Below are 57671 nucleotides of genomic sequence, written 5' to 3'. Positions count from 1 at the left end.
TCATGCGCCAGCAATTGCTGATGCACATACCGGTCGCCCACTTTGGCGCGGACAAACCCAATTCCGCGTTCGGCCAGCGCACGTTCAAACCCGTAATTGGTCATCAAGGTGCCCACCACGGGGCCGCGTAAACGACCGCTGTCCTGCCAATCGCAGGCCAACACATACAACAGGTCATCGCCATCGCAGATGCGGCCCTGTGCATCGACAAACAACACGCGATCACCATCGCCATCAAATGCAATGCCTAACTCGGCTCCGCTTGCAACGACCTGTGCCGCCAGTGTCTGCGGGTGCGTGGAACCCACACCTTCGTTGATATTCAGGCCATTGGGCGTGACCCCGATGGCGTCTACCTGCGCATCCAATTCGCCCAACACCAGCGGTGCCAGTTGATAGGTGGCACCGTTTGCGCAATCAACCACGATGCGCATACCGCCCAGATGAAAGCCCTTGGGTACCGAATTTTTGCACGCTTCGACATAACGCCCGATGGTGTCACGGGTGCGTACCGCCTTGCCCAGGTGCTCGGATGGCACGGTCGAAAACGGCCGTTCCAGTGCGGCTTCGATGGCCAGCTCGGTGGCATCGTCAAGTTTTTCACCCTGTGCGGAAAAAAACTTGATCCCGTTGTCATGATGCGGATTGTGCGAGGCGGAAATCACGATGCCGCCATCGGCACGCATTGAATGGGTGAGATGCGCCACCGCCGGGGTGGGCATGGGCCCCATCAACTGCACATCCACACCCGCGGCCACCAGGCCTGCTTCCAGCGCGGCTTCGAACATGTAATTGGAAATGCGGGTGTCTTTGCCAATGACGACCAGGGGCTTGCGCCATTCTTGTCCGGCGCGTGCGGCGGCGGTCAGCGCGTGGCCGTAAGCATTACCCAGACGCAACACGAAATCGGCCGAAATCGGGCCATCCCCCACGCGACCACGGATGCCGTCGGTGCCAAAATACTTGCGTGTGTTCACGCGGCCTCCGTGCCTGCTGTGCTGCCGGCATCCGGTGCAGGTTGTCGCATCAACATTGCCAACAATTGCGCCAAGCGCTCGCGCATGTCGCGGCGATCTACGATTTGATCAACCGTGCCGTGTTGCAATAAAAATTCGCTGCGCTGGAAGCCTTCCGGCAATTTTTCGCGTACGGTCTGTTCGATCACACGCTGGCCGGCAAACCCGATCAACGCGCCCGGCTCGGCAATATTGAGATCGCCCAACATCGCAAAACTGGCGGATACCCCACCGGTGGTGGGGTGCGTGAGCACGGCGATATACGGGAGTCCTGCTGCGCGCAAACGGCCCAGTGCCGCCGATGTTTTCGCCATCTGCATCAATGAGAACAGACTTTCTTGCATGCGTGCGCCGCCACTGGCGGTGAAGCAGACAAACGGGCAACCCAGCGCCAATGCGCGTTCGGCCGCCAAGGTGAAACGCTCACCCACCACCGAGCCCATCGAGCCGCCCATGAATGCAAAATCAAACGAGGCGGCCACCACATCGCGCCCCATCAACTTGCCTGCCATGGCCACCAGTGCATCACGCTCACCGGTGCTTTTCTGTGCAGCCTTGATGCGATCCGCGTATTTTTTTTGATCCTTGAACTTGAGCACATCGGTAGGCCCCAAGTTGGCCCCCAACTCACTGCCCACACCGCCATCGAGGAGCGATGCCAGCCGCGCGCGTGCGCGAATCGGCATGTGAAAATTACATTTGGGGCAGACTTCGAGGTTGGCTTCCAACTCGGGGCGATATAACGCGGCGCCGCAGTTGTCGCACTTTTCCCACAATCCTTCGGGCACGCTACGTTTGCGTTCACTGCCTGCATCGGTGCGGATGCCTGCACCGGGCATCATTTTTTTTAGCCAGCTCATTTGCTTTCAATCACCGCTATTGCGCCATGCGCATTAAGCCATTACCCGCTACGGCGACCGCCGCAGCGTGGCGTGTCAGTCTAGCTCAGGCCGGAACAGCTAGACCGTTCAATGCATCACGAAGCGGGCGCAAAAACGCGCCAGCACGCGCGGCTGCTTCTGTGGCGTCCACGCTGCCATCCATCGCTGCAACCAAGGCACTGCCCACCACCACGCCATCGGCATGGATGGCCATTGCGGCTGCGCTTTCGGCATCACGAATCCCAAACCCGGCCAACACCGGCACCCGCGCTATTGCCCGCACCTGTGCCAAATGCCTGCTGGCGTCGCTCACATCCAGATGCGCCGCACCGGTCACACCGGCATAGCTGACGTAGTACAGATACCCTTGTGCCTGTGCGCATAAGCGTTCCAGCCGGGCCTGTGGGGTGGTGGGTGATGCCAGTGAAATCAGCGCCAAGCCATGCTCTTCAAAGACGGCTTGATACAGGCCTGCTTCTTCAGGCGGCAAGTCCACCAACAACATGCCATCCACACCCGCTTGCGCTGCATGCTGCGCAAAGTTGCCAGCACCGCGAATCTCGACCGGATTCAAATACCCCATCAACACCACCGGTGTCTGCGTGTCGTGTTGACGGAATGCACGCACGCAGTCGAGCACATAGGTCAGCCCCGCGCCACGCGCCAGCGCACGCTCGGAGCTGCGCTGGATCACCGGGCCATCGGCCATCGGGTCCGAAAACGGCACGCCCAATTCGAGCACATCCGCGCCGGCCTGCGCCAGCGCGTGCATGACCGGCACCGTAGCCGCAAGCGACGGGTCGCCTGCGGTGATGAACGGGACCAGTGCCTTGCGCCCGGCCGAACGCAGCACGTCCAGCCGTTGCTGCAAGCGGATCATGCGGTGGTCGTTGCCGCAGCGTCGGCCTGCTTCAGGCGGCCGATCTGCACGCCTGCGGCTTTGTATTCATCGGCCAGCTCGGAATCACCGACATCAATACCGCGCTCTTCGCCCATGCCATCCAGATGCTCGTTGAGCATGCGGCGGTACATGGTGCTCATGTAGTCCAAAAACGCGACGCGCTCTTCGGCGGCGGCGATCGGCTTGACGTTGGCCAAGAACACGTGGGCATTGAAGCGGGCACTGGCAAACAGGGCGGCTAGGCTGATGTTCTTGTCGCCGTACTGCTGCGACTGCTTGTTGGTCAGCTCCAGATATTCGTTGACACAGTCAAAGAATTGCGGCGGAAACTGGGTGCCACCTTGCTGGGCGTTTTGCTGATCTTGTTGCACTTGCTCGTCGGCCATGGCCAGACTCCTGGATGGTTGGGGGTGAAGTTGACCGCGTATTGTCGCCGAAAGCGGCGCGCGGGCCAAATGGCGATCTCCGGCACGCTTTACAGGGCGATGCCTTCGCGTGCGGCAATCGTGTGCACATCCTTGTCGCCGCGGCCGGACAGGTTGCACAGCACTATCGCGTCCTTTGGCATGTCTGCGGCCAATTTGATCGCCTGCGCCACGGCGTGACTGGATTCCAGCGCCGGCAGGATACCTTCGGTGCGGGTCAGCCGGTGGAAGGCGGCCATCGCTTCGGCATCGGTGACACCCACGTACTCGGCGCGCCCCATGTCCTTCAGGAAGGCGTGTTCGGGACCCACGCCGGGGTAATCCAAACCAGCGGAAATCGAATGGGTTTCGGTGATCTGACCGTCGTCATCGCAAATCACGTAGGTGCGGTTGCCGTGCAGCACCCCCACCCGGCCCGCGGATAACGACGCCGCATGGCGACCCGTAGCGATGCCATCGCCAGCGGCTTCCGCGCCCACAATGCGCACCGCAGGGTCATTGAGGAAGGCATGGAAGATGCCAATCGCATTGCTGCCACCACCGACGCAGGCGGTGACGGCATCGGGCAGGCGGCCGTATTCGGTGAGCATTTGCTGGCGCGCTTCGCGCCCCACCACCGAGTTGAAATCACGCACCATGCGCGGGTACGGGTCGGGGCCGGCCACGGTGCCGATGATGTAGAAGGTGTCTTGCACATTGGTCACCCAATCGCGCATGGCTTCATTCAGCGCGTCTTTCAAGGTGGCACTGCCACTGGTGACCGGCACCACCGTGGCTCCTAGCAACTTCATCCGATACACATTGATTTTTTGTCGCTCGATATCGGTAGCGCCCATGTACACCACGCATTCCAAACCCAGCCGGGTGGCCACGGTGGCACTGGCCACACCATGCTGGCCGGCACCGGTTTCAGCAATGATGCGCTTTTTACCCATGCGGCTGGCCAGCAACGCTTGGCCGATGGTGTTGTTGATCTTGTGTGCGCCGGTGTGGTTCAAATCCTCGCGCTTGAACAAGATGCGCGCGCCGCCGACTTCGCGGCTGAGGCGTTCGGCGTGGTAAATCGGGCTGGGTCGGCCCACGTAATGGGTCAGATCTTTGTAGAAGGCGGCGATAAAAGAAGGGTCCACCCGCGCGGCGTCATATGCCGCGGCCAGTTCCTGTAAGGGGCCGATCAGGGTTTCTGCGACGAAGCGGCCACCGTGGCGGCCAAAATGCCCTTCGGCATCGGGATAGGCATGAAAATCGATGGCGGCGTCGATGGTGGCCGGGGCTTGAGGCATGGTCACGTGGATGTCTCCGGAAATCGGCTGCGCGCAATGCGCATACCTCAGGTGCAAACGTCGGAATATGAAGAAGAACGCAGGATGCCCACGCACGGCGCTGGGCAACACGCAAGCGGGTTTATCTCACCGCTGCCGCAGGCACGCGCCGCCAGCGCCGCAATGAGCGGCCAAACGGGGCGGTTGGGCAAAAAAACGTCTTCATCATGCGGCCATAGCCTAACCGATTGCCGCCCGCGCGGCATCGCTGGCGCGCACCGCCGCAACGAAGTGCTGCATGGCGGCGGCATCTTTCACCCCCGGGCTGGCTTCGATCCCGCTGGCCACGTCCACCCCCCAAGGCTGCGCGATTGCAAGGGCTTGCGCCACGTTGTCTGCATTCAAGCCCCCCGCCAGCAAGACAGGCGTTGCGTGCTGGCGCGGCAACCGCGACCAGTCAAAGCGTTGACCGCTGCCACCTTGTTCACCTGCGCCGTGACCATCCAGCACCAAGCCGGCAGCGGCGGCAAACCTTGCCATCGCCGGGCGTGGATCGGCACCATCGCCCATCGCGATGGCCTTGAAAAACGGCAACCCGAACGCCGCGCAAAATGCGGGGTCTTCGTCGCCATGGAATTGCAGGATATCGGGCCGCAAAGTGGCGATGATGGCCGCGATATCCGCACGCGGGTTACCCATCAACAACGCCACCACTTGAGTGGTTGCTGGCACCTCTGCACGCAGCACCAGCGCCTGCTCCAGCGACAATTTGCGTGGACTGTGCGCAGCGAAAATCAGCCCGATGTAATCCACGCCAAGCGCCACCGCCTGCTGCACATCCTCGCGCCGGGTCATGCCACACAGCTTGATGCGGGTATGTGCTTGCATCACAGCGTGACTTCGGGCGGCAAGCCGCATTCGGCGGGATAGCGTGGGCCAAGGAAGAGCAGCCCGGCGGAAGCGGCGGTGGGCCCGGCAACCGTGCGATCGCGCCCTTCCAGCAGTTGCGCAATCCATGCCTGCGAGCGCTCACCACGGCCCACCAGCAACAGTGACCCCACGATATTGCGCACCATGTGATGCAAGAACGCATTGGCCTGCACTTCAACCACCACTTCATCCCCTTGCCGCTGCACCTGAATGTCATGCAGGTTGCGCCGTGCGTGGCTGGCTTGGCATTGCACGCTGCGGAAGGCAGAGAAATCGCGCTCGCCCCGCAATGCTTGCGCTGCTGCGTGCATGGCCTGCGCATCCAAGGGCATGCGCTCCCAGCTCAGGTATTGGCGCTGCAACCCTGGGCGCACATTGCGATTGAGTATGCGATAGCGATAGCGGCGGGCGCGTGCAGAAAAGCGCGCACTGAAATTTTCAGCCACCGGCACACACCAACGCACCGCCATCGTTGGCGGCAAATTGGCCGATGTCCCCAACACCCAGCCGCGCACATCACGCACGACTTCGGTATCGAAATGCACCACTTGGCACTGGCCATGCACGCCGGCATCGGTACGCCCGGCGCACACGGTGCTGATGGGGGCATCGGCCACTTTCGACAGCGCGATTTCCAATGCGGTTTGCAGGCTGCCATCGGCCTGCTGGCTGCCAGCAGCACTCAAGCGCTGCCAGCCAGAAAAGCCGCCGCCGTCGTATTCAATTCCCAGTGCAAAGCGCATTGCGTCTGGCTAACCTCAGCCCATCAACTTGCTCAGCATGCGCCCGGCTTTGGCGCTGGCCTCATCATCCTCGTCGTTCAACAACTCGGCCAGAATCTGTTGTGCCGAATGCTTGTCACCCATATCGAGAAAAGCATCCACCAACTTGAAGCGCTGTTCGATGCTGGCGTGCGCAGGCGCGCTCTCAGTGGGTGCGGGTACTGGTGCGGGTACTGGTGCGGGTACTGGTGTGGGTGCGGGGGTTGCCGCAGGAACGACAGGATCGGTTTTTACCCAGCCGGAGTGCCACGCCGGGGTCTCCTGACGGGCCGGGCGGGACTGCACGACTGCGTCCTCGATGGCGGCAACTTGCTCTGGCTCGGCGGCCGCAGCATCGGCTACCGAGAGATCGGCTTCGGATTCTGCTTCGGCGACGACATCGGCTTGCGTGGGTGCCACCATGCTGGCGGCCAAGGCCTCGCTATCGAACACGCTGCGGCGCACCGGCGGGGCCGGTTTGCGGCGACCCGCCAGCAACCACGCCAGCAAGGCCAGTGCGGCAAACCCTACCCCACCCCAAACATAGGGCATGGCCTTGTGCTTGGGCGCGTCGGGCGCGGGGGCGGCCTGCTGGCTGCTGGTGGTAGCCGCAGCCACCGGTGCTACCGGCTGCGCTTTAGGTTGCGCCTGCGCTTGGTTGGCCTGGGCCAAATGTGCCTGCGCCGTGGCCAGTTCGGTGTCCTTCATCGCGATCAGCTTTTGCTGTTCGTCTTTGAGTTTTTCCAAGGCGGCAACGCGCTCTTTCAACTCACCGATTTCGGCCGATTTTGCCGCGATGTCTTCATCACGCTGACGCAGTTCTTGTTGCAACATGCTGCCCTTCCCGCCGGCGTCGGTGCCGGATTTCATTCCTGTGGCCTTACCCGGCCCCGTGGGTGGCACGATCTGCAACCTTGCCTCGGTTTGTTGCTTGGCTTGCGCTGGCTGCTGCGTGGGCTTGCGCGTTGCGTCCGCATCCGCCTTGGCAACAGGTTTGGCTAAAGGTTTGGATAGCGGCTTTGCAACCGGCTTCACACTTGGTTTCGCATTTGATGCTGCTTCCGATTTGCCGGCAGCGTTGTCGCTGCGCGCGTCGGTCGCAACCGGTGCGGGGGCTGGCTTGGGTGCCGCCGCCGCATCGGGTTGGCGCACCGCGTGTCGAGCCTGCTGCCATTGCTGCATCTGCTGGCGCACCACTTGCGAAGCTTCGCTGGCATCGATCTTGGCCACATCGTCATGCCCGGGCACGCGCAAAATGGCGCCACTACGCAAGCGATTGATGTCATCGCCCAAAAACGCATCCGGGTTGGCGCGCAGCAGCGCCAGCATCGACTGATCAAGGCTGAAGGCATTCCGCAAGCCCACCGCGTTGGCGATTTTCGATAAGGTTTCACCACGCTTGATGGGGCCGTATTGCGCCGGTGCCGCAGTATTGGTGTTGGTTGGTGATGCAGCTGCTATCGCAACCGGAGCCGGCAGTGGCTCCGGCGCGCTCACCGCGGGCGCGGGCTCGGGTGCCGCGGCATTGTTGCTCGTGGCCGCCACCGGCGCGGGCGTGGGTGCTGGTGGCGGTACCGCTGGGATGGCCGCAGGCATGGGCAGTGCCGGCTGCGGGCGCTGCACGACGTTTGCCTCGGGTGCTTGCGGCAATTGCAGGGAAGGCTGCACGCCTGCCGCTGCGGTGTCGGGGGTATCCACCAAGGCGGAATACTCGCGCACCAGCCGGCCACTGCCCCAATCGACTTCGATCAGGAAATTCAGTGCCCCTTGGTCGACCGGCTTGAGGGTAGTGACACGAATCACCGGACGCCCCTTGCCATCACTGCCTAGGCTGAACTGCAAATCGGCTGCAATCCCGCTGGGTGGCGACAGGCCAATGCGGCGAAATGTCTCCGGCGAAGCCAGCCGCGCTTGCAGCGCGGCCAGCTCCCCGGGGGTGGTAGAGATGATGGGGATTTCCGCCACCAGCGGCTGATTGCGCTTGCTTTTGACTTGGATTTGCCCAAGGCCAAGCGCCCAGCTATTTCCCGCTGCCAGCAACAACGCGGCCATCACCGCTGTCCGCAATGTTCGATTCACACGCTCTCCATCCCCAACTTAGGCGCTGCGACTCTAGCCCCCAGTGGCCTTCGACGGCAAGCCTTCCGCAACAAGTAATTCCGCAATCTGCACTGCATTTAACGCTGCGCCCTTGCGAATGTTGTCGGCGACCACCCACAAATTGAGCCCGCGCGGGTGCGAAAAGTCTTCGCGGATGCGGCCCACAAACACCGGATCCTTACCCGAGGCATGGGTCACCGGGGTTGGATACCCGCCGGCTTTGTGCTCATCCACCACTTCCACGCCCGGCGCTTCGCGCAACAACTCACGCGCCTGCTCGGGGCTGATTTTTTGCTTGGTTTCGATATTGACCGCTTCAGAATGGCCATAGAACACCGGCACCCGTACCGCCGTGGGGTTCACTTGGATGCTGCTATCCCCAAGGATTTTTTGGGTTTCCCAGACCAGCTTCATTTCTTCCTTGGTGTAACCATTGGGCTGAAATTCGTCGATGTGCGGAATCAGGTTGAAAGCGATCTGCACCGGGAATTTTGTTGGCTGGATGTCCTGGAAACTCAGCAATTCTGCAGTTTGCCGGCCCAGTTCTTCCATCGCACTACGGCCCCCACCGGACACCGACTGGTAAGTCGCCACATTGACGCGCTCGATGCCATAGCGTTTGTGGATGGGGCCAAGCACCGGCATCAGCTGCATGGTGGAACAGTTGGGGTTGGCAATGATCCCGCGCGGGCGGTTGCGCACCGCTTCCGGATTGACTTCCGACACAACCAGCGGCACGTCATCGTCGTAGCGGAAGGTGGAGGAGTTGTCGATCACCACTGCGCCGGCAGCAGCAAACTTTGGTGCGTATTCTTTGCTGGTGCCACCACCGGCAGAAAACAGTGCAATGTCCACGCCGGACGGGTCAAATGTCGCCAAATCCTGCACAAGAATTTCATCATCCAAAAAATCGACATAACTACCGGCGGAACGCGCACTGGCCAGCGCCACCAGCTCACTGATCGGAAACCTGCGCTCGGCCAGGATCGACAGCATCACCTCGCCCACCGCGCCAGTAGCGCCGACCACGGCGACCTTGTACTTCTTGCTCATGAATATTTGCCCTGAAAGATTGAAATGCGGCGTTGTTTTGCGCCGACACATGAAAACGATGGTTTGACGTTAGCAGTCTGGTCTGCGGCGCGTCGCTGCCCGTGGGGGGCAAAGCTGGCGGCGCGCCGCTATCGTTTCGCGTCGGTAATGCTGGTGTTGCCGGCAATGCGCGGATGGACTTCGCCCACATCGCCGCACTGCGCGCGATGGCGCAAAGCTTGATCCATCAACACCAGCGCCAGCATCGCCTCACAAATGGGCGTGGCGCGAATGCCTACACAGGGGTCATGCCGGCCGGTAGTGATCACGTCCACCACATTACCATCCACATCCAGGCCTTGCACCGGCAAGCGCAAGCTGGAAGTGGGTTTGAACGCCACCGACACGCGGATTTGCTGGCCACTGGAAATGCCACCCAGGATGCCGCCGGCATGATTGCTGAGAAAGCCTTCCGGCGTCATCACATCACGGTGTTGGCTACCGGTATGCGCCACCGAGGCAAAGCCGTCGCCAATTTCCACACCTTTGACCGCATTGATCGACATCATCGCCGCCGCCAATTCGCCATCCAGCTTGCCGTAGATCGGCTCACCCCAGCCTGGTGGCACACCATCGGCCACCGCCACGACTTTGGCGCCCACCGAATCACCGGACTTGCGCAGTGCATCCATATAGGCTTCCAACTCGGGCACCTGCGCGGCGTCCGGCCAGAAGAACGGATTGGTTTCGATGGCGGCCACATCCAACGCATTCGGCGTGATCTGGCCAATTTGCGCCAGATAGCCGTACACCCGAACACCGCGCTGGGCCAGCCATTTCTTGGCGATCACCGCCGCCGCCACCCGCATCGTGGTTTCCCGCGCACTGCTGCGCCCGCCGCCGCGTGGGTCGCGGATGCCGTACTTCTGCCAATAGGTGTAATCGGCATGACCGGGGCGAAACTGCGCGGCGATCTTGGCGTAGTCCTTGCTGCGCTGATCGGTATTGCGGATCAACAACGCAATCGGCGTGCCCGTGGTGATGCCTTCATAGACACCACTGAGAATTTCGACCACATCGGCCTCATGCCGCGCCGAGGTGTGCCGGCTCTTGCCGGTGGCCCGCCGCGCCAAATCGTGGATGAAATCTTCTGGCGCAATGGCAATCCCCGGCGGGCAACCATCCAACACGCAGCCAATCGCCGGCCCATGCGACTCGCCGAAGGTGGTGACGCGCAGCAACTGGCCAAAGGTATTCAAGATTGCAACGACTCGCACATCGCGCCACTCGTTACCGGAGCGGCGCAAAAATTAAAAGGAATCTGGTCAAGCCGCAGATGACCTAGCCCACCAGCATACCGGCATAGAGTAGCGCACACCTCTTGCAGCGACGATGCGCTTGCAAACGAAACCATCGACTTGCGCCGGTGGCAGTGGTTCTACAAGTAACACCGCACCGGTTTGAACCAAGCCGGCGTAAGCCCCCACGTCACTCCTCCAAGCCCAATGCCACAACGATGCGATTGGCCAGCACAATCGGCTCGGCGGTGTCGGTACGCAGATGCAATTCAGGTGCAACCGGCGCTTCATAGGGTGAATCGATCCCGGTGAAGTTGCGTAGCTCGCCACGCCGCGCCTTGGCGTACAGGCCTTTGACATCGCGACGTTCGGCCTCAGCCAAGGGCGTGTCCACAAAGACTTCTAAAAACTCCCCGTCAGCAAACAGGCTGCGTGCCATGTCGCGTTCGGCGCGGAATGGGCTGATGAAGCTGACCAGCACGATCAAGCCTGCATCCACCATCAATTTGGCCACTTCGGCCACGCGGCGAATGTTCTCCACGCGGTCTTCGTCGGTGAAGCCCAAATCTTTGTTCAAACCATGCCGCACATTGTCGCCATCCAACACATAGGCGTGCCGCCCCATCGCCAGCAGTTTTTTGTCCACCAAGTTGGCAATCGTGGATTTACCCGCACCCGACAGCCCGGTAAACCATAGACAGCGCGGTGTTTGGTGTTTGCTACGTGCGCGCGCGGCCTTATCCACATCCAAGTGTTGCCAGTGAATATTGGCAGCGCGGCGCAAGGCGAAATCGAGCGTACCGGCGGCCACCGTGGCATTGCTTTGGCGGTCGATCAGGATGAATCCGCCCAGCGTGCGGTTGTCGGCATACGCCTCGAAGGGAATCGGCGAATCCAAATGCAGGTTGCAGACGCCCACTTCATTCAACTCCAGATGTTTGGCCGCCAGCGCCTCCTGCGAGTTCACATCCACCTTGTGCTTGATCTCGGTGATCGAAACCCCCACCGTGCGACTGCCAATTTTCAGCAGATAGGGACGCCCCGGCAGCAGCGGCGCATCGCCCATCCACAACAGATGCGCGGCAAATTGGTCGGCCACTTCCGGCGGCGCATCGGTGCTGACGATGATGTCGCCGCGGCTGGCGTCGATTTCATCATTCAAGGTCAGAGTAATGGCTTGACCTTCGCTGGCTTGGGCTAAATCCCCTTTCGCAGTCACGATGCGCGCCACGGTGGAACGCCGGCCCGAGGGCAAAACAATGATCGCATCGCCCGCTGTCACGGTGCCTGCGGCCACGGTGCCAGCAAAGCCACGGAAATCCTGATTCGGCCGGCACACCCATTGCACCGGCATGCGCAAGCCCAGCGACTGTGCGTCGCGCTGCACGTGCACGGTTTCCAGATGTTCCAGCAACGCCGGGCCGTGGTACCACGGCATGGCTGCCGAGCGCGCAATCATGTTGTCGCCACGCAGTGCCGAAAGCGGAATCGCCTGCACATGCGGGATGCCCAACTGCTGTGCAAGTTCACGATAGCCATCAACAATCTGCTCAAACACCGCTTGGCTGTAATCGACCAAGTCCATTTTGTTGACCGCCAGCAACACATGGCGAATGCCCAGCAAATTGACGATGTAACTATGCCTGCGTGTTTGCGTGAGCAAGCCTTTGCGTGCATCCACCAATACCACCGCCACATCGGCGGTTGAAGCGCCGGTGGCCATGTTGCGGGTGTACTGCTCGTGACCGGGGCAATCGGCGACGATGAATTTGCGGCGTTCTGTACCGAAGAAACGATACGCCACATCAATCGTGATGCCCTGCTCGCGCTCGGCTGCCAGCCCATCGACCAAGAGCGCGAAGTCGATCTCGCCGTTCTGGGTGCCGTGCTTGCGGCTGTCGGCTTCCAGCGCGCTGACTTGATCGTCCAGCAGCAATTTGGTGTCGTGCAGCAGGCGACCAATCAAGGTGCTTTTGCCATCGTCCACGCTGCCGCAGGTGATGAAGCGCAGCAAGCCTTTGGTTTCGTGCTGTTGCAGGTAGGCGGCCACCTGCGCGTTGGCATCATCCATGCGCATCAGAAATAGCCCTCCTGCTTTTTCTTTTCCATCGAGGCCGTGGGGTCGTGGTCGATCACCCGCCCCTGCCGCTCCGAGGTGGTGGCCACCAGCATTTCGGCAATGATTTTTTCCAGCGTGTCGGCCTGCGATTCAATCGCGCCGGTCAGTGGGTAGCAGCCCAGCGTGCGAAAGCGCACTTGCTTGCGCATCGGCACTTCACCCGCACGCAGCGGCAAGCGATCGTCATCGACCATGATCAATGCGCCATCGCGTTCCACCACCGGGCGCTGCGCGGCCAAATACAGCGAAGGCACTGGGATGTTTTCGCGATAGATGTACAACCAGATATCGAGCTCGGTCCAGTTGGACAATGGAAAGGCACGCACCGATTCGCCCTTGTGGATGCGTGCGTTGTACAGATTCCACAACTCCGGGCGCTGGCTCTTCGGGTCCCAGCGGTGCTGGGCGTTGCGGAAGCTGAAGATGCGTTCCTTGGCGCGCGATTTTTCTTCATCGCGGCGGGCACCGCCAATGGCCGCATCGAAACCGTACTTGTCCAAGGCCTGCTTCAAGCCTTGGGTTTTCATCACATCGGTATGCACGGTGGCACCGTGGCTGATCGGGCCAATGCCTTGCGCCACGCCGTCGGGGTTCATGTGCACGCGCAATTCGACGCCGGTTTCGACAGCGCGCTGGTCGCGGAAGGCGATCATTTCACGGAACTTCCAGCCGGTGTCCACATGCAGCAGTGGGATCGGCGGGCGCGCCGGATAAAACGCTTTCAGCAAAAGATGCAACAGCACCGAACTGTCTTTGCCCACGGAGTACAGCAACACCGGGTTTTGAAACTCGGCGGCGACTTCGCGCAGGATATGCAGGCTTTCGGCTTCTAACCGATCGAGATGGGACAGTGAGCTATTCAAGGCAGCAGCAACGCAATTTCGATGCTGCAAAGAGTATCAGCTGGACTTGCTGCCTCGGAGCTGTAAGACATTCGCAGGTGGCATAAAGGCATCACTGCGCGCGCCATTCCAGAAATCCCGAAACACTGCATGTCCGGGGTCTTCGTCACCGAGCAGTACCCCCGGCGCAAGGTAGCGGTAGCGCGCTGCCAGCGAGCGCACCTCGGTGGGCGACACCCGGCGCAGGATGTGTTCCGGCCCCAATTGGTCGGGGTGGCTCAACCCCGCCGCGCACAGCAAGTCACGTAGCGCACGTAGGGTGTTGTCGTGAAACTCATACACGCGGGTGGTTTTGTCGGGCACATCCAGATGCTTCCAGCGCGATGGGTCTTGGGTGGCAATCCCGGTGGGGCAGCGGTTGGTATGGCAACTGAGGGATTGAATGCAGCCCAATGCAAACATGTAGCCACGCGCAGCGTTGCACCAATCGGCCCCCATCGCCAAGGTGCGCGCAATATCAAACGCACTGGTGATTTTGCCGGCGGCACCCAGCTTGATGCTGTCGCGCAAATTGATGCCCACCAAGGTGTTATGCACCAGCATCAAACCTTCGTGCATGGGCACACCGACGTGATCGACAAACTCTGCCGGTGCTGCGCCAGTGCCGCCTTCTGCGCCATCGACCACGATGAAATCGGGCAGGATGCCGCTTTCGTGCATGGCTTTGGCGATCCCAAACCATTCCCACGGGTGACCAATGGCCAGTTTGAAGCCGGTGGGCTTGCCTCCCGACAACTCACGCAAATGGGCGACAAATTGCAGCAGCTCAAGCGGCGTGGAGAATGCCGAATGACGCGCCGGCGAGACGCAATCCTGGCCCATCGGGACATCGCGGGTGGCGGCAATTTCGGCGCTGAGTTTGGCCGCCGGCAACACCCCGCCATGGCCAGGCTTTGCGCCCTGCGACAGCTTGACCTCGATCATTTTCACCTGCGCATCACGCGCCTGTTCGGTGAAGCGCTGGGCATTGAAACTGCCGTCATGATTGCGGCAACCAAAATAGCCCGAACCCAATTCCCACACCAAATCCCCGCCGGCTTCGCGGTGATACGGCGAAATCGAGCCTTCGCCGGTGTCGTGATAGAACCCGCCCCGTTTGGCACCGCCATTGAGTGCGCGAATGGCCGCTGCCGACAATGCACCGAAACTCATCGCGGAAATATTGAAGACACTGGCCGAGTACGGCTGTGCGCAACCTTCGCCAATGGTGATGCGAAAATCGTGATTGGCCATCTCGGCCGGTGCCATCGAATGGTTGATCCATTCGTAATCCACGCCGTACACGTCCTGCAAGGTGCCAAACGGGCGCACATCGTTGACGTGTTTGGCGCGTTGGTAGATCAGCGCGCGTTGCTCGCGGGAAAACGGCACGCGCTCGGTATCGGACTGGATGAAGTACTGCCGCATCTCCGGGCCGATGGTTTCCAGCCCATAACGAAAATGTGCCAACAGCGGATAATTGCGGCGCAGCGTGCTCTTGTGCTGCAACAGATCCACGCTGCCCAGCAGCGCCAGACCACCAAAGATGCCCACCCCCCACCACCAATGCGGGTGCCACGTCGCCAGCAACAAAGCCAGCAAGGTCAACACGATACTTGCGATATAAGCGGTGTAGCGCGACATGGCAGCTCCGGCATGAGCGGTGGTGCCTGGGGAGGGAATCGAACCCTCATGGTCTTGCGACCGACGGATTTTAAGTCCGGTGCGTCTACCGATTTCGCCACCCAGGCATGCGCGCAAGCTTACTGCATGGCAGTCATTGCCTGCCGAAAAAAACGAAGCCCCGCAGTGGCGAGGCTTCGAACACACTGGAGCGGGAAAAGGGACTCGAACCCTCGACCCCGACCTTGGCAAGGTCGTGCTCTACCAACTGAGCTATTCCCGCATAAATTTTGGAGGCCGAGGTCGGAATTGAACCGGCGTACGCGGATTTGCAGTCCGCTGCATAACCACTCTGCCACCCGGCCGGATGACGCAATACAACCAAACACTTAAACAATAAAGCCCCACGAATGGGGCTTCGCTGAAACTGGAGCGGGAAAAGGGACTCGAACCCTCGACCCCGACCTTGGCAAGGTCGTGCTCTACCAACTGAGCTATTCCCGCGTTGAGCCCGCTATTGTACGGAAAGTTTCGATTGAGTCAACGCCTGTATTTCAACTTTTTTCATCGCCGGCAATCAGTGAAGGCCAAGCCGCGCGCAGGTACTCAAACCCTGACCACAACGTCAGCAGCGCGGATGCCGCCAGTAGCCATTCGCCAATCAAGAAAATCGGAAAGCCCAGCAAGGGCTCGCGGTACAGCAAAAAACCCAGCGCGATCATCTGTACCGTGGTCTTGACCTTGCCCACCATCGCCACCGCAACTTTGGCCCGCAGCCCCAATTCGGCCATCCACTCGCGCAATGCGGAAACCGCGATCTCGCGGCCAATGATCACGCTGGCCCACAGCGCCATCCACACGGTGTGATGGTGTTGCACGGTGATGACCAGCGCGGTGGACACCATCAGCTTGTCGGCCACCGGATCCAAAAATGCGCCGAACCGGGAAAACTGCTGGTAGCGGCGCGCGATCCAGCCATCCAGCCAATCGGTGATGGACGCTAAGGCAAAAATCGCGGTGGCGGCGATATTGGTCCAGCGGTAATCGAGGTAGTACACCACCACCAATACCGGAATCAGCGCGATGCGCGCCAAGGTCAACCACGTTGGGATGGTGAAGGTCATGCAGGCATTCTACTGGTCACTCGCATGCACTGCGGCATCGACCATGCCATGCAAGCTATTCCAGATGCGTTCGGCCAATGCGCGATTGACGCCATCGACACGCGCGATGTCATCCACCGCCGCCGCGCGCAACGCTGGCAGGCCACCAAAATGCTTGAGCAAGGCCGCGCGCCGACGTGGGCCGATGCCGGCGATATCTTCCAACCGGCTGGTGCTGCGCGCCTTTTGGCGCTTGCCACGATGCCCGGTGATGGCAAAGCGATGCGCCTCGTCGCGCACTTGTTGCACCAGTTGCAACGCTGGTGAAGCCGCGCCCGGCTGCACTTCGCGCGCATCTGGCAGCAGCAGGGTTTCATCACCGGCTTTGCGCGCCGGGCCCTTGGCCACGCCCACCAGGACCACGCCAAACAGACCGGCTTCGCGCAACACATCGCGGGCCTGCGCCACCTGCCCGGCCCCGCCATCAATCAACAGCACATCAGGCAGCACGATCTCGGGCTGACCTTCCGCCGCTGGGCGAAAGCGCCGTTGCAAGGCTTGGTGCATGGCCGCGTAGTCATCGCCCGGCTCGATCCCGCTGATGTTGTAGCGCCGGTATTGCTTGCGCAGTGGGCCTTGCGCATCAAACACCACGCACGAGGCCACGGTGGCCTCGCCCATGGTGTGGCTGATGTCGAAACACTCGATTCGCGCCGGCGACTCTTGCATCCCCAGCAACACGCGCAACGCCTCCACGCGCGCCTGCTGCGCGCTACTGCTGGTCAACTCGGTGGCCAGCGCCAGTTGCGCGTTGCGCCGCGCCATCTCCACATGCGCGGCGCGTTCGCCACGCACATTGCTGCGCAGTTCAATTTTGCGGCCGGCGTGCTCGCCCAGCGCGTGTTCGATCAACGCACGCTCTGGGATGTCGTGCTCCAACACGATCTCGCTGGGCGGCGGTTGCTCGGCGTAGTACTGCGATACGAACGCGGCCAGTACTTCCGGTGCGCTGTCCTCGCCATTGGTTTTCGGGAAAAACGCGCGGGTGCCCAAGTTGCGGCCATCGCGAAACGCCAGCAACAGCACGCAGGCGGCGGCACCCTGCATGGCCACCGCAAGCACGTCGAGGTCGGCGCTGCGGCCATCCACAAACTGACGCACCTGCAATTTACGAATGCCGGCAATCAAATCGCGCAGGCGTGCGGCCTCTTCAAACGCCAATGCTTCGCTGGCAGCGGCCATTGCGTGCTCCAGCTCGCCGGTCAGTGCGTCGCTGCGGCCTTCCAAAAACAACGTGGCGCGGCGAACCGATTCGGCGTAGTCGCCAGCTTCGATCAAACCCACGCAAGGCGCACTGCAACGGCCAATCTGGTATTGCAGGCAAGGCCGGCTGCGATTGTTGAACACACTGTCTTCGCAGCTACGCAGGCGAAACAGTTTTTGCATCATGTTCAAGGTGTCGCGCACCGCACCCGTGCTGGGGTAAGGGCCAAAATAACGCCCTGGCAGCGAGCGCGGGCCACGATGCAGGCCCAGCCGTGGCGTGGCCTCCTTGGTTAGTAAAATGTAGGGGTAGCTTTTGTCGTCGCGCAGCAACACGTTGTAGCGCGGCTTCAGCGATTTGATCAGCTGGTTTTCCAGCAACAAGGCATCCGCTTCGCTACGGGTGACGGTAACCTCCATCCGCACCACCTGCGCCAGCATCGCCATGATCCGCGCGACTTTGGGGGTGGCGTTGAAGTAGCTGCTGACGCGATTGCGCAATGCACGCGCCTTGCCGACGTACAGCACACCATCGGCGGCATCAAACATCCGATACACACCCGGCACCAACGGCAACGCGGCGGCGAATGCGCGGCCGTCGAATACCGGCGGGGTTGGTGTGGGCGTGCTCATGGCCGGTTGCCGCGCCTGCTCAGAAGCGCCGCTGGCGTACCCGCTCCACAATCTCGGCGGCGGCGTTGTCGATCAATTTATAGGCATGCTCAAAATCGCGCGCGCTGCCGTAGTACGGGTCGGGCACGTCTTTTTTGCCCAGCCCGGCCCAGTCCAGCAACAGCTCCACTTGTGCATGCGAGGTGCGCGGCTTGCGTATGCGCGCATCGTGCAAGATGGTGCGGTCAGCGCACAGCAACACATCGAAGGCGTCGAAATCTTCCAGCGTCAGTCGACGCGCGCGCAACATGGAAATATCCACACCGTGCTTGTTCGCACAGGCAATCGCGCGCGAATCCGGCGGCTGCCCCACATGCGAATCGCCGGTGCCTACCGAGTCCACCCGCGCTTGCGCGCTTAGCCCGGCTTGTTCCAGTTGCACACGCAGCACACCTTCGGCGGTGGGGGATCGGCAGATATTGCCCAGGCACACCATCAGGATGGAAAACGGTCTTGTCACAGTCGCCACGTGGCTATTGCTCCATAAAAATCTGCTGCGCGCGGGCCAAGTCGTCCGGCGTATCCACCCCGGGTGGAAATGGCGAGGGTGCCAAGGCCACCGCGATGCGCCAGCCGGCAGCGAGTGCGCGCAATTGTTCCAATGCTTCGGTGCGCTCAAGCGCGCTCACCGGCAAAGCCGCAAACGCACGCAATGCCGCCACGCGATAGCCATAGATGCCGATATGCCGCAGCCATTGGCCTTGTGGCATCACGCTGCGGTCGCGCGCAAAGGCGTCGCGCGGATACGGAATGGGTGCGCGGCTAAAATACAGCGCATCGCCACTGCCGGCACGCACCACCTTCACGGCATTGGGGTCTAGCAAGGTGGCGATTTCGGTGATGGGGGCCGCGAGCGTGGCGATCCCTGCGCCACTGCTGGCCACGGTATGAGCCACGCAGGCAATCCCATCGGCGGGTGCGAAGGGTTCATCGCCTTGCAGATTGACCACGATGGCATCATCCCCCCAGCCCGCCAGTTGCGCGCACTCGGCCAGGCGATCGGTGCCGGAGGCATGTTCGGGCGAGGTCATCGCCACGTTCACACCGCTGCCGTGCAGCGCCTCGGCAATGCGCGCATCGTCGGTGGCCACCCACACCGCGCTTGCGCCGGCGGCCAAGGCGCGCCTGGCAACGTGCAGCACCATCGGTTCGCCACCGATAAGGCGCAAGGGTTTGCCGGGCAGGCGCGAGGCCGCGTAGCGGGCGGGAATGGCAACGATGAAATCAGCGGGCGTCATGGCTTGCATTATCGCCTGCCACCGCAGCCGCGGGGATACGCTGCAACAGCGCTGCCCAAAACGCTTCCGGCAACTGCGCCTGAACCGGCACCGCCCATGCTTGCGGCAGCGCAAATGCAGTGCACTTCACTGCATCTTTTTCGGTCATCAAGATGGGTAAGGGACTGCCAAAATCGATGTCTTGTTCGGTGTAGGCGTGATGGTCGGGGAAGGCATGCGGCACCACCGCCAACCCGGCATCGCGCAGCATCGAAAAAAATCGCTCGGGCTCACCAATCCCGGCCACGGCATGCACGCGCTGGCCGCTGAAGGCGCGCAGTGACAATGCGCGGCCACCGGCCAAGGGACGTAGCTCGCCAATGCCCAGCGCCATCGGCCATTCGTTGGCTGTGCTAGCGGCTGGTGTCGCGGCCACCCCTAGATTCAGCACGCGAAATTGACAGTCCGCGGCGCGCTCGATGGGTTCGCGTAGAGGGCCGGCCGGCAGCAGCCGACCATTGCCGTAGCGGCGGCGTACGTCCAAAACTTCGATTTCGATATCGCGCGCCAAACGATAGTGCTGCAACCCATCATCGCAGACGATGATGTTGCAACCCGCCTGGCGCAAGGCCTGCGCTGCGGCGACGCGATTACGATCCACCCGCACCTTGACGCCACACGCTTGCGCGATCAGCAAGGGCTCATCGCCACAATCTGCCGCATCCATGCCGGGGACAACCCAACGCGGTGTGTTGGCGTGGCGCCGGCCATAACCACGGCTGGCCACGCCGGGCGTCCAGCCCGCCGCCTGCAAGCGCGCCACAAGTGCCAGTACCAACGGCGTTTTACCGCTGCCGCCAGCCACAAGATTACCCACCACGATCACCGGCACGCCCGGGTGTTGTTTGCGCAACAGCCCATGCCGAAATGCAGCGCGGCGCAGCGCCGTGATGCCGGCGTACACCACCGACAACAGCCGCGCAGACAGCGGTGGCGCGCTGCCATCAAACCACCACGATGGCGCTTGCTGCGGCAGCCGCGAACGCCTCAAACGGCAGCCTCGCGAAATTGCATTGCGTGCAGATGCGCGTACAAACCGCCGCGTGCCAGCAACGCCACGTGGGTGCCCTGCTCGACCAACCGGCCCTCGTCCAAGACCAGCACCTGGTCGGCGTGCTCGATGGTGGACAAGCGATGCGCGATGACCAAGGTGGTGCGGTCGGGAATAAGCTTGGCCAGCGCCTCTTGCACCAGCCGTTCGGATTCGTTGTCGAGCGCGGCGGTGGCCTCGTCCAAAATCAGAATCGGCGCGTCTTTCAGGATGGCGCGGGCGATGGCCAAACGCTGGCGCTGGCCGCCGGACAATTTGCCGCCTTTGGCACCAATGGCTGTATCCACCCCATCCGGCAACTGGGCCACAAACTCCATAGCATTGGCAGCACGCAATGCCTCTGCAACCGCTGCGGCATCGGCCTGCTGCAACTCGCCGTAGGCCACATTACGGGCCACGCTGGCATCAAACAACATCACCTGTTGGCCCACCATCGCCACCTGCCGGCGTAAATCGGCCAATGCATACGCACTCAGCGGATGGCCATCCAGCAAAATCTGGCCACTTTCCGGCTCATAAAAACGCGGGATCAATTTGACCAAGGTCGATTTGCCACTGCCTGAGCGTCCGACAATCGCGGTGACGGTGCCGGGCCGCGCGGTAAAGCTGATGTCAGCCAAAGCCGCCTGCCCCTGCCCGGGGTAGCGCGCCTGCACCCCGCAAAACGTCAACACACCCTGCGTGCGTTGCAGCGGGCGGGTGCCGGTATCGACCTCGTCGGCGGCGTCCAGCACGCTGAATAAACGCTCGGCCGACACAATCCCGCGTTGCAACATGCCCTGCACATTGGTCAGTTGTTTCAATGCCGGGATGATTGCCATCATCGCCAACATCAGCTGCACAAACCCGCCTGCGGTCAGCCGCCCGTCGATGGCCTCGCGGCCGGCAAAAAACAGCATCAAGGCCAAGCCCACCGCACCGGTCAATTGCACCACTGCCGATGAAATACTGCGGGTGGCTTCCACTTTCAAATTCAGCCGCAGGTATTCATTGGCGAGGCTGGAATAGCGCGCCATTTCAACTGCCTGCGCGCCATATACCTTCACTTCCTGTTGATTGGACAGGGCTTGGTCGGCGGCCAGCATGAGCTCGGTTGAGCTTTCTTGTACGCGATGACCAAAGCGGCGATAACGCTTGCCGACTTTATCCATCAACCAAGCAATCGCCGGTGCCAGCAACAGCACCACCAAGGTCACCCGCCAACTGGCATACAGCATGACCGCCAGCATTGACACCACCTGCAACGACTGTTGCAGCATGACCTTGGCCGAATCAATCGCGGCCTGCGCCACTTGATCGCTGTCTGAGCCCAACCGCACCAGCATCGATGGCACCGGTTCGGAATCAAACCGCAGGCCCGGCAGGCGCAGGTATTTGGCCATCGCACCCACCCGCATATCGCGTGCGATGCCACGCCCGGCCTTGGCCATGAACACGTCGCTTAGATACCCAGACAAGCCACGCACTACGAAGATACCAACGATGGCCAGTGGCAGCAGTAGGCTAAATTCCTGATTGCGGGCGACGAAGGTTTCATCGACCATGGGCTTGGTCAGCAGGCCAAATGCAGCGGCCGCGGCACCTTCCAGCAGCATGCCTAACGCCGCCACCAGCAGCACACCACGGTAAAGCCGGGTAAACCCCATCAATCGGCGATAGATCACCCACGGGGTACTGCTGTCGGTCACGGGTTGGCCCCTGCCGTGGCCGCCGACGGCGCAGTGGCATTGGCAATTTTATGGAAGCCCAATTGGCCCAAGGCCTCGTAGGTGGTCACCACCGCCTGCCACGGGGTGCGTGCATCGGCGCGAATCAGCACGGTGCGGCTGCGATCTTCGCCAGCCACGGCACGTAGGGCTTGCTTGAGGGCATCCACATCCGTGCGCAGCACCTCGCGATCACCCACGAAGTAGCGCCCTTGCGCATTGATCAAAATTGACAATGGCTGCGCCTGCGCTGTGGCCGGCTGCCCATCGGCGCGCGGCAGTTCCAGTTTCAATACCGAGCGTGTGTCGAATGTGGTGGTCACCACGAAAAAAATCAGCAGGCACAGCAATACGTCGATCAGCGGGATCAAATTGATCTCAGGCGTGTCGTCGTCGCGGTAATCACGTATGCGCATGCGGACTCGCCTTATGGCTTTTTACGGGCATTGCCCGCCGTTGCCGCTGCGGTGTCTTCCAATACATCGCCCAGGCGCATCGCCTCGTGCTCCATATCAACGATATAGCTGGCGATGCGGCCACGAAAATAGCGATGGAAGGCCAAGGCCGGGATCGCCACGATCATGCCGGTGGCGGTGCAGACCAAGGCCTTGCCGATACCGCCGGCCAGTTGATTGGCATCACCAATACCATGATCGAGGATGCCAAGGAACATCTGGATCATGCCCACCACAGTGCCGAACAGGCCCAACAAGGGGCCGGCAGCGGCAATCGTGCCCAGCGAGTTCAAAAAGCGCTCCATCTTGTGCACTAGATGCCGGCCAACGTCTTCGACCCGCTCGCGCATGACCTCGCGACCGCGTTGGCGCACGTCTAACTGCGCCGCCAGCAAAGCCCCCAGCGGGGAATTGGAGCGTAACGAGTCGATATGTGCCTGCTCCAGCGGCTTGCCCTTGGCTACCCACACGCGCACTTCGTCGCCCAATCCGGGTGGCAGCACGCGCTCGCGACGCAAGCTCCAAAAACGCTCGACCACAATAGCCAATGCTGCCACGGTCAACAGCAATAGCGGGATCATGGGCCAGCCACCGGCCTTGATCAGTTCCAGCACGTCGTCATCCTTCGACCCTCATGGCCGCAAAAATTCAGGTGCGTAGCATAGCCCAGCCGCCTGCCCGCGCCGCTGTACCGCATCCCACAACCGCGGCAGATCGGCCCGGCGTTCGCGCATTTGCAGGCCACGCGCGCTCAGCCAGACGCGCATTGCGCCTGAGCGCGCGGTGTCCAGCACTTCTGCCCCGGCATCGCACCAACGGCGTACCACGCCCGCACGCGGGTGTTGAAACCGGTTGTCCGCGCCGGAAGACACCAATGCCAGCCGCGCGCCGGTTGCCGCTATAAAACCGGCATCCGAGGACCCCGCACTGCCGTGATGCGGCACAATCACCACCTCGTTATGCAACATGTCAGCTTGCTGGCCCAGCAGTTTGCGTTCGACATACTGGCCGATATCGCCCGCCAGCAAAGCACTGCCGTGCGCGGTTTCGACACGCAGCACGCAACTGGATTCATTATCCAAATACGGAATGCCCTCGGCGGGATGCAGGATGCGAAACCGCACGCCATCCCATTGCCAGCTCTGCCCGGCCAGGCAATGCGCCGTCCCGCGCGTGGGGCTGCCGGTGGGAACCAACACACGCGGCATCGGGAAAGCAGCAGAGACCGCTTGCAAACCACCGGCGTGGTCGTTGTCGCCATGACTGACGATGGCCGCATCCAACCGCGCCACGCCCAGTGCATGCAAGGCCGGAATCACCGCACGCTCGCCGGCGTCATAGCCATCGCGCACCGCTGGACCCATGTCGTATAGCAGGCTGTGATGTGCGGTGCGTACCAGCACCGACAAGCCCTGCCCCACATCGATGACCGTGAGCTCGACTTCGCCGGCGGCGGGTAACTCCCGTGCCGGCAGCAGCAGCGGCAACCACAACAGAAGTGCCAGTGGCTTGCCCGGCAAGCCGCGCGGCAGCAACAGCCAAAATGCCGAAAATATTGCCAATGGCAGTGCAAACCAGCGCGCTTCGGGCAGCCACGTCATCGCCAACGGACTGTCGGCAATCCACGCCAGTGGCGGCCACAACAGATCAAAACACCACGCTGCGGCTTGCCAGCACACTGCGCCGCTCCCCGCATGCAAGGTATCCAGCAATACCCCTAGCAGGCTCAGTGGCACCACCACCAGACTCCACCACGGCACCGCCGCCAAATTGGCCAATGGCCCTGCAAACGAAGCCTGCCCAAACAGCAGCACGGTCAGCGGCAACAACCCAATGCTGGCCACCGCTTGTGCGGCAAAAAATCCGCGCAACATTGGCCACACGCCCTTGTCCGGTTGCCCCGGCAAGCACCACAGCAACCACGCCACACCGGCAAAGCTCAACCAAAACCCTGCCCCCAGCACGGCCAGCGGATCGAGTAATAGCAACACGATGCAGCCCAGCGCCAAGGTGTCGGCCATGCGCTGACGACGCCGCAGGCAACGGGCCAGCACCAACACCGCGATCATCACCACAGTGCGCAAGGTGGGCACCGCCATTCCGGTGAGCAAGGCATAGCCCATCGCGCCCAGCACGGCACCGGCACCCGCCGCGAATGGCCGTGGCAGCACCCGGCATAACGCTGGCAGCAACCACCAAAATACCCCCGTCAGCAGGGCGCAAAAGCCCGCCACCAAGCCGACGTGAAAACCGGAAATCGCGATCAGGTGGGTCAATCCAGCCGCACGCAAACGCGCCCAGTCGGCATCGTCCAGTGCGCGGGTATCGCCCAATGCCAGCGCCCGCACATAGCGTGAGGATGTGGCCGGCACGGCCTTGGCAATCCGCGCGCTCATGGCTTCGCGCCACGCATCGATCCCCGCCGGCCCGGCTAAACGCCGCGCACGTGCCGGCTTTTGCACAAACCCCGTCGCCACAATGCGTGCGGCCAATGCGTATTTTTCGGCATCGCTGCCACCGGGGTTGCGCAGGCCACGCGGGGCGCGCAGCTTGACCGGGAACTCCCAGCGGCTGCCGGCTTGCAAGCGCGCGCGTGGGCGCGGGTCATCGTCATACCATGCCAGCCGCAGCCGCTGTCCACGCAGCACGGCAGGTTGTGTGCTGGCCGCATCGACCACGAATTCAAAACTGCTGCTGCGCACTTCGTGTATCGGCAATTCGACGATTTGCCCACGGATCAGTTGCGGCATGCCCTGCATCGCCGGAGGCAGTTGCGCATGCAACACCTGCGCTGCCTGCAAACCCGCAAAGGACAGCCCCAACAGCAACACCCCAAGTGGCCGCAGATGCCCGCTGCGCCAGCTAAGCCACGCCCCACCCAACAAGCCCAGCCACAACAGCCAGTCCGGCGGCAGTGCTGGCAACAGCAGGCCAAGGGTGACCCCAGCCAGCAATGCCGCTGCGCACAGGGGGCCAAACAGAGGCAGCGTTGCGCGATGGCCGATGCTGCCGGCCTGCGCCCAGTGCGCCCAGTGCGCCCATTGAGAAACCGGAAAATTCGCTGCCATGCGTGCAGCATCCGCGACCGCTGCATGTCTGTCCGTCGGCGCTACGCGCAACGACGGGTCAGAGTTTTCTGGTTTAGACCTCGGCGGCGGTCAGCGCGTGCAGCCGGCCTTCGCGCAATTCCAAAACCCGATCCAACTTACGCGCCAAGCGGCGGTCGTGGGTCACCAGCACCAAACTGGTGGCCTGTGCGCGGTTGAGTTCCAGCATTTGCGCGAACACGGTGGCGGCGGTTTTTTCGTCAAGATTGCCGGTGGGCTCGTCGCCCAGCACGCAGGCGGGTTGGTTGACCAAGGCCCGTGCCACTGCGGCACGCTGGCGCTCACCGCCGGATAGCTCACCGGGCTTGTGGTGCAGACGATGCGCCAGCCCCACTGACTCCAACAAGGTGCGGGCGCGCTGCGCTGCGTCGGCAGTGGCCAGACCTGCCAGCAGCACCGGCATCATCACGTTTTCCAGTGCGGTGAATTCGGGCAGCAAATGATGAAATTGATAGATGAAACCAAGTGCGCGGTTACGCAGCCGCCCGCGTGCCGCATCCGACAAGTCACTCATTTTTTGACCGGCCACAAACACTTCGCCGGTGGTGGGCACATCCAGCCCGCCCAACAGATGCAGCAAGGTGCTTTTACCGGCCCCGGACGCCCCCAAGATGGCCACGGTTTCGCCGGCGTCTACGCGAATATCCAGCCCATCAAACACTTCGGTATGCAGCTTGCCTTCGGCATAGGTTTTGCCAAGGCCTTCGGCGCGAATGACCTCACCCGTGGTGCTGTTCATGGTGTCACTCATAGCGCAGGGCCTCCGCCGGTGCGGTACGTGCCGCGCGCCATGCGGGGTACAAGGTGGCAACAAACGCCATCATCAGCGCCACGCAGGCAATCGTGAGCACATCGCTGGCTTGCAGATCGGTGGGCAGGCCGGTGATGTAGTACACATCTTCGGGCAGTAATTGCACGCCAAATATTTTTTCGATGCCCTGCAAAATGGCATCCAAATTGAGGGTCAAGCCGATGCCGCCCAGCACACCGGTCAGCGTGCCGATGATGCCAATCAAACTGCCCTGCACCATAAAGACCTGCATGACTTGCGCGGGGGTTAGCCCCAAGGTGCGCAAGATGGCAATATCGGCCTGCTTGTCGGTCACCAGCATCACTTGCGAAGACACCAGATTGAACGCGCCCATCGCGATGATCAACGACAGCAAGATCGCCATCACGGTCTTTTCCATCTTCAGGGCACGAAACAGATTGGCGTTTTCTTCACTCCAATCGCTGACCCGATACGGACCTTTGAGTTTCAGCGCCAATGCGCGCGCCACCGCAAAGGCTTGATCCATATCGTGCAGGCGCAGGCGCACGCCGGTCACACCCTCGCCCATCCGCAACACGCGCTGCAAATCGGACAGGTTGACCACCGCCAGACCTTTATCAAACTCGTTGTAGCCAGCTTCAAAAATGCCGCTGACTTTGAAGCGTTTCATGGTTTGCACACCGCCCACGGGCGTACTGCGAAAATCCGCCAAGGTGACGATGACATCATCGCCCACGCCCACGCCCAACCACAGCGCCAATTCGCGGCCCAGCACGATATTGAAGCTGCCCGGCGTCAGTTCGCTCAGTTTCCCTTGCACCATTTTTTGCGGCAGCACCGAAACCTTGCCTTCTTCGGCAGGAATGACCGCGCGCACCATCGCCGGCTGATTATTGGCCGCTGAAATCAAGGCTTCTTTTTCGATATAGGGCGCGGCCCCGGCCACGCGCGGGTCACCCATCGCCACTTGCACCGCACGTTGCCAGTCCTGCAACGGCTCGCCATAGCCACTCACGGTAGCGTGCGCGGCCATCCCCAACATGCGGTCACGGATTTCTTTTTGAAACCCACTCATCACCGCCAAGGTGGTGATCAATGCGGTCACCCCCAGCGCGATGCCGAGGATCGATGCCAGTGAAATGAACGAAATGAAACCATTGCGCCGTTTGGCGCGCAGATAGCGCAGACCGATGGCAACGGGGACGGGTTTAAACATCGTGGGGCCTTGAATGGTGCGCGCTATCTTGCCACCGATGCTGCAATGGCGACAGATTCACGGCGCTGCATGGCCAGCCGCAGTTCACGTCGTTGCGCGGCATCCAAGGTGTCTGGCGCAAACACGCGCCGTTGCTGGCGGCCTTGCGGGTCACGCCAGCACAGAAACGCGATGGGGCCACGCCAATCCACACGCAGGGCGTGCACCGGCTGGCCGTCAATACTGGCCATGCTGCGCCGGCTGGGAATACACACGCGCTGCGTGGGCTGCCGCCAATAGCGATGCGCATCGCGCAGGCCCACACCGCAAGCCAGCACCGCCAGTGGCCACGCCATGCGTGCGGGGAGTTCTGCCTGGAGGATGGCGAACGCCGCCAACAATGCCAGCATCAGCAAACCGATGGCGCAGTGCCGCGATGCCCGCCACTCACACTGGAAGGGCGCGGATGCGTTGGATGAGCGCGTCGATTTCGACATCGGCAGCCACCTCGTGACCTAGGAACCAGCGCCAGAGTGTGTCGTCTTCACAATCCAAAAGTCGTAGGAATACCGCGCGCTCGGCGCTAGGACTTTGCCGCCACGCGGCTTCTAGCCAGCGGCCCAGCAATTGATCCAGCTCGCGCATGCCGCGCCGGCAGCGCCAACGCAATTTTTTGAATTCGGCGTCGTCATCCATGCGCCACCCCGGCACGTGATCTGCAAATACAGATTTTAGCGCACCGGCAGTCGCGCTGGCTCAGGCCTGCGCGGCGTCTTGCCGCTTCCAGCGCATGTGTACTGCCAATGCGATCAAGGTGCCCAGCGCACCCGACAGCAGATAAGCGCCCAGATAGGCCAGACCAAAATTGGCGCACAGGCTCAGCGCCACCAAGGGCGCAAACGCGGCGCCGATCAGCCACGCCAAGTCCGAGGTCAAGGCGGCGCCGGTGTAGCGGTAGCGCGGGCCAAAATTACGGGTCAACGCGCCCGATGCCTGGCCGTAGCACAGCCCCAACAAGACGAAACCCACCAAGATGAACACGTCCTGCGCGACTGCGCCGCCGCCCAGCAAGGTGGGTGCAAAGCCGCTGAACATCGCGATGGCCAGCGCCACCCCACCCAGCGTGGGCACCCGCCCGAAGCGGTCGGCAATCACGCCCGAGGCCAGCACGCCGCCGATGGCCAAAAATCCGCCAATGACTTGCACCCACAAGAACCCGGCAATCGGCTGCTCGGCATACAGCTCGATCCACGACAGCGGAAAAATAGTGACGATGTGGAACATCGCATAGCTGGCCAACGCCGAAAATGCGCCCACCACGATGTGCTTGCCCTTCACTGCCACCAACTCGCGCACCGGCACTGGTTCAAGCTCACGTTCGCCCAGTTCGCGCTCGTACTCGTGCGTCATCACCAAGCGCAGGCGTGCAAACAAGGCCACCACATTGATTGCGAAGGCGGCAAAAAACGGATAACGCCAGCCCCAATCATAAAAATCTTTGGCGCTCAGGTTAGAAATCAAAAACGCGAACAACGCCGCCGCCACGATAAAACCCACCGGTGCACCCAGCTGACCCAACATGGCATACCAGCCACGGCGTTGCTTAGGCGCATTCAAGGCCAGCAACGACGGCAGACCGTCCCACGAGCCGCCCAGCGCAAAGCCCTGCAACAACCGAAACAGCGCCAGCAACACGATGGACGCACTACCCAGCGTGGCGTAGCTGGGCAAAAAAGCGATCCCGGCGGTGGCGGTGCCCAGCAAGAACAAGGCCACGGTGAGCTTGGTGCCACGGCTCCAGCGCGTCTGGATTTTGAACGAAATCACCGAGCCCAGCGGCCGCACCAAAAATGCCAACGCAAAAACTGCGAAGGCATACAACGTGCCCTGCAAGGGTTCGGCGAAGGGGAAAAACACCTTCGGGAACACCAGCGCCGAGGCGATGCCATACACAAAGAAATCGAAATACTCGGACGCGCGCCCAATCACCACGCCCACCGCAAGCTCGCCGGGTGCCACTTCTTGATGGCCCTTGCTGCCGTGATCGTGCAAAGAAGTCATGGCATCGGAATGAACGGACATCGACATCAAACCTGTTGTGCGGGGGGATGAATCGGGATGAATCGGCAAGCATCTTGCCTAACGGGCAAGCCCGCAGACCGGCATAGCTTGGCACTGCGCGCGCCGCGCCGCGATAGGACAAAACGTCCAATCGCGGTCGCGCGGGTGCGTGGCTAGACTGGCGGCCCCCGCATTCACCCCCCATCGTGTCCATGCTCAGGTTCACGCGCAAACCGTGGCTATTGCCGTTGCTATTGCCACTTGCCGGCTGTGCCCGCACCGTCGTCCTTGACCCTGCCGGCGACGTTGCCCGCCAACAGGCCGATTTGATTGTGATCGCCACCGTGCTGATGCTGATTGTGATCGTGCCGGTGATCGCGCTGACGTTGTTTTTTGCCTGGCGCTATCGCGCATCCAATACCAAGGCCAGTTACAAGCCAGACTGGGACCACTCCACCCAATTGGAATTGGTGATCTGGGCGGTGCCGCTGTTGATCATCATTGCCTTAGGTGCCATCACCTGGATCAGCACTCACACTCTGGACCCGTACCGCCCACTGGACCGCATCGGCAAACATCGCCCGCTGCCAGAAGGCAGCAAGCCACTGGAGGTAGAAGTGGTGGCACTGGACTGGAAATGGTTGTTCATCTACCCCGAACAAGGCATCGCCACGGTCAATGAAATGGCCGCGCCGGTGGACCGCCCGATCCATTTCAAACTCACGGCATCCTCGGTGATGAATGCCTTCTACGTGCCCGAGCTGGCCGGCATGATCTACACCATGCCCGGCATGCGCACCGAATTGCACGCGGTCATCAACCAACCCGGCACATTTGAAGGGTTTTCATCCAACTACAGCGGCGCGGGTTTCTCGCATATGCGCTTTGGCTTTCACGCCACCAGTGATGCCGAATTTGCGGCGTGGGTAGCCAAGGTCAAAAGCAATGGCGGCACATTAGACCGGATGGCGTATTTGAATCTGGAAAAACCCAGCGAGCGCGATCCGGTGCGGCATTACGCCACGGTCGATACGGGTTTGTTTGACGCCGTCCTCAACCGTTGCGTGGACCCTGCGCATATGTGCACACACGCGATGATGGCGATTGACGCGGCCGGCGGTCGCCCCGCCCAGGGTGCCGGTGCGATTGCGCTGTTGCCGCGCAGCCGTGGTGACCTGCGCGGCAGCCCATTTGTCCCGGCGGCCATGTGCAGCCTTCCCACTCGCCGCATCCCTGCAATCAGTTTGACCGCGCGCGCCGCCCCCTGATCCACCAGCACCTTGCTTGGAATCGAAATGTTCAATCCTGTCACCTCCCCCGAGGCCGTCTCACCGCTGTTTGGCAAACTGAGCTTAGCCGCGATCCCGTATCACGAGCCCATCTTGCTGGCCACCTTCGCCGGCGTCGTGGTGGGCGGCTTGGCGGTGCTGGGTCTGCTGACCAAGTTCCGCCTGTGGGGCCCGTTGTGGCGCGACTGGGTGACCAGCATCGACCATAAAAAGATCGGCATCATGTACATGGTGCTGGGCCTGATCATGTTGCTGCGCGGCTTTGCCGATGCGCTGATGATGCGCGCGCAACAAGCCATGGCGTTTGGCGACAACCCCGGCTTTTTGCCGCCGCATCACTACGACCAAGTGTTCACTGCGCACGGCGTGATCATGATTTTCTTCGTAGCGATGCCGTTTATCACCGGCTTGATGAACTACGTGGTGCCGCTGCAAATCGGCGCGCGCGATGTCGCCTTCCCCTTCCTCAATAATTTTAGTTTTTGGATGACCACCGCCGGCGCGGTGCTGGTGATGATCTCGCTGTTTGTGGGTGAGTTTGCCAAGACCGGTTGGCTGGCGTATCCACCCTTGTCCGGGTTGGCCTTCAGCCCCGATGTGGGGGTGGACTACTACATCTGGGCATTGCAGATCGCCGGTGTTGGCACCACGTTATCGGGCATCAACTTGGTGGTGACCATCATCAAGATGCGCGCGCCGGGCATGCTGCTGATGAAGATGCCGGTGTTCACCTGGACCTCGCTGTGCGCCAACGTACTGATCGTGGCCACCTTCCCCATTCTGACTGCCGCGCTGGCCATGCTGGCGCTGGACCGCTACGTGGGCAGCAACTTCTTCACCAATGATCTTGGCGGCAACGCCATGATGTATGTGAATTTGATCTGGATCTGGGGTCACCCGGAGGTCTATATCCTGATCCTGCCGCTGTTTGGTGTGTATTCGGAAGTGGTGTCCACCTATAGCGGCAAGCGTCTGTTTGGTTATAGCTCGATGGTGTATGCCACCGTGTGTATCACCATCCTGTCGTATTTGGTGTGGTTGCATCACTTCTTCACCATGGGCTCGGGTGCCAGCGTGAACTCGTTCTTCGGGATCACCACCATGATCATTTCGATCCCGACCGGCGCCAAGATTTTCAACTGGTTGTTCACCATGTATCGCGGGCGTATTCGCTTTGATGTACCGATGTTGTGGGTGATGGGCTTTATGGTCACCTTCACTGTGGGCGGTATGACCGGCGTACTACTGGCGGTGCCACCGGCAGATTTTGTGCTGCACAACAGCCTGTTTTTGATCGCGCACTTCCACAACGTGATCATTGGCGGCGTGGTGTTTGGCGTGTTTGCGGCTATGGTGTATTGGTTCCCGAAAGCGTTTGGCTACACGCTGGACACCTTCTGGGGCAAGTTGTCGTTCTGGTTCTGGTTGTCGGGGTATTGGCTCGCGTTCACCCCGCTGTATGTGCTGGGTTTGATGGGCGTGACCCGCCGCATGAATCACTTCGATGACAGCACCTTGCAGCCGTGGTTCATCGTTGCGGCGTTGGGTGCGGTGTTGATCGCGCTGGGCATTGGTTCGTTCCTGATGTGCCTGTTCGTCAGCTATCGCAAGCGCGAGCAATTGCGCGATGTCAGCGGCGACCCGTGGAATGGCCGCACCCTGGAATGGTCCACCTCCTCGCCGCCGCCGGAATACAACTTTGCGTTCACCCCGGTGGTGCGTGATACCGATGCATGGTGGGACATGAAGCAACACGGCTTCACCCGCCCCGAGGCTGGTTTTTTGCCCATTCACATGCCCAAAAACACCGCCGCCGGCGTGGTGTTGGCGGGGATCAGCCTGGTACTGGGCTTTGCCTTGATCTGGCATATCTGGTGGCTGGTGGTGGCATCGTTTGTAAGCCTGATTGCCACCGTCATCGTGCATACCTTCAATTACCAGCGTGATTACCACATCGCTGCGGACACCGTCGCCGCCACCGAAGCGATGCGCACGCAACAACTGAGCGCCGCCCATGTCTGATGCCATCACCATGCCCGGCGCAGCCGCGTCATCCAACACCCCGGTGTTCTTAGACCTTGCCGGCAAGCACCATCCGGAGAACGGCACCCTGCTGGGGTTCTGGATCTACCTGATGAGCGACTGCCTGATCTTCGCCTGCCTTTTTGCCGCCTACGGCGTGTTGGGCCGCAGCTATGCCGCGGGCCCATCGGGCGCGGAGTTGTTCGACTTGCCGCTGGTGGCCGTCAATACCGGCCTGCTGCTGTTTTCATCGATCACCTATGGCATCGCCATGATCGCGATGCAAGCACGCAGCAAGCGCGGCGTGCTGGTGTGGCTGGCCATCACCGGCTTGCTGGGGGCGGGCTTTATCGGGCTGGAGTTGTACGAGTTCAGCCACCTTATCCACGAAGGTGCCGGCCCACAGCGCAGCGCGTTCTTGACAGCATTCTTTGCCTTGGTGGGCACGCACGGCTTGCATGTGAGCTTCGGCATCATCTGGTTGCTGGTGTTGATGAGCCAAGTGGGCCGCCACGGCCTGACCGCCGCCAACCAGCGCCGGTTGTTTTGCTTGTCGATGTTTTGGCATTTCTTGGATGTCGTGTGGATCGGCGTCTTCACCTTTGTTTACCTGATGGGCGTGCTGCCATGAGCGACCTCCACCCGCACGGCACCGACGCTGGGCATCCTCACCCGTCGTCTGTGCACGACGCGCACGACGCGCACGACGCACCACACCTGCATGTCAGCTTGCGCGGCTATGCCACCGGGTTCTTGCTCTCGGTGTTGCTGACCGCCATTCCATTTTGGCTGGTGATGGCCAAGGTGCTACCCAATTCCAATACCACCGCGCTGGTGGTGCTGGGCTTTGCGGTGGTGCAGATCGTGGTGCACATGGTGTATTTCCTGCATTTGGATGCCAAGTCCGAAGGCGGCTGGAACATGCTGGCGCTGATCTTTACGGTGATCTTGGTGGTCATCATGTTGGCCGGCTCGCTGTGGGTGATGCACCACCTCAACAGCAATATGATGCCGATGTCACCGCACGAGATCCGTAATCTGCCGTGACCGCCGCTGCGGTCACCCGGCCTATAGCCATGCGCAGCAACCGCACCCTTTGGCTGGCGCTGTGCGTGCTGGGCCTGGCGTTTGCCGGCTTCTGCGCGCTGGGCCTGTGGCAGGTGCAGCGGCTGCACTGGAAACACGCACTGATCGCCCGCGTCGATAGCCGCATCCACGCCCCACCGCGTGCGGCCCCCACACCGGCGCAGTGGCCGCAGGTCACCGTGGACGGCGACGAATACCGGCATGTGTCGGTGCGTGGGCACTATATGCCGCTGCCCGATACCCGCGTGCAAGCCTTGACCGAACTCGGCCCCGGCGACTGGCTGCTGTCGCCTTTCCAAACCGATGCGGCGGGCATCGTGATGATCAATCGCGGGTTTGTACCCACCGATGCGCTGACCGCCGCCAGCGCGCCGCCTGCCGGCACCCTCACGCTTACCGGCCTGCTGCGCATGAACGAGCCCGGCGGTCGCGTCCTGCGTCGCAATGATCCGGCGCAACAGCGTTGGTATTCGCGGGATGTTCGCGCCATCGCACAGGCACGCGGCCTGCACGCCACCGACATTGCACCGTATTTCATCGACATCGATGCGGATGCAGACACCACCGCGCACACCGGTTGGCCACGCGCCGGAATGACCGTGGTGCGGTTTCGCGACCCGCATCTGCAATACGCATTGACGTGGTTTGCCTTGGCCTTGATGACGCTACTGGCCGGCTACACCCTGCTGACGAGCGAACGCCGTTTGCGGCACCATGCACCCGATGCCGATGCAAACCCACACCCGCCTACGTCCCCCTGACGGCCTGCGCCGCCGTTTGCGCGCGGCGGCCGGCTTGCTGACCGACAACCGCAGCATGCAGCAATTGATTTTGCTGCGCTGGATCGCAGTGTTCGGCCAGTTGCTGGTGATCGGCATGATCCATGTGTGGGCCGGGATTTCATTGCCGCTGCACACCATGTTGTCGATCGCCGGCGGGCAAGCGCTGTTCAATGTGTTCAGCGTGTACTACTGGCGGCAACACAGCGATGTCAGCGAACGCGCCCTGCTGTTGTCGTTCTTGACCGACGTTGCCGCGCTGACCGCGCAGTTGTACCTGAGTGGCGGCTTGGCTAACCCGTTCATGCTGCTGTATCTGCTACAGATCGTGCTGGCGGCGGTGCTGCTGCAACCGCGCTCAGGCTGGCTGGTGACTTTGGTCAGCTTTGCCTGCATGGCCGCGTTGGCGGTCTGGCATGGCCCTATAGAATTACCCGCCAACCCGGCCGCTGGCCTTGCCAACCCGTATGTGCAAGGTTTGCTGCTGTGTTTCGTGTTGGTGGCCGGCTTGTTGGTGGTGTTCATCGGCCGCATCGGCAGCATCCTGCGCGAGCGCGATGCGCGCCTGGCTGGCTTGCGCCAACGCGCCGCCGAAGAAGAACACATCGTCCGCATGGGCCTGTTGGCCAGTGGTGCCGCGCACGAGCTGGGCACTCCGCTGTCCACCCTGGCGGTGATTCTGGGCGACTGGCAACACTTGCCGCACTTCACCTCGGACCCGGAGCTGCTGCATGACGTGAGCGAAATGCAGACGCAGGTGTTGCGTTGTAAAGCCATCGTCACCGGCATCTTGCACTCGGCCGGTGAAACCCGCGCCGAATCGCCGCATGAAATGTCCTTGAGCGAATGTATCGATGAGATGGTGGACATCTGGCGGCGCAGCCGTCTGCCACACCTGTTGAGTTTCGATAATCGCATCAATACCGACTTGGCCATCATCGCCGATACCGGCTTGCAGCAAATGCTGTTCAACGTCATGGACAACGCCATGGAAGCATCGCCGCGTTGGCTATCGCTGGAAGCCGAGTGCGTGGAAGACATGCTGGTCTTGCAGGTCTCCGATAATGGCCCCGGTTTTCGCGCCGATATGCTGGAGCGTCTGGGCAAGCCGTTCCAGTCCAGCAAGGATGTCCCCGGCCGTGGGCTGGGCTTGTTTCTATCGTTCAACGTGGCACGCGCATTTGGCGGTAGCATCCACGCCAGCAACAAGCCCGCCGGCGGTGCCCGCGTGACCATCACCCTGCCCCTGCACGCATTGACAGCCGACGCAGACCCATACGATGACTGACGCCAAAACAAACCCAGTGCGCCGGCTATTGGTGGTGGAAGACGACGCCGCATTTGCCCGCACCTTGGCGCGGTCATTTGAACGCCGTGGCTACGCCGTGCGCAGCACCAGCGGGCTGGATGAACTAGATGAGCTGTTGCGCGCGTTCCCCCCCACGCATGCGGTGGTCGATCTAAAACTGGCCCACGGTGCCACCGGCCTGGCCTGCGTCAAAGCCCTGCACGCCCATGACCCCGACATGCTGATCGTGGTGCTGACCGGTTACGCCAGTATTGCCACCGCAGTGGAGGCAATCAAACTGGGGGCCTGCCACTACCTGGCCAAACCATCCAACAGTGACGACATCGAAGCTGCGTTCAGTAGCGCCGATGGCAATGTGGATATCGCCCTGACCCAGCGCCAGACATCGATCAAAACGCTGGAGTGGGAACACATCCACGAGGCCTTGGCCGCCGCCGACTTCAATATTTCAGAAGCCGCCCGCCAATTAGGCATGCACCGCCGCACCTTGGCCCGCAAGCTGGAAAAACAGCGGGTGAAGTGAGCCCTAACCCACCAACGCGTCTGCCGAACCCATCGTCTTTCGCACCATCGGCATGACCCGACGGCTGACCGGGACAGATTCCCCGGTGGTGATACGCAGGCGGCCCACCCCGGATGGCTCACGTTGCAGTGATGCAACAAACGCGGTGTTGACGATGTGGGAGCGATGCACGCGAATGAACGCCGGCGGCAACTCGGTTTCCAGTTCACTCAAGCTGCCGCTGTGCAGGCGCTTGCCGCCATCGGAAAAATTGAGCTCCACATAATCGCCGGCCCCATTGCAGTGGGTGATCTGATCCACCGGCACCAGTTCTATTTTGCCCGTATCAATAATCCTGATTTTCCGTGCTTGCGGTGCCGGCTGACTGCGCTCCTGCGCTTGCTCCAGTGCTGCCTGGAGTTGCTGCGCGCGGCCAGATAGGGCGATCCGAAGCTGCTGTTCGCGGGCAAGCATCACCGCCTGCTGGGCGAACAAAAACAACAGCAGGGCCGCGACTAGATAGTAGAACGTGGCATCTAAAAAATACCCGCCCAAAAGAAAACTCAGCGCGGCGAATGCAACCAGCGAGATGCAATACACCAATGCCCCCCGCTCGCGCCGCCATGCCTTCCACCCGGTGGCAAGTGCGCACAATAGAACCGGGTAAAGCATTGCCACCATCGCCTTGCCGTCGTAACTGTGAGTCAACACCACCGCTACCAACGTCAACAACGCCATCAGCCCCCATGCCGGCAGCGGACGGGCCGGCCTGAATCTGCGCAGCACATGCGCCGCAAGACATAGCCCAAATCCATACGCACACAGCACAATCATCAGCAGCCGCACATCATGCATGGGGTATGGATAGGGCCATAGCCCGCGCAACACTTCGGCAAACAATTGCCCCGCCGCGCACAAGGACATCAACGAAAGTACCGCCGACCCGCCCCGGTCGCGGCCCCGCAACGCGCTGATACCGAAGTAAAGCAAGCCCAGCAAAAACACCCCAGCGGTCATCAGGCTGGGCCAATACGAACGCAGCAGCCGATCCGCCGGATCGGCATGCACACCCACCGCCAACAGATGCATCGGGCTGTCGAGACGAAGAAAGCCATGATGCCCGGATAGAAGCAGCACTATCTCGTTGCTACCCGCTTTGAACACACCGAGTGGAATTGGGATGGCGGCATCCATCCGGCCGGGCGTTTCACTGCCGGCATCAAAACCGGGCTGGCCATTGCTGCCCATGCGCTGGCCATTGATCCAAAGTGTACTGGCGGCCTTGCCCGACACATAGACCGACAACGGCACGGCTTGCTCCAGCATGACACGCGGCATCGTGATGGAAGCCTTGAGCCAGAGTGAAGCGTTTTGTGGATTTGCTGCAAGGAAGGCTATGACGCGGCAGTCACTGCCGGAAAAATCAGGCGGCGTGGTATCAGCGGCACGCGCCGGACACACCACCACATGTTGCATGTCGATCCATTGCAATGCCTGCGGCTGCGCCGCTGCCGGGAAGATCGCCAACAGGAACAGGGCAAACAGCAGTGATGTGAGGCGATGAAGAATGTGCATACCGTGCGGCGAATATACCGCACCGCCACGACTGGCCTCAGCACCGTTCACCGAATCACCGCTACCGCTCGCAGATTGGCTATCCAAGGCCACTGCTCAAGTCCTTATGGTGGCTCCATTCCCGCAACAACATGGAGCTGTGTCGATGAAACCCAGATGCCTTGCACTTGCCGCCGCCTGCCTGCTTTTTGGGCCCATCGCGGCGCACGCCGGTGTCACCGAAGAGCCATTTATCTTCAAGAGTGCCGACGGCCAAACCACCCATGCCATGCGCGGCTCGTTCCAGGTGCCGGAAAACCGCAGCGTTCCCGGCAGCCGCATCCTGACCTTGCGCTATGTCCGCTTCCCCGCCACCAGTGCCAAACCGGGCGCACCCATCGTCTATCTGTCCGGCGGCCCCGGCGGTTCCGGCATCGAGACGGCAAAGCGCAACCGCTACCCACTGTTCATGGCCATGCGCCAGTTCGGTGATGTCATCGCCCTGGATCAACGCGGCACCGGCGCATCGGATGACACCCCAGTGTGCGAGCCGAAGACCGCACCATCGGACACCAAGCAACTGAGCGATGACGCATTCGCAGCGGCCTACCGCACCGCTGCCCTCGAATGCGCCGCGTTCTGGAAAGCCAAAGGAATTGATTTACGCGGTTACACCACCGTTGAAAGCGCCCACGACCTTGACGCGCTGCGCCGTCATCTGGGTGCCAAGAAAATCAGCCTGTGGGGTATTTCGTATGGCACCCACCTCGCACTGGCCGCTCTCAAACAAATGGATGACCGGCTAGATCGCGTGGTGCTGGCCAGTGTGGAAGGTCTGGAGCAGACGGTCAAACTGCCGGCGCTCACCGATGCCTATTTCGATCGCATGCAAGCCGCGCTGGATAGCGACCCGCGTGCGCATGCGGCGTATCCCGACATCAAAGCAATGATTGCCCGCGTACACCGCAAGCTGGAGCAACACCCGGTGTTGCTGCACCTCAAAGACCCCAACGGCAAGAACACCGACATTCTGTTGCAGCGCCGCAGCTTGCAGATGATCGCGGCGGGGCCCATCGCCGACCCGGATGGTTCGGCCATGATGCTGGCGGTCTATCGCGCTGCCGATGCGGGCGATTACCAACCGCTGATGCAACTCATGCAGCGCTTTTTTGCGCCCGGCGAGCCCCTGAAGATGCAAGCGATGCCATTGGTGATGGATGTTGCTTCGGGCATCAGTGACAAGCTGCTGGCCGTGGTCAACACGCAGGCGAAGACCGCGCTGCTGGGCGACACCCTCAACTTTCCGATGCCGCAATTGCGCGATGCGTTCCCCGAGCTCGACCTTGGCGACGGCTTCCGCAAAGCACCGGTCAGCCATGTCCCAACACTCCTACTCAGCGGAACCTTGGATGGCCGCACCTACCCGGAAAGCCAACTTGAGGCCGTTGCGGGGCTGGATCAGTTGCAGGCCATCATCGTGGTCAATGCCGGGCACAACCTGTTTATGACCTCCAAAGAGGTCACCGCCGCCATTGAACGCTTCATGCGCGGCGAACCAATGCAGTCGGCGCGGATCATCGTTCCGCTGCCAGACTTCACCCCAGCGCTGCCAGCACCACCGCAAGCCGCTGCTGCATCCAAGCCCTGACGCCGGGCTAGTGTCAGAGTGAGCCGCATCCACTTGCCTACGGTGGATGCTTGGCATCGGCAAGCACAAAAAAAGGGGTGTCCGGATTTGAATATAGGAGACGGCTTCTAGCTGCTCTTGTCTCTTGAGCTTGGGTCTGTAGGTTTGCCTGCCCTTGGCTACTTCCCAAGGTCAGCCTTCGATGTGGAATTTGGCATTCCTAGATTGGACAGTCAGCACTTGGCCGGACTAGAGTTCCGAAAATTTGGTCGGACGCATGGGAAATCCGGTTCGCCGCTTCTGGCTTTTCTTGCTGACAGGATTGCTGCTTACGGCAGCAATGCCTCCGGCTGTTGCCTCTGACCCTCTGGCCGACTTGAAGGCGCAGTTTGCCTTGCCAGATGACCGGGTGAACTTCGCCGAAGCCAAGCTGGCTGTGGACCGGCTGATCGATCCAAGCACCGACACGGCGGCTCTTCGGCGAGAGCTGGATCACTGGGAACGCGCGATCCGCTCGAACATGCCGGCAGGTGCCAATGGTCGCCAAACGGTTGATGCGCTGCTCAAGACCATGTACGAGCCTGGGCCTTGGAACGATGGCAGGCCCTTCAGCTATGACCTGGATGACCCGCTAGGCAAGGATCTCTTCAACAAGCGGTTGGCAACCTATCTGGCGACCCGCAAGGGCAATTGCGTGTCGATGCCCATTTTGGTCGCGATTCTGGGCCAGAGGCTCGGCCTGACCATCACACTGTCCACGGCACCGCATCACGTCATGGCGATGTTCGCGGACGACTCTCAGCAGGCTTGGGTATACATCGAGGCAACCGGCGGCGGCTTCAAGCGATATGAGAGCTACGTCCGCGACACCGGAATCAGTCAGACCGCCTTGGACAACGAGATCTACCTGCGGCCGCTGTATCCACACGAGAGCGTCGGTGTCATCGTCAGCACTCTGATGGAGCATTACGGGCGGCAGGATGATGGAGACGCCCTGATGGTAGTAGCCGATTTGGCTTTGGCGGCCAATTCCAAGGACACCGTGGCGATGATCTGGAAGGGCAATGCCCACTTCCTGCAACTGCGAGATCGCTACCTGCGTAAGTACCAGAAGGTCGCGGAAATTCCGGCGGACAAGGTAGCGGAGTTCCAGCGCCTTGACCGGGAAAACCTGGCTTGGTTTGAGAAGGCCAAGGCGTTAGGCTGGGAGCAGAAGTCACCCGAGCAGGATACGGCTTACCTGCAATCGATCCAGCGCGAGAAGGCAAAGAGGGAGCAGTGATGCGGAACATTGTTCATGCGTTTCTTGTGGCGATGCTGGTTCTAATCTCCGGAACTAGCGAAGCGCGGTGGCTGTCCGTTGACCCGGTGAAGGCTGAAGCCAATCAGCCCGTGACCTTCAATCGCTATCACTATGCCACCAATAACCCCTACAAGTTCACCGATCCAGATGGTCGTGAAATACGGGCGACTAATCCAGCAGATCGGGCACGTGTCGAGCGCATGATCAATTCCATGGCCGTTGGTGTTTACCGCTTCAATCGCGAAGGGACACTACAGCAGACGCAAAGTTCGGGTGATACGTCTCGTTTCTCTTCCTACTACTCGGGCCGCTTGAATCAAGCAATTGCTAGCGAGAACACTATCAATGTCTCGATCGGCAACACCTATACCAACGCACACACAGGTGAATCCGTGCAGGTCAATGGGGGCCTCACCCAAGCCTTGGGCAATGGCCTGTCCGATCAGAACGTCATGATCACTGGGCAGAGCTATACAGGCGATATTCAGACCTCGACAGGTGCTTCACTTACGGAAACCGCAGCCAGTACGCTCATGCACGAACTCGTAGGCCACGCCATTCCTGGTGCCGTGGGCCAGGACACAGGCAATGCGGTCAATAACGAGAATAAGGTGCGGATCGAAATCCCCGACGCAGATCTACGCAAGCGTGAGCCCGACCATGTTGAGTAGATGGTCGCTTCTGTTGACGGTAGTTATCGCTGGCAATGCCTGCGCCGTCGAACGGCCCAACCCTTCAATTGAAGATCGCGTGGCGAAGGCCGAACTGATTGTCGTGGTAGATGGCGTTAAACCGCTTCCACATTCAGTCAAGGAATTCGACAAGTTTTACCGTGTGGAAGCCCGTGTGGCTGGTGTGCTCAAGGGCAAAGCTGACATCGGCAAACGCATTGAGATTGTAGTGGACGATACGATCGCCGAGCATCGCAACAAGTGCTGCACCGCCGGGCAATCCTATGTCCTCTTCCTTCGTCAACTCCAAGGGAAGTACGTCTTTGTGGGGAGTCCGAATGGGGCTATTCCCCTGGAGCTGTCTGCGCACTGATAGCGGAATAGGCATAGGTGATCATGGCCCGGTACGCACCGATGACCTTGACCTCATCGATCCCCAGCATGCGAGGCGTCTCGAAGCGAACCTTCGCCGTCAGAGACAGACGTCCACGGCAACGGTTTTGAGGCTACGGAGCTGCAGGAAATCGGTCACTTGGCACCTTGAGCGAACCCACAGTGAAATCCGATTCTCACAGTAGTACACACACCCTCGGCTCCAACATCTAGAATCCGATTTATAACTTAAACGTCAACAAGAGCCGAAAAGCCCAAAACCCACACTGGATTCCGGAGCCCTCAATAAAGCCGCTACCTTCACCCGTAGCGGCTTTTTTATTGCATCCACACAAGAATCAAACCTTGCGCGCCACCATCAGCTTCTTGATTTCGGCAATCGCCTTGGCCGGGTTCAAACCCTTCGGGCAGGTGCGGGCGCAGTTCATGATGGTGTGGCAGCGGTACAACTTGAATGGGTCTTCCAATTCATCCAAGCGCGCGCCGGTGTCTTCATCGCGGCTATCCACGATCCAGCGGTAGGCTTGCAGCAAAATCGCCGGGCCCAAATAACGGTCACCATTCCACCAATAACTGGGGCAGGAGGTGGAGCAGCAGGCGCACAAAATGCATTCGTACAGGCCATCCAACTTCTTGCGGTCGGCGGGCGATTGCAGGCGCTCACGGTCTGGCGGTGCCGGCGTTTGCGTACGCAACCACGGTTTGATGCTGGCGTGCTGGGCGTAGAAATGGGTCAGGTCTGGCACCAAATCCTTGACCACCGGCAAATGCGGCAGCGGGTAGATGGGCACTTCGTCCTTGCCGTTGCAGCTTTCGATGGCGCAAATACAGGCCAGCGTATTGGTGCCGTCGATATTCATCGCGCACGACCCGCAAATCCCTTCGCGGCAGGAACGGCGGAAGGTCAGGCTGGGATCAATTTCATTTTTGATCTTGATCAGCGCATCCAGCACCATCGGCCCGCAGGTATCCAGATCCACCTCGTAGGTGTCGGTGCGCGGGTTTTGGTCGTCGTCCGGGCTCCAACGATAGATTTTGAAGATGCGCGTGTGCTTTGCGTCTTTCGCCGCAAAATGCTTGCCCTTCTGGATCTGGGAGTTCTTCGGGAGGGTAAATTCAGCCATGTTCTTGGAGTCCCCGGATCAGTAAACGCGCGGCTTGGGCGGCACGACCGCCACTTCGTCGCTCAGGGTGTACATGTGCACCGGGCGGAAGTCGAAGCTGCAAGCGCCCTTCTCATCCACGTTGACCAGCGTGTGCTTCTGCCAGTTGGTGTCATCGCGGTCGGGGAAGTCCTCGTGCGCATGCGCGCCACGGCTTTCCTTGCGCTGCTCGGCCGAATTGATCGTGGCCACGGCATTGATCAGCAGGTTGTTCAATTCGTAGGTTTCGATCAGGTCCGAGTTCCACACCAGAGAGCGGTCGGACACTTTCACGTCCTGGAACGAATCAAACACCCGCGCCATTTTCTGGCAGCCTTCTTTCAGGGTTTGACTGGTGCGGAAGACGGCCGCATCGGCCTGCATGGTGCGCTGCATATTGTCGCGAATCACCGCCGTTGGGGTGCCGCCGTTGGCGTGGCGCAACTTGTCCAGCAGGCCCAGCGCCTTGTCGCAGGCATCGGCGGCCAGCGGCTTGTGCGCTGCGCCGGGCGTGATGGTTTCAGCGCAGCGGTTGGCCACCGCGCGGCCAAACACCACCAAATCCAGCAGCGAGTTGGAACCCAAACGGTTGCCGCCGTGTACCGACACGCAAGCGGCCTCGCCGATGGCGTACAGGCCCGGCACCACCGCGTCATTGTTGTCGCCCACTTTGCGCACCACTTCGCCGTGGTAGTTGGTGGGGATGCCGCCCATGTTGTAGTGCACGGTGGGGATCACCGGGATCGGTTGCTTATGCACGTCCACGCCGGCAAAAATCTTGGCGCTTTCGGCAATCCCGGGCAGGCGCTCGTCGATCACGCCGGGGCCCAGATGGGTCAAGTCCAGCAGGATGTGGTCCTTGTGCGCGCCCACGCCGCGGCCTTCGCGGATTTCGATCGTCATCGAACGCGACACCACATCGCGCGAGGCTAAATCTTTGTAATGCGGGGCGTAGCGTTCCATGAACCGCTCGCCATTGCTGTTGCGCAAGATCCCGCCTTCGCCGCGCACGCCTTCGGTGATCAGGCAGCCCGCACCGTAAATGCCGGTGGGGTGGAACTGCACAAATTCCATGTCTTGCAGCGGCAGGCCGGCGCGCGCCACCAAGCCACCACCATCGCCGGTGCAGGTGTGTGCCGAGGTGGCACTGAAATACGCGCGGCCGTAACCGCCAGTGGCCAGCACCACGCCTTGCGCACGGAACAGGTGCAAGGTGCCTTCGGCCATATCCAGCGCCAACACGCCGCGGCACACGCCTTCGTCATCAAAAATCAGATCCAGCGCAAAGTACTCGATCATGAATCGCGCATCGTGCGCCAGCGCTTGCTGGTACAGGGTGTGCAGCATGGCGTGGCCGGTGCGGTCGGCCGCCGCGCAAGTACGCTGCGCCGACGGGCCTTCGCCATACTTGGTGGTCATGCCACCAAACGGGCGCTGATAAATCTTGCCATCGTCGGTGCGCGAAAACGGCACCCCGTAGTGCTCCAGCTCGATCACTGCCGGAATTGCTTCACGGCACATGTATTCGATGGCGTCCTGGTCACCCAACCAGTCACCGCCCTTGACGGTGTCATAGAAGTGATAGCGCCAGTCGTCCTCGCCCATATTGGCCAGCGCGGCGGCAATGCCGCCTTGCGCGGCCACGGTATGGCTACGGGTGGGGAACACCTTGGTGATGCAGGCCGTTTGCAAGCCTTTCGCGGCCAGACCAAAGGTGGCACGCAAGCCCGCACCGCCGGCCCCGACCACGATCATGTCGAATTTATGTTCTTGAATCTTGTAGGCAGACATCGTGAATCAGCTCCCCAGCGCGATGCGCAGCACCGCGAACACACCGGCGATGGACGCCAGCGCGCAAACGAAAATATTGGCGAAATGTGCAACTCCGGCGGTCAGCGGCGTGTGCACGTAGTCCTCGATGATCACCTGCACACCCAAGCGGGCATGCCAGAACGCACTCAGCAAAAACACTACCAGCACGGTGGCATTGATCGGGTCCACCACCAAGTCACGAATGAACTGATAGTGCGCGGTGCGCAGCGATAACAACACACCCAGCAACCACAGGCCCGACAGCGCCACTGCAATCGCGGTGACCCGCTGCCAAATGAAATGCCCGGTGCCGTCTTTGGCCGAGCCCAGCCCGCGTGCGCGCTTCAAGGGCGTGCGCAAATCATTGCTGCTACTGCTCATACCTGCCCCCAACGCATCAGCACAAAAGCCCAGCCCAGCACCACCAGCAGGATGCTGCCAAATACTGAAATCCAACTACTGCGGATAAAATCCGGGATCGCAAACCCTGCGCCGGTGTCTTGCAGCAAATGCCGCACCCCATTGATGAAGTGATAGGCCAGCGCCCACGTAAAGCCAAAGATTACCAACAGGCCCAGCGGTGAGCCTGCGCAAGCGGTGAAAGCGGCCCAGCGTTGCGGGCCGGCGGCCAAGGCCAACAAGGCCCCAACCAAACCAAGGATACCCACCGCCAGCATGACGCCGGTGATGCGGTGGGTGATCGAAGTCATCATCTGCACCTGTTTGCGATAAACCTGCAAATGGGGTGACAGCGGACGTTCGCGGGTCGCCATGCGGGGGCTCTCCGGTTGGGCGGCAGTGCCGCGTGGATAAAATCAAAAGTCGATGCAACGGCCGTTCTTTTCCCAATCCCCATAACGGGTTGGCTCCGGGCCATCGCGCCCGCCGTGTTCAACGGCAGGCACTGGTGGCGAAACCGGCGGCGGTGCGGGCTCCAAAATAGGAACCGCAGCGTTACCAGACGCGGGGTTGGGGGCGGATTGGCCTATGATCGACGCATTCACGATTCCCCAAGTTTACGCCTCGCAGACGATGCACGACAACCCAAAAGCCGCACCAGCCCACGAGTTCCGCCTACAAACCCATACCGTGCTTGCCATTTGCGGGCGCGATGCCATTGCATTTGCGCAGGCGCAATTCATGAACGACGTGGCCGCCATCGCCCCCGGCCAGTGGCAATGGAACGGCTGGCTGACCGCCAAAGGCCGCGTGGTTGCGCTGTTTGCATTGCTGAAACTGGATGCCGAAACGCTGTGGCTGCTGCTGCCCGACATCGCCGCCGACACCTTTGCCGAACAACTGCGGCGCTATGTGTTTCGCAGCAAACTGACCCTCATGCCGCGCGCAGATTTGCATGTTGCCGGCAGCTTTAGTCCGCCGGCGCAAGCCTGCGGCAATACCTACTCCAGCAGTGAAGATGGCATCCACTTGGATCTATCCGCCAACGCTGGCCCGCGCACGCTACGCATTGTCAGCGTGGCCGCTGCCGATGATGCCAGCGCGCTTGCTCGCTGGAATGCCGCTGACCTCGCCCATGGCTTACCGCGCTTGCCCCCCACGCAAACCGAGCAGTGGACCCCACAACAACTCTCGCTGGAACGACTGGCCGCTTTCAGTGTGAAAAAAGGCTGTTACCCGGGGCAAGAAATCGTCGCCCGCACGCATTTTTTGGGCCAGGCCAAACGCGGACTGGCGTTGTTCGAGGCCGATGCACCCGTCCTTGCCGGCAGCGACATCCATGCGGATGCGCGTGTGCTTGGCAGCGTGGTCTGCGCGCAAGACACCCTTGTACTGGCCGTGCTGCCGCTTGATCACCCCGCAACCGGCCTGACCACGACCAACGGCACGCCCTTGCAGGCGCGCCCACTGCACGATGGCTTGGCGCGTTAGGCGGGGGTCCTCATCATCCATCCAGATCATGCCTTTTCTTGCGTCATGCTCCGGGTCATGATGCACAGACATTTGGAGACAACGCATGGCGACACTGCAATCGGATGTGCTGGTCATCGGCGGCGGATTGGCCGGTATTGTGACTGCGCTGGAATGCCTCCGCGCGGGTCGTGATGTCATTTTGGTTGATCGCGATACCCCCGAACGTCTTGGCGGGCTGGCGCTGTGGGCATTTGGCGGGATGGCGCTGGTCGGCACCCCCCTGCAAGCACGCAAACGCATTCTCGATACTCCCGAAATCGCCCTGCGCGACTGGCTGCGTTTTGGCGAGCTAGACCCCAACGACCCGCTGCCGATCCAATGGGCAAGCTACTACGTCGAGCATTCCCGCACCCACGTGTATGACTGGTTGCAACAGCTGGGGCTGGGGTTTTTACCTGCGGTTAATTGGGTAGAACGCGGCCTGCATGGTGAAGGCAATAGCCTGCCGCGCTATCACGTGCTTTGGGGAGGCGCGACCACCTTGGTACGCCGGCTCATCTCGGCATTACACGAAGTCAACAGCGGCGCGAAGCTCACATTGCTACATCGGCACCGCGCCATCGGTTTGGACTATGGTGCCGGCGGGGTTACCGGCGCCTTGGTGGTCAACGAAGATACGCGCGAAGAAACCCGCATCGATGCCGACCATGTAGTGCTGGCCATGGGTGGCATCAATGGCAGTCTGGACGAAGTGCGCAAACACTGGCCACGCAACCGGCCGCAACCCATGACCATGCTCAATGGCGCGCACCCGTTTGCGGATGGTCGCCTGCATTACTTGGCCGCCGGCTTGGGTGCACAACTCACTCACGCCGGTGAAATGTGGAACTACGCCGCCGGGATTGCCCATCCCAAACCACATTTCGAGGGGCATGGTTTATCCACCATCCCCTGCAAGTCGGCCTTGTGGCTCAATCATCGGGGCGAGCGCATCGGCCCGGTGCCACTGACGACCGGGTTCGATACCCATTGGCTATGCCAACAAGTTGCACAGCAAGAGCGCCCGTGGACGTGGCACCTGCTCAATCGGCGCATTGCGCTGAAAGAATTCGCCATCTCCGGCGCCGAGCACAACCCCAGCATCCGGGATCAAAAAAAACTGCAATTTCTCTCCGAAATCTTGTTGGGCAATCGCCAGCTCGTGCATCAGATGCAAACCGAAAGCCGCGACGTTCTTACCGACGCCAGCCTTGCCGGGTTAGCCGCACAGATGAATGCACTGACCGGCACCGAGGATATCGACGCGCAAACCCTGCAAGCCAGCGCCGATGCCTTCGACGCCAATTTCAGCCGGGGTAACAGCCTGCATAACGACGACCAGATTCGCCGCATTCTGCACGCCCGCCAATGGGGCCCCGATCGCTTGCGCACATGCAAACCGGCGCCACTACAAAAACCCGGTGCCGGTCCTTTTATTGCCATTCGCATGCAATTGATTACCCGCAAGAGCTTGGGCGGGCTACGCACCAACCTGCAAAGCCGCGCACTGGATGCCAATGGTCAACCCATCCCCGGTTTGTATTGCGTGGGTGAGGCTGCTGGGTTTGGCGGCGGCGGTGCCTGCGGCAAGCGATCGCTGGAAGGTACCTTTCTGCCCGGCTGTATCCTCACTGCGCGCGCAGCCGCGCACGCCATCACCACCGGACTTTGAACAGGGCTTTATGATGAACGGCGCGCAAGCCTTGATGAAAACGCTGGCCGATGCTGGCATCACTGTCTGTTTCTCCAACCCCGGTACCAGCGAAATGCACTTTGTCGCCGCGCTGGATTCCGAACCCCGCATGCGCGCGGTGTTGACTTTGTTTGAAGGTGTGGCCACGGGTGCCGCCGACGGCTACGCGCGGATGACCGGCAAACCCGCCGCCACCTTGTTGCACTTGGGCTGCGGGCTAGGCAATGGGCTGGCCAATTTGCACAACGCGCGCAAAGGCAAGGTTCCCGTTGTCAACATCATTGGTGACCATGCCACCTACCACGTGCCGCTGGATGCACAGCTGCAATCGGATATCGAAACCGTGGCGCGCAATGTCTCGCCCGGCTTTGTGCGCACCTCGCAGCGCACCGCAGAGCTCTGCCACGATGCCGTGGAAGCAATCACCGCAGCACGTGGCCTACCCGGACAAGTGGCTACCTTGATTCTGCCGGCCGATGTCTCGTGGGGCGAAGGCGGCACGCCCTGCCCACCCGCCCCGGCCCCCACCCCACAGGCTGTCGATTCGGCCACCTTGCAGGCAATTGCCGAGGCCATTCGCAGCGATGGCAAATGTGCGCTCTTGCTGGGTGGGCAGGCCCTGCAAGAACCGGCCTTGTTGGCCGCAGCGCGCATTGCCGCACGCTGTGGGGTCAAATTATTTTGCGAAGTATTTCCTACCCGCCTACCACGCGGCGCGGGCCTGCCCACCATCGAGCGCATTGCCTATCTGGCCGAACTGGCCAGCGTGCAGCTAACCGGCTTCGATCATTTGATCTTGGTCGATGCCAAAGCGCCGGTGTCGTTCTTTGCCTATCCCGGCAAGCGCAGCGAACTGGTGCCTGCCGGCTGCCGTGTGCATACACTGGCGACACCCGCGCAAGATGCCGTTGCCAGCCTCGAGTTACTGGCCAGCGCCCTTCACGCCACGCAGACCCAGCCGGTACTGCAAGCACCGCAACGCCCAACCCGGCCGCGTGGTCGGCTAAGCGCCGCCAAAGTTTGCAAAGCGGTGGCGGCGATCATGCCCGAACGCGCCATCATCATCGATGAGGCCATCACCTCGGGGCTGCTGCTGGGCCTGATGACCCAAGGCGCTCCCCGTCACGATCTGCTCACCCTCACCGGCGGCGCGATTGGGCAAGGCCTGCCCAATGCGGTAGGGGCTGCGATTGCCTGCCCAGATCGTCCGGTAATCGCCCTGATCGGCGATGGCAGCGCCATGTACACCCTGCAAGCCCTGTGGACACTGGCCCGCGAGCAACTCAACGTCACCACAATTATTTTCAACAACGCAAGTTATTCGGTGCTCAACGTCGAACTGGACCGGGTGGGTGCCGGCCGGGCTGGCCCCAAGGCCCGTGCACAGTTGGATTTGCATGGCCCGGTGCTGGATTTTGTACAGCTAGCACAGGGCATGGGAGTTTCTGCCTGCCGTGCGGCCACTGCCAGCGATTTTTGCCAAGCCCTCGACAAGGCCTTGACGCAACCCGGCCCGCATTTAATCGAGGCGGTGGTGCCGCAATCGCTGTCGGCCAGCAAACGTCGTCTATTGCCATGGATGCTGCGCGCCCTGCCCAGCCTGCCACCCTCGGTTGCGATGGCGCTGAAGCGCAAGATCGCACCCTAAATGAAAGAAGTGCGGCACATCCTTGTGCCGCAGCAACGGTGGTTCCTTCACCGTCGCCTTTGACCCTGAAACCCGTTTGTCGGTGTCTAGCTTGGAGGCAATGTTTGAAGCCGAACTAGCAATACCTCGCCACCGCCTTCCAAGGCATATCGGCTGCGTCCGTCCTGTGCCTGCAACATCGCGGTGTCGCCTTGCTGCATCAGGCCCAAACCTGACTCCGCAGAAAACTCCGCCTGCCCCGCCAACACGTGGATGCACCAGGTCAAGCCCGGACTCACAAACAACACCATCGGCCCCACCAATGGCCGCTTCCACGTTTGTACGGCCAAGCGATCACGCTTCCACATCACATTGAAATCGCGACTGGCACCCTCCAACAGCTCGCCGGTCAGTGCGCGCTCCCCAGAAAATTGCGCTGCACCATGCGGAGGCACGAGAGTTTGGATGTGGCCATCGTCAAACCGCAGGCGCATGCCATTCCCCGCGAGCAGCATCAACCAGCGATCCACCCCGGCAAATGCAGAAAACGGTGCGTCGGCATCGACATCGGCAATCGATAGGCGCCAATCCCAATCGTCGCAATCCGGGACCCGCAGGATTTCCGATGTCCAGCCCGCACCATTTTTCCACTGCATCCTGCGGTAATCGGCCGCATGCAGGATGCGTGATGTGATGTGTGCTTCTGGCATGGCATGGTCAACCCTTGTGCTCACTGCACGGTGCATTTGCGGCACATCGGTACAAACTCATTGATGTGCCAATTGTTGTAACTGCGGCGTGGCGGAGTGCCCCAGTGGCTGCACCACAGGCCGCGCATTGTTGACGGTAATTCTGTCGCGATTGGCTTCCACGGTTTTCAAGCCGATCCCCTTGACCAAGGCCAATTGTTCAGCACTACGAAACGCCCCATTGGCGGTGCGGTAATCAACGATGGCCTGCGCTTTGACCGGGCCGATATTGACCAATTCGCGGTCTAACGTCGCAACATCGGCGGTATTGATGTTGACCCGCTCTGCCGCCAACACATGGCCAGCAAGTAGCACCAGCAGCACAAGACAACATTGCAGCAACACTCTCATAACCTTGACTCGCTTTCCTCCACATCCCCCAAACATGCCATGCGTGGGGCCAAACACAGCTTGCTTGCTCCGTGTGCAACAGGCTATCGGATTTGTATGGGTTCACCATCGGACTTTCCCGCAAATGCGGGTAGGAAAAATCTGACCCCCAGCGCTGCGCCATCCAATGCTGGGGTTTTACATACCAGCGTTACAATTGGAACAATCATCGCCACACAGTTCAGGGACGCCATGCACACCAGCCATCTCGACAGCAACCAAATCCGCGACTTCGTGGCCGCCAAATGGGATGCTGAAATCGTCCCGCAATTGATCGAATACATCAAAATTCCCAATAAATCGCCGATGTTCGATGCCGATTGGGTGCAAAACGGGCATATGGATCGCGCTGTGACGTTGCTGGAAGCCTGGGCCAAAGCGCAAACCATCCCTGGGATGCAGGTAGAAGTGGTGCGTCTTGATGGCCGCACGCCGCTGATTTTCATCGACATCCCCGCCAGCAATGGCGGCCGCAACGATGATTGCGTATTGCTGTACGGGCATATGGACAAGCAGCCGGAAATGACCGGTTGGGATGCAGACAAGGGCCCGTGGCTGCCGGTGCTGGAAGGCGACCGCCTGTACGGGCGCGGCGGCGCGGACGATGGCTATGCGATTTTTGGTTCACTGACCGCGCTGATGGCCCTGCAAGCGCAAGGTGCGGCGCATGCGCGCTGCGTCATTTTGATTGAAGGCTGCGAAGAGTCCGGCAGCAATGACCTGCCGTTCTATGTGGACCATCTGGCCGACCGCATCGGCAAGCCCTCGCTGGTGGTGTGTCTGGATTCGGGCTGCGGCAATTACGAACAACTGTGGTGCACCACCTCGCTGCGCGGTTTGACCGGCGGCAATCTGACCGTGAACGTGCTCTCCGAGGGCGTGCACTCGGGTGATGCCTCGGGCATCGTGCCGTCCAGCTTCCGCGTGCTGCGTGACTTGCTGTCACGCATCGAAGACGAAGACACCGGCCGCATTTTGGTGGATGGCCTGCATGTGGACATCCCGGCCGACCGTCTGGCACAGGCCGCCAAAGTGGCCGACGTGCTGGGCGATGAAGTGTTCGACAAGTTCCCGTTCCTGCCCGGTATGACCCCGATGGGCAGCGACCGCACCGAGCTGGTGCTCAACCGCACATGGCGGCCGGCACTGTCGATCACCGGGATGGATGGCATTCCGCCGCTGGCCTCGGCCGGCAATGTGCTGCGTCCGTTCACCGCAGTCAAACTTAGCCTGCGTCTGCCGCCCACATTGGACGGCAAACGCGGTGGCGAATTGCTGCAGGACGTGCTGCTGAAAGACCCACCGTATGGTGCACACGTGAGTCTGACTCTGGAAAAAGCCAGCACCGGCTGGAACGCCCCCGCCCTCGCCGCGTGGCTGGAAAGCGCGATCGACCACGCCAGCCAGGAATTTTTCGGCAAACCGGCGATGTACATGGGCGAAGGCGGCACCATCCCGTTCATGGGCATGCTGGGCGAGAAATTCCCCGGCGCACAGTTCATGATCACCGGCGTGCTGGGCCCGCACTCCAACGCCCACGGCCCCAACGAATTTCTGCACATCCCGATGGGCAAAGCGGTCACCGCCTGCGTGGCCCGCGTGGTCGCCGATCACCACGCCGCCAGCCTACGCGGCGAAACCACCGGCGTCGCCGCCGCCGCCATCAACTCGTATGCCGATACCCCTGGTGGGTGCTGCTGATTGCACAGACCCGTGGATTCCGTGAGCCAAGTACCCAAGTCGTCCGACAAACCGGCCGAACACACCCCCCTGATGAAGCAATTCTTCGCCGCCAAGGCGGAGCATCCGGAGGTGTTGTTGTTCTTCCGCATGGGCGATTTTTATGAACTGTTTTACGACGATGCGCGTAAGGCCGCACGTTTGCTGGACATCACCCTGACCCAGCGCGGCAGTTCGGCCGGGCAGCCGATCCCGATGGCGGGCGTGCCCTACCACGCCGCCGAGGGCTATCTGGCGCGCTTGGTGGCGCTGGGCGAATCGGTGGCCATTTGCGAGCAGATCGGCGACCCGGCGCTCAGCAAAGGCTTGGTGGAACGCAAGGTGGTGCGCATCGTCACCCCCGGCACGGTGACCGATGAGGCCCTGCTGGACGAACGCCGCGACACCCTGCTGTTAGCCATTTCACGCGGGAAGCACGGCTATGGGTTGGCTTGGGCGGATCTGGCCAGTGGCCGCCTGCGGGCCAATGAAGTGACCGGCGAGGACGCATTGGAAGCCGAACTGGCGCGCTTGCAGCCGGTGGAAACCTTGATTGCCGACGAAGACGGCTGGCCGCCTGCGGTGTTGGAAGCGCGCGGGTTGCGGCGGCGTGCGCCGTGGTTGTTCGATGCCGAGTCCGGCCGTCGCCAACTCCTGCAATGCTTCAATCTGCATGACCTGGGCGCGTTCGGGATCGACGACAAACCGCTGGCCATTGCCGCCAGCGCCGCGCTGCTGGGCTATGTGGAAGAAACCCAAAAACAGCGCCTGCCGCATCTGCGCAGCATTGCGCTGGAAACCAGCGACGACGCCATCGCGATGAACGCCGCCACGCGCCGCCATCTGGAACTGGATTCGCGCGTGGATGGCGATGTGAAGGCCACCTTGCTGGGCGTGCTGGATTCCAGTGTGACCCCGATGGGTGGGCGCCTGCTGCGGCGCTGGTTGCACCGGCCGCTGCGCGACCGCAAGGTCGTCAGTGAGCGCCATCACGCCGTGCAAACCTTGCTCGAAGCCCGCGCCGATGACAGCCTGCGCAGCGCGTTTCGCGGGCTGGGCGATCTGGAACGCATCCTCTCGCGGGTGGCCCTGCGCAGCGCGCGGCCGCGTGATCTTTCGACGTTGCGTGATGGCTTGGCGCTGCTGCCGCAGGTGCGTGAACTGCTGGCACCGCTGGATTCCCCACGCCTTGCCGCACTGGGCGCGGAGTTGGGCGAACATGCCGCCACCGCGCACTACTTGCACACCGCCATCGTCACCCAACCGCCCCTGCTGGCCCGCGACGGCGGCGTGATTGCCGAAGGTTTCGATGCAGAACTCGACGAGCTGCGCCGACTGTCCACCCATGCCGATCAATTCCTGATTGATCTGGAACTGCGCGAACGTGAACGCAGCGGCATTCCCACCCTGAAAGTGGGCTACAACCGCGTGCACGGCTACTACATCGAAATCAGCAAAGGCCAGAGTGACAAAGCACCGGTGCACTACACGCGCAGGCAAACCCTGACCGGTGCCGAGCGCTACATCACCGAAGAGTTGAAGCAATTTGAAGACAAGGTGCTGTCCGCACGCGAGCGCTCGCTGGTGCGTGAAAAATTACTGTACGACGGCGTGCTGGACACCCTCAACGACGCGCTGGAACCCTTGCGCCGTTGTGCACTGGCGCTGAGCGAACTCGATGTGCTCGCCTGTTTTGCCGAGCGCGCGCAAACCTTGGATTGGGCGATGCCCACGCTGCGTGAGGCACCCGGCATCCATATCGAACGTGGCCGCCACCCGGTGGTGGAGGCACTGCGCGATGCGCCGTTCGAGCCGAACGATTTGGTGTTCGACGACGCGACGCGGATGTACATCATCACCGGCCCCAACATGGGCGGCAAATCCACCTTCATGCGCCAGAACGCGTTGATCGTGCTGCTCGCCTGCATCGGCAGCTTCGTGCCTGCCGCACGCGCCACGCTGGGCCCGATCGACCGCATCCTCACCCGCATCGGCGCCGGCGATGACTTGGCCCGCGGGCAGTCCACCTTTATGGTGGAAATGAGCGAAACCGCTTACATCCTGCATCACGCCAGCGAGCATTCTTTGGTGTTGATGGATGAAATCGGGCGTGGCACCTCCACTTACGATGGCTTGGCGCTGGCCGACGCCGTGGCGCGCCAGCTGGCCTCAGCCAACCGCAGCTACACCCTGTTTGCCACGCATTATTTCGAACTCACCGCACTGGCCGAACCCGGCAGCGGGATTGCCAATCTGCATCTGGATGCAGTCGAGCATGGCGACGCGCTGGTGTTCATGCACGCGGTGCGCCCCGGCCCCGCCAACCGCAGCTTCGGCTTGCAGGTCGCGGCCTTGGCTGGCTTGCCCAAAGCTGCTCTGCAACAGGCGCGAGCACGGCTGGCCGAATTGGAATCGCATAACCGTGATGTCCCGGTCACACCGATGAGTGCGCCCGCATTGGATGCACCGCAGCAGTTCGGCCTGTTCGCTCCATCGTCTGCCGCGCTGGACGCACTGGCCGGTATCGATCCCGACGATCTTACGCCCAAGCAGGCGCTGGAGGCGCTGTACCGGCTGAAGGCGTTGGCATGAACCACGTTCGGCCCATCGCCATCGATGCGCTCCTGCGTGGCAAGGCCCTGCCCTACTCGCGCCCCGGTACGCGCAGCGGCATCCACAAAACCCCGGTCGAAGGCCATGTGCTGATTGGCGAGCTCGGCCTGGAAGGTGACGAACAGGGTGACCCGCGCGTGCATGGCGGCATCGACAAGGCGGTGCATCACTACGCGTTCGAGCATTACGCCGCATGGCGCAGTGAACTAGGCAACTCGCCCATCTTGCAACAACCCGGCGCGTTCGGCGAAAACATCAGCACGCAAGGGCTTACCGAAGCCGATGTCTGCCTGGGCGACCGCTATCAACTGGGCACGGCCGTGCTGGAAGTCAGCCAAGGCCGGCAGCCCTGTTGGAAGCTCAACGACCGCTTCGGCGTCCCCGACATGGCCCGCCGCGTGCAGGACAGCGGTCGCAGCGGTTGGTACTACCGCGTGCTGCAAGCCGGCAGCGCACACGCAGGCGATAGCCTGATCTTGCGCGAACGCGCCCATCCCGATTGGCCGCTGTCGCGGCTGGCGCGCCTGCTCTACGACCGCGTGCTGGATCCCACCCTGCTGGAACCCGCGCTGGCACTGCCCTTGGTGCCCTCGTGGCGGAAAATCATCGAACGCCGCATGCAGCAGGGCGCGGTGGAAGACTGGGGTAAACGGATCGACGGGCCGGCGATATAAGTTGCCGTCATATTCACGCGCACTTGCTGGCAGTGCATCGTAGGATGGGCGTTCACCTCCGCAGGAATGCCCCATGACCGCCATGACCCAAGACCTTGCCGCCCAGCTACAAGGCGCGCCCCTGCAACAAATCGCAAGCCAACTGGGGCTTGACCCCGCACAGGCGTCGGGTGCCATCAGCACCGCCCTGCCTTTGCTGATGGGCAAACTGGGCAGCAATGCCGCCAGCCCCGAAGGTGCGCAAGCCTTGTTGGGCGCACTGCAAAACAACCACAGTGGGCTGGATATCGGCAGCGTGCTGGGCGCGGTATTGGGTGGTGGTGGCGATGCGGCCAGCAATGGGGCCGGCATCTTGGGGCATATTTTTGGTGGCCAACAAGACAGCGCACAGGCTGGCGTGGCCCAAGCCACTGGTTTGCCGCATGCGCAGTCTGGTCAGCTGCTGCAAATGCTGGCCCCGATCGTGATGGCCTATCTGGGCAAGCGGATGTCGGGTGATGCCGGTGGTGCGGATGCACTCAGCGGCTTGTTGGGGCAAGAACACCAAGCCATCCGCGAGCAAGGCGGTGCCGGTGGCGGGCTGCTGGGCTCTTTGCTCGATCAAGACGGCGATGGCCAACTGGGTTTGGGCGACGCGCTGAAAATTGGCAGTTCGTTATTTGGCGGCGGCGGGCGCTGAAGATCCCGCATCCCATCGCCTGACACATCTCAATCCATGCCGGCCGTGTGCATTGTGGCAAACCTAGGGTTATGCCACTCTGCCGCATCTGGCTAGATGTGGGGGATGCGCTTGAGTAATTGGATTTCAACCCTGTTTCAGCGTTTATTTTCTCGCTCAGGGTCGCCGACTGCGCCACGACGATCCGCAAGTTCTGGTAAACCCGCGTTGTCCCGGGATGTTGATCCCGAGATGCG

General features: G+C 61.4%; 53 protein-coding genes and 4 tRNA genes (1 of these 57 running past the window's edge). 18 read left to right on the top strand and 39 right to left on the bottom strand.

Going from position 1 to position 57671, the window contains the following annotated elements; translation table 11 throughout:
* The 31 genes from glmM to PK789_RS02455 form a co-directional block, all read right to left on the bottom strand.
* Positions 1-977, bottom strand: the 5' portion of a protein-coding gene (gene glmM, locus PK789_RS02605; protein WP_324306814.1) for a phosphoglucosamine mutase. 385 nt of this gene lie to the left of the window's left edge; the window shows 977 of its 1362 coding nt (coding positions 1-977); its start codon is at positions 975-977; its stop codon lies beyond the left edge, outside the window.
* Positions 974-1876 carry an acetyl-CoA carboxylase, carboxyltransferase subunit beta gene (accD, locus tag PK789_RS02600; RefSeq protein WP_324306812.1) on the bottom strand — a complete coding sequence of 301 codons (903 nt, stop codon included), beginning with the start codon at positions 1874-1876 and terminating at the stop codon, positions 974-976. Before accD ends, glmM begins: the two co-directional genes overlap by 4 nt.
* 85 nt (positions 1877-1961) lie before the next feature.
* A complete protein-coding gene (gene trpA / locus PK789_RS02595; protein ID WP_324306810.1) occupies positions 1962-2777 on the bottom strand; it encodes a tryptophan synthase subunit alpha in 816 nt (271 codons plus the stop codon).
* Positions 2774-3184, bottom strand: coding sequence for a DUF3144 domain-containing protein (locus PK789_RS02590; protein ID WP_324306808.1), 411 nt, complete (start codon positions 3182-3184; stop codon positions 2774-2776). The genes trpA and PK789_RS02590 overlap by 4 nt, the downstream gene beginning before the upstream one ends.
* An 89-nt stretch (positions 3185-3273) precedes the next feature.
* On the bottom strand, positions 3274-4506 hold the full coding sequence (gene trpB / locus PK789_RS02585) for a tryptophan synthase subunit beta (RefSeq protein WP_324306820.1): 1233 nt from the start codon (positions 4504-4506) through the stop codon (positions 3274-3276).
* A gap of 219 nt (positions 4507-4725) precedes the next feature.
* Positions 4726-5373 carry a phosphoribosylanthranilate isomerase gene (locus PK789_RS02580; RefSeq protein WP_324306806.1) on the bottom strand — a complete coding sequence of 216 codons (648 nt, stop codon included), beginning with the start codon at positions 5371-5373 and terminating at the stop codon, positions 4726-4728.
* Positions 5373-6158, bottom strand: coding sequence for a tRNA pseudouridine(38-40) synthase TruA (gene truA, locus PK789_RS02575; RefSeq protein ID WP_324306804.1), 786 nt, complete (start codon positions 6156-6158; stop codon positions 5373-5375). The genes PK789_RS02580 and truA overlap by 1 nt, the downstream gene beginning before the upstream one ends.
* 15 nt (positions 6159-6173) lie before the next feature.
* Positions 6174-8255, bottom strand: coding sequence for a type IV pilus assembly protein FimV (locus PK789_RS02570; protein WP_324306803.1), 2082 nt, complete (start codon positions 8253-8255; stop codon positions 6174-6176).
* Between the two features lie 33 nt (positions 8256-8288).
* Positions 8289-9329 carry an aspartate-semialdehyde dehydrogenase gene (locus PK789_RS02565; RefSeq protein ID WP_324306801.1) on the bottom strand — a complete coding sequence of 347 codons (1041 nt, stop codon included), beginning with the start codon at positions 9327-9329 and terminating at the stop codon, positions 8289-8291.
* Between the two features lie 128 nt (positions 9330-9457).
* Complete coding sequence (gene aroC / locus PK789_RS02560; protein ID WP_324306799.1) at positions 9458-10567, bottom strand: chorismate synthase; 1110 nt, start codon at positions 10565-10567, stop codon at positions 9458-9460.
* Positions 10568-10796: 229 nt separating this feature from the next.
* Positions 10797-12683: a sulfate adenylyltransferase subunit CysN gene (cysN, locus tag PK789_RS02555; RefSeq protein ID WP_324306797.1), complete on the bottom strand. Its 1887-nt coding sequence runs from the start codon at positions 12681-12683 to the stop codon at positions 10797-10799.
* Complete coding sequence (gene cysD, locus PK789_RS02550; protein ID WP_324306795.1) at positions 12683-13588, bottom strand: sulfate adenylyltransferase subunit CysD; 906 nt, start codon at positions 13586-13588, stop codon at positions 12683-12685. The genes cysN and cysD overlap by 1 nt, the downstream gene beginning before the upstream one ends.
* Positions 13589-13624: 36 nt before the next feature.
* On the bottom strand, positions 13625-15250 hold the full coding sequence (locus PK789_RS02545) for an FMN-binding glutamate synthase family protein (RefSeq protein ID WP_324306793.1): 1626 nt from the start codon (positions 15248-15250) through the stop codon (positions 13625-13627).
* Positions 15251-15270: 20 nt separating this feature from the next.
* Positions 15271-15357: transfer RNA gene (locus PK789_RS02540), tRNA-Leu, on the bottom strand.
* Between the two features lie 79 nt (positions 15358-15436).
* A tRNA-Gly gene (locus PK789_RS02535) sits at positions 15437-15512 on the bottom strand.
* Positions 15513-15520: 8 nt separating this feature from the next.
* Positions 15521-15594: transfer RNA gene (locus PK789_RS02530), tRNA-Cys, on the bottom strand.
* A 63-nt stretch (positions 15595-15657) separates the two neighbouring features.
* Positions 15658-15733, bottom strand: a tRNA-Gly gene (locus PK789_RS02525).
* Between the two features lie 50 nt (positions 15734-15783).
* Positions 15784-16353, bottom strand: a complete 570-nt coding sequence (gene pgsA / locus PK789_RS02520) for a CDP-diacylglycerol--glycerol-3-phosphate 3-phosphatidyltransferase (protein ID WP_324306792.1) — start codon at positions 16351-16353, stop codon at positions 15784-15786.
* 9 nt (positions 16354-16362) lie between these two features.
* Positions 16363-18228, bottom strand: coding sequence for an excinuclease ABC subunit UvrC (gene uvrC, locus PK789_RS02515; protein ID WP_324306791.1), 1866 nt, complete (start codon positions 18226-18228; stop codon positions 16363-16365).
* 19 nt (positions 18229-18247) lie between these two features.
* The gene (locus tag PK789_RS02510; RefSeq protein ID WP_324306819.1) at positions 18248-18703 is read right to left on the bottom strand and encodes a low molecular weight protein-tyrosine-phosphatase; all 456 of its coding nucleotides are present in this window, start codon (positions 18701-18703) and stop codon (positions 18248-18250) included.
* 37 nt (positions 18704-18740) lie between these two features.
* Entirely contained in the window at positions 18741-19514 is a 774-nt protein-coding gene (kdsB, locus tag PK789_RS02505) for a 3-deoxy-manno-octulosonate cytidylyltransferase (protein ID WP_324306790.1), read from the bottom strand.
* Complete coding sequence (gene lpxK / locus PK789_RS02500; protein WP_324306789.1) at positions 19492-20535, bottom strand: tetraacyldisaccharide 4'-kinase; 1044 nt, start codon at positions 20533-20535, stop codon at positions 19492-19494. Before lpxK ends, kdsB begins: the two co-directional genes overlap by 23 nt.
* On the bottom strand, positions 20532-22283 hold the full coding sequence (msbA, locus tag PK789_RS02495; RefSeq protein WP_324306788.1) for a lipid A export permease/ATP-binding protein MsbA: 1752 nt from the start codon (positions 22281-22283) through the stop codon (positions 20532-20534). Before msbA ends, lpxK begins: the two co-directional genes overlap by 4 nt.
* A complete protein-coding gene (locus PK789_RS02490) occupies positions 22280-22717 on the bottom strand; it encodes an ExbD/TolR family protein (protein WP_324306787.1) in 438 nt (145 codons plus the stop codon). The genes msbA and PK789_RS02490 overlap by 4 nt, the downstream gene beginning before the upstream one ends.
* A gap of 11 nt (positions 22718-22728) precedes the next feature.
* On the bottom strand, positions 22729-23370 hold the full coding sequence (locus PK789_RS02485; RefSeq protein ID WP_324306785.1) for a MotA/TolQ/ExbB proton channel family protein: 642 nt from the start codon (positions 23368-23370) through the stop codon (positions 22729-22731).
* A gap of 18 nt (positions 23371-23388) precedes the next feature.
* Positions 23389-25824: a DNA internalization-related competence protein ComEC/Rec2 gene (locus PK789_RS02480; RefSeq protein ID WP_324306784.1), complete on the bottom strand. Its 2436-nt coding sequence runs from the start codon at positions 25822-25824 to the stop codon at positions 23389-23391.
* A gap of 73 nt (positions 25825-25897) precedes the next feature.
* On the bottom strand, positions 25898-26602 hold the full coding sequence (gene lolD, locus PK789_RS02475) for a lipoprotein-releasing ABC transporter ATP-binding protein LolD (protein WP_324306782.1): 705 nt from the start codon (positions 26600-26602) through the stop codon (positions 25898-25900).
* Between the two features lie 4 nt (positions 26603-26606).
* On the bottom strand, positions 26607-27851 hold the full coding sequence (locus tag PK789_RS02470) for a lipoprotein-releasing ABC transporter permease subunit (protein ID WP_324306781.1): 1245 nt from the start codon (positions 27849-27851) through the stop codon (positions 26607-26609).
* 23 nt (positions 27852-27874) lie between these two features.
* Entirely contained in the window at positions 27875-28240 is a 366-nt protein-coding gene (locus tag PK789_RS02465; protein ID WP_324306780.1) for a hypothetical protein, read from the bottom strand.
* 37 nt (positions 28241-28277) lie between these two features.
* The gene (locus PK789_RS02460) at positions 28278-28526 is read right to left on the bottom strand and encodes an FAD assembly factor SdhE (RefSeq protein WP_324306779.1); all 249 of its coding nucleotides are present in this window, start codon (positions 28524-28526) and stop codon (positions 28278-28280) included.
* A 60-nt stretch (positions 28527-28586) separates the two neighbouring features.
* Positions 28587-29891, bottom strand: a complete 1305-nt coding sequence (locus tag PK789_RS02455) for an MFS transporter (protein WP_324306777.1) — start codon at positions 29889-29891, stop codon at positions 28587-28589.
* A 212-nt stretch (positions 29892-30103) separates the two neighbouring features.
* Here PK789_RS02455 and cyoA point away from each other — a divergent pair, with 212 nt between their 5' ends.
* The 7 genes from cyoA to PK789_RS02420 all read left to right on the top strand — a co-directional run bounded on the left by cyoA (position 30104) and on the right by PK789_RS02420 (position 36899).
* On the top strand, positions 30104-31159 hold the full coding sequence (cyoA, locus tag PK789_RS02450) for a ubiquinol oxidase subunit II (RefSeq protein ID WP_324306776.1): 1056 nt from the start codon (positions 30104-30106) through the stop codon (positions 31157-31159).
* Between the two features lie 66 nt (positions 31160-31225).
* The gene (cyoB, locus tag PK789_RS02445; RefSeq protein WP_324306818.1) at positions 31226-33202 is read left to right on the top strand and encodes a cytochrome o ubiquinol oxidase subunit I; all 1977 of its coding nucleotides are present in this window, start codon (positions 31226-31228) and stop codon (positions 33200-33202) included.
* Positions 33203-33212: 10 nt separating this feature from the next.
* Positions 33213-33833: a cytochrome o ubiquinol oxidase subunit III gene (gene cyoC / locus PK789_RS02440; RefSeq protein ID WP_324306817.1), complete on the top strand. Its 621-nt coding sequence runs from the start codon at positions 33213-33215 to the stop codon at positions 33831-33833.
* Positions 33830-34249, top strand: a complete 420-nt coding sequence (cyoD, locus tag PK789_RS02435; RefSeq protein ID WP_324306774.1) for a cytochrome o ubiquinol oxidase subunit IV — start codon at positions 33830-33832, stop codon at positions 34247-34249. The genes cyoC and cyoD overlap by 4 nt, the downstream gene beginning before the upstream one ends.
* 29 nt (positions 34250-34278) lie before the next feature.
* Complete coding sequence (locus PK789_RS02430) at positions 34279-35049, top strand: SURF1 family protein (protein ID WP_324306772.1); 771 nt, start codon at positions 34279-34281, stop codon at positions 35047-35049.
* Complete coding sequence (locus PK789_RS02425; protein WP_324306771.1) at positions 35012-36355, top strand: ATP-binding protein; 1344 nt, start codon at positions 35012-35014, stop codon at positions 36353-36355. Before PK789_RS02430 ends, PK789_RS02425 begins: the two co-directional genes overlap by 38 nt.
* Positions 36348-36899, top strand: a complete 552-nt coding sequence (locus tag PK789_RS02420) for a response regulator transcription factor (protein ID WP_324306770.1) — start codon at positions 36348-36350, stop codon at positions 36897-36899. Before PK789_RS02425 ends, PK789_RS02420 begins: the two co-directional genes overlap by 8 nt.
* Before the next feature lie 3 nt (positions 36900-36902).
* Here the strand turns inward: PK789_RS02420 and PK789_RS02415 are convergent, their stop codons facing one another.
* The gene (locus tag PK789_RS02415) at positions 36903-38453 is read right to left on the bottom strand and encodes a LytR/AlgR family response regulator transcription factor (protein WP_324306769.1); all 1551 of its coding nucleotides are present in this window, start codon (positions 38451-38453) and stop codon (positions 36903-36905) included.
* A gap of 145 nt (positions 38454-38598) precedes the next feature.
* Here PK789_RS02415 and PK789_RS02410 point away from each other — a divergent pair, with 145 nt between their 5' ends.
* The 4 genes from PK789_RS02410 to PK789_RS02395 all read left to right on the top strand — a co-directional run bounded on the left by PK789_RS02410 (position 38599) and on the right by PK789_RS02395 (position 42406).
* Positions 38599-40080 (top strand): alpha/beta fold hydrolase, encoded by a 1482-nt coding sequence (locus PK789_RS02410; RefSeq protein ID WP_324306767.1) that lies wholly within the window; start codon positions 38599-38601, stop codon positions 40078-40080.
* 256 nt (positions 40081-40336) lie between these two features.
* Complete coding sequence (locus tag PK789_RS02405) at positions 40337-41341, top strand: transglutaminase family protein (protein ID WP_324306765.1); 1005 nt, start codon at positions 40337-40339, stop codon at positions 41339-41341.
* Positions 41341-42033 (top strand): RHS repeat-associated core domain-containing protein, encoded by a 693-nt coding sequence (locus tag PK789_RS02400; protein ID WP_324306764.1) that lies wholly within the window; start codon positions 41341-41343, stop codon positions 42031-42033. The genes PK789_RS02405 and PK789_RS02400 overlap by 1 nt, the downstream gene beginning before the upstream one ends.
* Positions 42034-42046: 13 nt before the next feature.
* On the top strand, positions 42047-42406 hold the full coding sequence (locus tag PK789_RS02395; protein WP_324306763.1) for a hypothetical protein: 360 nt from the start codon (positions 42047-42049) through the stop codon (positions 42404-42406).
* 358 nt (positions 42407-42764) lie between these two features.
* On the opposite strand, the gene PK789_RS02390 is transcribed toward PK789_RS02395, so the two are convergent.
* From PK789_RS02390 to PK789_RS02370, 5 genes are read right to left on the bottom strand one after another with little or no spacing between them, the layout of a single operon-like run.
* The gene (locus PK789_RS02390; protein ID WP_324306762.1) at positions 42765-43550 is read right to left on the bottom strand and encodes a succinate dehydrogenase iron-sulfur subunit; all 786 of its coding nucleotides are present in this window, start codon (positions 43548-43550) and stop codon (positions 42765-42767) included.
* 18 nt (positions 43551-43568) lie between these two features.
* Positions 43569-45359, bottom strand: a complete 1791-nt coding sequence (gene sdhA / locus PK789_RS02385; RefSeq protein ID WP_324306761.1) for a succinate dehydrogenase flavoprotein subunit — start codon at positions 45357-45359, stop codon at positions 43569-43571.
* 6 nt (positions 45360-45365) lie between these two features.
* Positions 45366-45761 (bottom strand): succinate dehydrogenase, hydrophobic membrane anchor protein, encoded by a 396-nt coding sequence (sdhD, locus tag PK789_RS02380; protein WP_324306760.1) that lies wholly within the window; start codon positions 45759-45761, stop codon positions 45366-45368.
* Positions 45758-46153 (bottom strand): succinate dehydrogenase, cytochrome b556 subunit, encoded by a 396-nt coding sequence (gene sdhC, locus PK789_RS02375; protein ID WP_324306759.1) that lies wholly within the window; start codon positions 46151-46153, stop codon positions 45758-45760. The genes sdhD and sdhC overlap by 4 nt, the downstream gene beginning before the upstream one ends.
* Before the next feature lie 42 nt (positions 46154-46195).
* A complete protein-coding gene (locus PK789_RS02370) occupies positions 46196-46285 on the bottom strand; it encodes a DUF1674 domain-containing protein (protein WP_503011873.1) in 90 nt (29 codons plus the stop codon).
* A 127-nt stretch (positions 46286-46412) separates the two neighbouring features.
* Here PK789_RS02370 and ygfZ point away from each other — a divergent pair, with 127 nt between their 5' ends.
* The 3 genes from ygfZ to PK789_RS02355 all read left to right on the top strand — a co-directional run bounded on the left by ygfZ (position 46413) and on the right by PK789_RS02355 (position 50632).
* Complete coding sequence (ygfZ, locus tag PK789_RS02365; protein WP_503011874.1) at positions 46413-47270, top strand: CAF17-like 4Fe-4S cluster assembly/insertion protein YgfZ; 858 nt, start codon at positions 46413-46415, stop codon at positions 47268-47270.
* 85 nt (positions 47271-47355) lie between these two features.
* On the top strand, positions 47356-48963 hold the full coding sequence (locus tag PK789_RS02360; protein WP_324306755.1) for an FAD-dependent oxidoreductase: 1608 nt from the start codon (positions 47356-47358) through the stop codon (positions 48961-48963).
* Positions 48964-48976: 13 nt separating this feature from the next.
* On the top strand, positions 48977-50632 hold the full coding sequence (locus PK789_RS02355) for an acetolactate synthase large subunit (RefSeq protein WP_324306753.1): 1656 nt from the start codon (positions 48977-48979) through the stop codon (positions 50630-50632).
* An 86-nt stretch (positions 50633-50718) separates the two neighbouring features.
* On the opposite strand, the gene PK789_RS02350 is transcribed toward PK789_RS02355, so the two are convergent.
* Positions 50719-51321, bottom strand: a complete 603-nt coding sequence (locus tag PK789_RS02350; protein ID WP_324306752.1) for a HutD/Ves family protein — start codon at positions 51319-51321, stop codon at positions 50719-50721.
* Between the two features lie 57 nt (positions 51322-51378).
* Complete coding sequence (locus PK789_RS02345; protein ID WP_324306751.1) at positions 51379-51711, bottom strand: ComEA family DNA-binding protein; 333 nt, start codon at positions 51709-51711, stop codon at positions 51379-51381.
* A 231-nt stretch (positions 51712-51942) separates the two neighbouring features.
* Here PK789_RS02345 and PK789_RS02340 point away from each other — a divergent pair, with 231 nt between their 5' ends.
* From PK789_RS02340 to PK789_RS02325, 4 genes are all read left to right on the top strand, one after another.
* A complete protein-coding gene (locus PK789_RS02340) occupies positions 51943-53451 on the top strand; it encodes a M20 family metallopeptidase (RefSeq protein ID WP_324306750.1) in 1509 nt (502 codons plus the stop codon).
* Positions 53452-53523: 72 nt separating this feature from the next.
* Positions 53524-56061: a DNA mismatch repair protein MutS gene (gene mutS / locus PK789_RS02335; protein ID WP_324306816.1), complete on the top strand. Its 2538-nt coding sequence runs from the start codon at positions 53524-53526 to the stop codon at positions 56059-56061.
* Positions 56058-56756, top strand: coding sequence for an MOSC domain-containing protein (locus PK789_RS02330; protein WP_324306749.1), 699 nt, complete (start codon positions 56058-56060; stop codon positions 56754-56756). Before mutS ends, PK789_RS02330 begins: the two co-directional genes overlap by 4 nt.
* A 73-nt stretch (positions 56757-56829) precedes the next feature.
* Positions 56830-57435 (top strand): DUF937 domain-containing protein, encoded by a 606-nt coding sequence (locus PK789_RS02325; RefSeq protein ID WP_324306748.1) that lies wholly within the window; start codon positions 56830-56832, stop codon positions 57433-57435.
* Positions 57436-57671 lie beyond the last annotated feature (236 nt).

This window comes from Thermomonas sp., assembly GCF_035369645.1.
Classification (GTDB): Bacteria; Pseudomonadota; Gammaproteobacteria; order Xanthomonadales; family Xanthomonadaceae; genus Thermomonas.
Note: the sequence above shows the minus strand (reverse complement) of the source record. Positions and strands in the feature narration are given on the sequence as shown.

Bases quoted from the DNA above. Each gene is read 5' to 3' on its own strand.
- accD (WP_324306812.1), bottom strand. From the start codon at position 1,876: ATGAGCTGGCTAAAAAAAATGATGCCCGGTGCAGGCATCCGCACCGAT.
- trpA (WP_324306810.1), bottom strand. From the start codon at position 2,777: ATGATCCGCTTGCAGCAACGGCTGGACGTGCTGCGTTCGGCCGGGCGC.
- PK789_RS02590 (WP_324306808.1), bottom strand. From the start codon at position 3,184: ATGGCCGACGAGCAAGTGCAACAAGATCAGCAAAACGCCCAGCAAGGT.
- trpB (WP_324306820.1), bottom strand. From the start codon at position 4,506: ATGCCTCAAGCCCCGGCCACCATCGACGCCGCCATCGATTTTCATGCC.
- PK789_RS02580 (WP_324306806.1), bottom strand. From the start codon at position 5,373: ATGCAAGCACATACCCGCATCAAGCTGTGTGGCATGACCCGGCGCGAG.
- truA (WP_324306804.1), bottom strand. From the start codon at position 6,158: ATGCGCTTTGCACTGGGAATTGAATACGACGGCGGCGGCTTTTCTGGC.
- PK789_RS02565 (WP_324306801.1), bottom strand. From the start codon at position 9,329: ATGAGCAAGAAGTACAAGGTCGCCGTGGTCGGCGCTACTGGCGCGGTG.
- cysN (WP_324306797.1), bottom strand. From the start codon at position 12,683: ATGCGCATGGATGATGCCAACGCGCAGGTGGCCGCCTACCTGCAACAG.
- PK789_RS02545 (WP_324306793.1), bottom strand. From the start codon at position 15,250: ATGTCGCGCTACACCGCTTATATCGCAAGTATCGTGTTGACCTTGCTG.
- pgsA (WP_324306792.1), bottom strand. From the start codon at position 16,353: ATGACCTTCACCATCCCAACGTGGTTGACCTTGGCGCGCATCGCGCTG.
- uvrC (WP_324306791.1), bottom strand. From the start codon at position 18,228: ATGAGCACGCCCACACCAACCCCGCCGGTATTCGACGGCCGCGCATTC.
- PK789_RS02510 (WP_324306819.1), bottom strand. From the start codon at position 18,703: ATGGTGTGCCTGGGCAATATCTGCCGATCCCCCACCGCCGAAGGTGTG.
- kdsB (WP_324306790.1), bottom strand. From the start codon at position 19,514: ATGCAAGCCATGACGCCCGCTGATTTCATCGTTGCCATTCCCGCCCGC.
- PK789_RS02490 (WP_324306787.1), bottom strand. From the start codon at position 22,717: ATGCGCATACGTGATTACCGCGACGACGACACGCCTGAGATCAATTTG.
- PK789_RS02480 (WP_324306784.1), bottom strand. From the start codon at position 25,824: ATGGCAGCGAATTTTCCGGTTTCTCAATGGGCGCACTGGGCGCACTGG.
- lolD (WP_324306782.1), bottom strand. From the start codon at position 26,602: ATGAACAGCACCACGGGTGAGGTCATTCGCGCCGAAGGCCTTGGCAAA.
- PK789_RS02470 (WP_324306781.1), bottom strand. From the start codon at position 27,851: ATGTTTAAACCCGTCCCCGTTGCCATCGGTCTGCGCTATCTGCGCGCC.
- PK789_RS02465 (WP_324306780.1), bottom strand. From the start codon at position 28,240: ATGCTGGCATTGTTGGCGGCGTTCGCCATCCTCCAGGCAGAACTCCCC.
- PK789_RS02460 (WP_324306779.1), bottom strand. From the start codon at position 28,526: ATGGATGACGACGCCGAATTCAAAAAATTGCGTTGGCGCTGCCGGCGC.
- PK789_RS02455 (WP_324306777.1), bottom strand. From the start codon at position 29,891: ATGACTTCTTTGCACGATCACGGCAGCAAGGGCCATCAAGAAGTGGCA.
- cyoA (WP_324306776.1), top strand. From the start codon at position 30,104: ATGCTCAGGTTCACGCGCAAACCGTGGCTATTGCCGTTGCTATTGCCA.
- cyoC (WP_324306817.1), top strand. From the start codon at position 33,213: ATGCCCGGCGCAGCCGCGTCATCCAACACCCCGGTGTTCTTAGACCTT.
- cyoD (WP_324306774.1), top strand. From the start codon at position 33,830: ATGAGCGACCTCCACCCGCACGGCACCGACGCTGGGCATCCTCACCCG.
- PK789_RS02430 (WP_324306772.1), top strand. From the start codon at position 34,279: ATGCGCAGCAACCGCACCCTTTGGCTGGCGCTGTGCGTGCTGGGCCTG.
- PK789_RS02425 (WP_324306771.1), top strand. From the start codon at position 35,012: ATGCCGATGCAAACCCACACCCGCCTACGTCCCCCTGACGGCCTGCGC.
- PK789_RS02420 (WP_324306770.1), top strand. From the start codon at position 36,348: ATGACTGACGCCAAAACAAACCCAGTGCGCCGGCTATTGGTGGTGGAA.
- PK789_RS02415 (WP_324306769.1), bottom strand. From the start codon at position 38,453: ATGCACATTCTTCATCGCCTCACATCACTGCTGTTTGCCCTGTTCCTG.
- PK789_RS02410 (WP_324306767.1), top strand. From the start codon at position 38,599: ATGAAACCCAGATGCCTTGCACTTGCCGCCGCCTGCCTGCTTTTTGGG.
- PK789_RS02405 (WP_324306765.1), top strand. From the start codon at position 40,337: ATGGGAAATCCGGTTCGCCGCTTCTGGCTTTTCTTGCTGACAGGATTG.
- PK789_RS02400 (WP_324306764.1), top strand. From the start codon at position 41,341: ATGCGGAACATTGTTCATGCGTTTCTTGTGGCGATGCTGGTTCTAATC.
- PK789_RS02390 (WP_324306762.1), bottom strand. From the start codon at position 43,550: ATGGCTGAATTTACCCTCCCGAAGAACTCCCAGATCCAGAAGGGCAAG.
- sdhA (WP_324306761.1), bottom strand. From the start codon at position 45,359: ATGTCTGCCTACAAGATTCAAGAACATAAATTCGACATGATCGTGGTC.
- sdhD (WP_324306760.1), bottom strand. From the start codon at position 45,761: ATGAGCAGTAGCAGCAATGATTTGCGCACGCCCTTGAAGCGCGCACGC.
- sdhC (WP_324306759.1), bottom strand. From the start codon at position 46,153: ATGGCGACCCGCGAACGTCCGCTGTCACCCCATTTGCAGGTTTATCGC.
- ygfZ (WP_503011874.1), top strand. From the start codon at position 46,413: ATGCACGACAACCCAAAAGCCGCACCAGCCCACGAGTTCCGCCTACAA.
- PK789_RS02360 (WP_324306755.1), top strand. From the start codon at position 47,356: ATGGCGACACTGCAATCGGATGTGCTGGTCATCGGCGGCGGATTGGCC.
- PK789_RS02355 (WP_324306753.1), top strand. From the start codon at position 48,977: ATGAACGGCGCGCAAGCCTTGATGAAAACGCTGGCCGATGCTGGCATC.
- PK789_RS02350 (WP_324306752.1), bottom strand. From the start codon at position 51,321: ATGCCAGAAGCACACATCACATCACGCATCCTGCATGCGGCCGATTAC.
- PK789_RS02345 (WP_324306751.1), bottom strand. From the start codon at position 51,711: ATGAGAGTGTTGCTGCAATGTTGTCTTGTGCTGCTGGTGCTACTTGCT.
- PK789_RS02340 (WP_324306750.1), top strand. From the start codon at position 51,943: ATGCACACCAGCCATCTCGACAGCAACCAAATCCGCGACTTCGTGGCC.
- mutS (WP_324306816.1), top strand. From the start codon at position 53,524: ATGAAGCAATTCTTCGCCGCCAAGGCGGAGCATCCGGAGGTGTTGTTG.
- PK789_RS02330 (WP_324306749.1), top strand. From the start codon at position 56,058: ATGAACCACGTTCGGCCCATCGCCATCGATGCGCTCCTGCGTGGCAAG.
- PK789_RS02325 (WP_324306748.1), top strand. From the start codon at position 56,830: ATGACCGCCATGACCCAAGACCTTGCCGCCCAGCTACAAGGCGCGCCC.